The 57,671-nt window shown below is 41.3% G+C and carries 52 protein-coding genes, 1 tRNA gene, 1 other RNA gene and 3 pseudogenes; 31 read left to right on the top strand and 26 right to left on the bottom strand.

Translation table 11 applies throughout. The annotated features are described in order from the left end of the window. Positions 1 to 55: 55 nt before the first annotated feature. Positions 56 to 208 (top strand): DUF4258 domain-containing protein, encoded by a 153-nt coding sequence (locus tag V7K60_RS35240; protein ID WP_442944395.1) that lies wholly within the window; start codon positions 56 to 58, stop codon positions 206 to 208. Positions 209 to 378: 170 nt separating this feature from the next. On the opposite strand, the gene V7K60_RS13650 is transcribed toward V7K60_RS35240, so the two are convergent. Further along, positions 379 to 1,683, bottom strand: a complete 1,305-nt coding sequence (locus tag V7K60_RS13650) for a hybrid sensor histidine kinase/response regulator (protein WP_334926265.1) — start codon at positions 1,681 to 1,683, stop codon at positions 379 to 381. Between the two features lie 110 nt (positions 1,684 to 1,793). Further along, positions 1,794 to 4,214, bottom strand: a complete 2,421-nt coding sequence (locus tag V7K60_RS13645) for a hybrid sensor histidine kinase/response regulator (RefSeq protein WP_334926263.1) — start codon at positions 4,212 to 4,214, stop codon at positions 1,794 to 1,796. Between the two features lie 626 nt (positions 4,215 to 4,840). Between V7K60_RS13645 and V7K60_RS13640 the strand changes: the two genes are divergently transcribed. Beyond that, positions 4,841 to 6,154: a lipid-A-disaccharide synthase gene (locus tag V7K60_RS13640; protein ID WP_334926261.1), complete on the top strand. Its 1,314-nt coding sequence runs from the start codon at positions 4,841 to 4,843 to the stop codon at positions 6,152 to 6,154. Positions 6,155 to 6,187: 33 nt separating this feature from the next. Here V7K60_RS13640 and V7K60_RS13635 read toward each other — a convergent pair whose 3' ends face one another. The 5 genes from V7K60_RS13635 to V7K60_RS13615 form a co-directional block, all read right to left on the bottom strand. After that, on the bottom strand, positions 6,188 to 6,574 hold the full coding sequence (locus V7K60_RS13635) for a hypothetical protein (protein ID WP_292781112.1): 387 nt from the start codon (positions 6,572 to 6,574) through the stop codon (positions 6,188 to 6,190). Positions 6,575 to 6,841: 267 nt separating this feature from the next. Next, positions 6,842 to 6,914: transfer RNA gene (locus V7K60_RS13630), tRNA-Phe, on the bottom strand. Positions 6,915 to 6,988: 74 nt separating this feature from the next. Then, entirely contained in the window at positions 6,989 to 7,858 is an 870-nt protein-coding gene (locus tag V7K60_RS13625) for a metal ABC transporter permease (protein ID WP_334926259.1), read from the bottom strand. Between the two features lie 11 nt (positions 7,859 to 7,869). Further along, on the bottom strand, positions 7,870 to 8,646 hold the full coding sequence (locus tag V7K60_RS13620) for a metal ABC transporter ATP-binding protein (protein ID WP_334926257.1): 777 nt from the start codon (positions 8,644 to 8,646) through the stop codon (positions 7,870 to 7,872). Positions 8,647 to 8,710: 64 nt separating this feature from the next. Next, a complete protein-coding gene (locus V7K60_RS13615; RefSeq protein ID WP_442944394.1) occupies positions 8,711 to 9,652 on the bottom strand; it encodes a metal ABC transporter substrate-binding protein in 942 nt (313 codons plus the stop codon). Between the two features lie 405 nt (positions 9,653 to 10,057). On the opposite strand from V7K60_RS13615, the gene V7K60_RS13610 reads away from it, so the two are divergent. Beyond that, positions 10,058 to 11,680 carry an iron uptake porin gene (locus V7K60_RS13610; RefSeq protein WP_334926301.1) on the top strand — a complete coding sequence of 541 codons (1,623 nt, stop codon included), beginning with the start codon at positions 10,058 to 10,060 and terminating at the stop codon, positions 11,678 to 11,680. Between the two features lie 162 nt (positions 11,681 to 11,842). On the opposite strand, the gene V7K60_RS13605 is transcribed toward V7K60_RS13610, so the two are convergent. Then, entirely contained in the window at positions 11,843 to 12,466 is a 624-nt protein-coding gene (locus tag V7K60_RS13605; protein WP_334926255.1) for a TenA family protein, read from the bottom strand. A 97-nt stretch (positions 12,467 to 12,563) separates the two neighbouring features. Further along, positions 12,564 to 13,334, bottom strand: coding sequence for a pentapeptide repeat-containing protein (locus tag V7K60_RS13600; protein WP_334926253.1), 771 nt, complete (start codon positions 13,332 to 13,334; stop codon positions 12,564 to 12,566). A gap of 524 nt (positions 13,335 to 13,858) precedes the next feature. Here V7K60_RS13600 and V7K60_RS13595 point away from each other — a divergent pair. Next, the gene (locus V7K60_RS13595) at positions 13,859 to 14,125 is read left to right on the top strand and encodes a type II toxin-antitoxin system HicA family toxin (RefSeq protein ID WP_322731752.1); all 267 of its coding nucleotides are present in this window, start codon (positions 13,859 to 13,861) and stop codon (positions 14,123 to 14,125) included. Continuing rightward, a complete protein-coding gene (locus V7K60_RS13590; RefSeq protein ID WP_334926248.1) occupies positions 14,109 to 14,321 on the top strand; it encodes a type II toxin-antitoxin system HicB family antitoxin in 213 nt (70 codons plus the stop codon). Before V7K60_RS13595 ends, V7K60_RS13590 begins: the two co-directional genes overlap by 17 nt. A 206-nt stretch (positions 14,322 to 14,527) precedes the next feature. On the opposite strand, the gene V7K60_RS13585 is transcribed toward V7K60_RS13590, so the two are convergent. Continuing rightward, positions 14,528 to 15,589 (bottom strand): L-histidine N(alpha)-methyltransferase, encoded by a 1,062-nt coding sequence (locus tag V7K60_RS13585; protein WP_334926246.1) that lies wholly within the window; start codon positions 15,587 to 15,589, stop codon positions 14,528 to 14,530. A gap of 215 nt (positions 15,590 to 15,804) precedes the next feature. On the opposite strand from V7K60_RS13585, the gene V7K60_RS13580 reads away from it, so the two are divergent. The 4 genes from V7K60_RS13580 to V7K60_RS13565 all read left to right on the top strand — a co-directional run bounded on the left by V7K60_RS13580 (position 15,805) and on the right by V7K60_RS13565 (position 20,772). Continuing rightward, a complete protein-coding gene (locus V7K60_RS13580; RefSeq protein ID WP_334926244.1) occupies positions 15,805 to 17,595 on the top strand; it encodes an ABC transporter ATP-binding protein in 1,791 nt (596 codons plus the stop codon). 313 nt (positions 17,596 to 17,908) lie between these two features. Beyond that, positions 17,909 to 19,711, top strand: coding sequence for an ABC transporter ATP-binding protein (locus V7K60_RS13575; protein ID WP_334926242.1), 1,803 nt, complete (start codon positions 17,909 to 17,911; stop codon positions 19,709 to 19,711). 39 nt (positions 19,712 to 19,750) lie between these two features. After that, positions 19,751 to 20,005, top strand: coding sequence for a TIGR03643 family protein (locus V7K60_RS13570; protein WP_094351153.1), 255 nt, complete (start codon positions 19,751 to 19,753; stop codon positions 20,003 to 20,005). Between the two features lie 233 nt (positions 20,006 to 20,238). Further along, complete coding sequence (locus V7K60_RS13565) at positions 20,239 to 20,772, top strand: dihydrofolate reductase family protein (protein ID WP_334926241.1); 534 nt, start codon at positions 20,239 to 20,241, stop codon at positions 20,770 to 20,772. Between the two features lie 101 nt (positions 20,773 to 20,873). Here V7K60_RS13565 and trxA read toward each other — a convergent pair whose 3' ends face one another. Together trxA and V7K60_RS13555 are read right to left on the bottom strand one after the other, a co-directional pair. Next, positions 20,874 to 21,212, bottom strand: a complete 339-nt coding sequence (gene trxA, locus V7K60_RS13560) for a thioredoxin (protein WP_334926239.1) — start codon at positions 21,210 to 21,212, stop codon at positions 20,874 to 20,876. Positions 21,213 to 21,441: 229 nt separating this feature from the next. Continuing rightward, positions 21,442 to 21,753: a hypothetical protein gene (locus tag V7K60_RS13555; RefSeq protein WP_334926237.1), complete on the bottom strand. Its 312-nt coding sequence runs from the start codon at positions 21,751 to 21,753 to the stop codon at positions 21,442 to 21,444. 272 nt (positions 21,754 to 22,025) lie between these two features. Between V7K60_RS13555 and V7K60_RS13550 the strand changes: the two genes are divergently transcribed. Next, entirely contained in the window at positions 22,026 to 22,241 is a 216-nt protein-coding gene (locus tag V7K60_RS13550; protein WP_292781160.1) for a hypothetical protein, read from the top strand. Between the two features lie 153 nt (positions 22,242 to 22,394). On the opposite strand, the gene V7K60_RS13545 is transcribed toward V7K60_RS13550, so the two are convergent. The 3 genes and pseudogenes from V7K60_RS13545 to aroB all read right to left on the bottom strand — a co-directional run bounded on the left by V7K60_RS13545 (position 22,395) and on the right by aroB (position 24,812). Next, complete coding sequence (locus tag V7K60_RS13545) at positions 22,395 to 22,739, bottom strand: hypothetical protein (protein ID WP_334926235.1); 345 nt, start codon at positions 22,737 to 22,739, stop codon at positions 22,395 to 22,397. Between the two features lie 232 nt (positions 22,740 to 22,971). Next, positions 22,972 to 23,603 (bottom strand): annotated as a pseudogene (locus V7K60_RS13540) (Uma2 family endonuclease). A 117-nt stretch (positions 23,604 to 23,720) separates the two neighbouring features. Further along, entirely contained in the window at positions 23,721 to 24,812 is a 1,092-nt protein-coding gene (gene aroB, locus V7K60_RS13535; protein WP_334926233.1) for a 3-dehydroquinate synthase, read from the bottom strand. Positions 24,813 to 25,023: 211 nt separating this feature from the next. On the opposite strand from aroB, the gene petL reads away from it, so the two are divergent. The 9 genes from petL (at position 25,024) to V7K60_RS13490 (ending at position 31,739) form a co-directional block, all read left to right on the top strand. Further along, positions 25,024 to 25,119, top strand: coding sequence for a cytochrome b6-f complex subunit PetL (gene petL / locus V7K60_RS13530; RefSeq protein WP_334907096.1), 96 nt, complete (start codon positions 25,024 to 25,026; stop codon positions 25,117 to 25,119). A gap of 270 nt (positions 25,120 to 25,389) precedes the next feature. Then, positions 25,390 to 25,830, top strand: a complete 441-nt coding sequence (locus tag V7K60_RS13525; protein WP_334926231.1) for an ATP synthase subunit I — start codon at positions 25,390 to 25,392, stop codon at positions 25,828 to 25,830. 60 nt (positions 25,831 to 25,890) lie between these two features. Beyond that, on the top strand, positions 25,891 to 26,652 hold the full coding sequence (gene atpB / locus V7K60_RS13520) for a F0F1 ATP synthase subunit A (RefSeq protein WP_175586935.1): 762 nt from the start codon (positions 25,891 to 25,893) through the stop codon (positions 26,650 to 26,652). A 149-nt stretch (positions 26,653 to 26,801) separates the two neighbouring features. Further along, entirely contained in the window at positions 26,802 to 27,047 is a 246-nt protein-coding gene (gene atpE / locus V7K60_RS13515; protein WP_012411162.1) for an ATP synthase F0 subunit C, read from the top strand. Between the two features lie 182 nt (positions 27,048 to 27,229). Beyond that, positions 27,230 to 27,661 carry a F0F1 ATP synthase subunit B' gene (locus V7K60_RS13510; RefSeq protein WP_292781174.1) on the top strand — a complete coding sequence of 144 codons (432 nt, stop codon included), beginning with the start codon at positions 27,230 to 27,232 and terminating at the stop codon, positions 27,659 to 27,661. Between the two features lie 213 nt (positions 27,662 to 27,874). After that, a complete protein-coding gene (locus tag V7K60_RS13505; protein WP_334926229.1) occupies positions 27,875 to 28,447 on the top strand; it encodes a F0F1 ATP synthase subunit B in 573 nt (190 codons plus the stop codon). Further along, on the top strand, positions 28,444 to 28,998 hold the full coding sequence (gene atpH / locus V7K60_RS13500; protein ID WP_334926227.1) for an ATP synthase F1 subunit delta: 555 nt from the start codon (positions 28,444 to 28,446) through the stop codon (positions 28,996 to 28,998). The genes V7K60_RS13505 and atpH overlap by 4 nt, the downstream gene beginning before the upstream one ends. 176 nt (positions 28,999 to 29,174) lie before the next feature. Next, entirely contained in the window at positions 29,175 to 30,695 is a 1,521-nt protein-coding gene (gene atpA, locus V7K60_RS13495; protein ID WP_292729036.1) for a F0F1 ATP synthase subunit alpha, read from the top strand. A 96-nt stretch (positions 30,696 to 30,791) separates the two neighbouring features. Further along, a complete protein-coding gene (locus tag V7K60_RS13490) occupies positions 30,792 to 31,739 on the top strand; it encodes a F0F1 ATP synthase subunit gamma (protein WP_334926226.1) in 948 nt (315 codons plus the stop codon). Between the two features lie 331 nt (positions 31,740 to 32,070). Here the strand turns inward: V7K60_RS13490 and V7K60_RS13485 are convergent, their stop codons facing one another. Then, positions 32,071 to 32,664, bottom strand: a complete 594-nt coding sequence (locus V7K60_RS13485) for a hypothetical protein (protein WP_334926224.1) — start codon at positions 32,662 to 32,664, stop codon at positions 32,071 to 32,073. 401 nt (positions 32,665 to 33,065) lie between these two features. Continuing rightward, positions 33,066 to 33,323 carry a hypothetical protein gene (locus V7K60_RS13480; protein ID WP_334926223.1) on the bottom strand — a complete coding sequence of 86 codons (258 nt, stop codon included), beginning with the start codon at positions 33,321 to 33,323 and terminating at the stop codon, positions 33,066 to 33,068. A gap of 351 nt (positions 33,324 to 33,674) precedes the next feature. On the opposite strand from V7K60_RS13480, the gene ssrA reads away from it, so the two are divergent. Then, positions 33,675 to 34,065: a transfer-messenger RNA gene (ssrA, locus tag V7K60_RS13475) on the top strand. 307 nt (positions 34,066 to 34,372) lie between these two features. Here the strand turns inward: ssrA and V7K60_RS13470 are convergent. Continuing rightward, positions 34,373 to 34,885: a hypothetical protein gene (locus tag V7K60_RS13470; protein WP_334926221.1), complete on the bottom strand. Its 513-nt coding sequence runs from the start codon at positions 34,883 to 34,885 to the stop codon at positions 34,373 to 34,375. Between the two features lie 167 nt (positions 34,886 to 35,052). Between V7K60_RS13470 and V7K60_RS13465 the strand changes: the two are divergent. Then, a pseudogene (locus V7K60_RS13465) lies at positions 35,053 to 35,354 on the top strand (IS630 family transposase); the annotation flags it as partial. Positions 35,355 to 35,412: 58 nt separating this feature from the next. Here the strand turns inward: V7K60_RS13465 and V7K60_RS13460 are convergent. Further along, positions 35,413 to 35,868 (bottom strand): helix-turn-helix domain-containing protein, encoded by a 456-nt coding sequence (locus tag V7K60_RS13460; protein WP_334839353.1) that lies wholly within the window; start codon positions 35,866 to 35,868, stop codon positions 35,413 to 35,415. Positions 35,869 to 36,963: 1,095 nt separating this feature from the next. Between V7K60_RS13460 and V7K60_RS13455 the strand changes: the two genes are divergently transcribed. The 4 genes from V7K60_RS13455 (at position 36,964) to V7K60_RS13440 (ending at position 42,733) form a co-directional block, all read left to right on the top strand. Further along, on the top strand, positions 36,964 to 38,682 hold the full coding sequence (locus V7K60_RS13455) for a diflavin flavoprotein (RefSeq protein WP_334926219.1): 1,719 nt from the start codon (positions 36,964 to 36,966) through the stop codon (positions 38,680 to 38,682). Positions 38,683 to 38,801: 119 nt separating this feature from the next. Next, positions 38,802 to 40,514, top strand: coding sequence for a diflavin flavoprotein (locus V7K60_RS13450; RefSeq protein WP_334926217.1), 1,713 nt, complete (start codon positions 38,802 to 38,804; stop codon positions 40,512 to 40,514). 510 nt (positions 40,515 to 41,024) lie between these two features. Then, complete coding sequence (locus tag V7K60_RS13445; RefSeq protein ID WP_334926215.1) at positions 41,025 to 42,086, top strand: TIGR03032 family protein; 1,062 nt, start codon at positions 41,025 to 41,027, stop codon at positions 42,084 to 42,086. 467 nt (positions 42,087 to 42,553) lie between these two features. Next, on the top strand, positions 42,554 to 42,733 hold the full coding sequence (locus tag V7K60_RS13440; protein WP_334926213.1) for a hypothetical protein: 180 nt from the start codon (positions 42,554 to 42,556) through the stop codon (positions 42,731 to 42,733). Positions 42,734 to 42,773: 40 nt separating this feature from the next. On the opposite strand, the gene V7K60_RS13435 is transcribed toward V7K60_RS13440, so the two are convergent. Continuing rightward, a complete protein-coding gene (locus V7K60_RS13435) occupies positions 42,774 to 44,066 on the bottom strand; it encodes a dicarboxylate/amino acid:cation symporter (RefSeq protein WP_334926211.1) in 1,293 nt (430 codons plus the stop codon). A 193-nt stretch (positions 44,067 to 44,259) separates the two neighbouring features. Here V7K60_RS13435 and V7K60_RS13430 point away from each other — a divergent pair, with 193 nt between their 5' ends. The 3 genes from V7K60_RS13430 to V7K60_RS13420 all read left to right on the top strand — a co-directional run bounded on the left by V7K60_RS13430 (position 44,260) and on the right by V7K60_RS13420 (position 47,672). Continuing rightward, complete coding sequence (locus tag V7K60_RS13430; RefSeq protein WP_334926209.1) at positions 44,260 to 46,890, top strand: DNA polymerase III subunit alpha; 2,631 nt, start codon at positions 44,260 to 44,262, stop codon at positions 46,888 to 46,890. A 135-nt stretch (positions 46,891 to 47,025) separates the two neighbouring features. After that, a complete protein-coding gene (locus V7K60_RS13425; protein ID WP_334926207.1) occupies positions 47,026 to 47,349 on the top strand; it encodes a type II toxin-antitoxin system RelE/ParE family toxin in 324 nt (107 codons plus the stop codon). Beyond that, positions 47,346 to 47,672: a helix-turn-helix domain-containing protein gene (locus tag V7K60_RS13420; protein ID WP_334926205.1), complete on the top strand. Its 327-nt coding sequence runs from the start codon at positions 47,346 to 47,348 to the stop codon at positions 47,670 to 47,672. Before V7K60_RS13425 ends, V7K60_RS13420 begins: the two co-directional genes overlap by 4 nt. Positions 47,673 to 47,793: 121 nt before the next feature. Here V7K60_RS13420 and V7K60_RS13415 read toward each other — a convergent pair whose 3' ends face one another. After that, positions 47,794 to 49,521 carry an Rqc2 family fibronectin-binding protein gene (locus V7K60_RS13415; RefSeq protein WP_334926203.1) on the bottom strand — a complete coding sequence of 576 codons (1,728 nt, stop codon included), beginning with the start codon at positions 49,519 to 49,521 and terminating at the stop codon, positions 47,794 to 47,796. Positions 49,522 to 49,621: 100 nt separating this feature from the next. Between V7K60_RS13415 and V7K60_RS13410 the strand changes: the two genes are divergently transcribed. Beyond that, on the top strand, positions 49,622 to 49,807 hold the full coding sequence (locus V7K60_RS13410) for a hypothetical protein (protein ID WP_334926201.1): 186 nt from the start codon (positions 49,622 to 49,624) through the stop codon (positions 49,805 to 49,807). Between the two features lie 367 nt (positions 49,808 to 50,174). On the opposite strand, the pseudogene V7K60_RS13405 reads toward V7K60_RS13410, so the two are convergent. Further along, positions 50,175 to 51,410 (bottom strand): annotated as a pseudogene (locus tag V7K60_RS13405) (glycosyltransferase family 4 protein); the annotation flags it as partial. A 459-nt stretch (positions 51,411 to 51,869) separates the two neighbouring features. Next, positions 51,870 to 52,058, bottom strand: coding sequence for a hypothetical protein (locus V7K60_RS13400; protein WP_334926199.1), 189 nt, complete (start codon positions 52,056 to 52,058; stop codon positions 51,870 to 51,872). Positions 52,059 to 52,261: 203 nt separating this feature from the next. Here V7K60_RS13400 and V7K60_RS13395 point away from each other — a divergent pair, with 203 nt between their 5' ends. Then, positions 52,262 to 52,429 carry a hypothetical protein gene (locus V7K60_RS13395; protein ID WP_334926198.1) on the top strand — a complete coding sequence of 56 codons (168 nt, stop codon included), beginning with the start codon at positions 52,262 to 52,264 and terminating at the stop codon, positions 52,427 to 52,429. A gap of 167 nt (positions 52,430 to 52,596) precedes the next feature. Here the strand turns inward: V7K60_RS13395 and V7K60_RS13390 are convergent, their stop codons facing one another. Together V7K60_RS13390 and V7K60_RS13385 are read right to left on the bottom strand one after the other, a co-directional pair. Beyond that, complete coding sequence (locus tag V7K60_RS13390; protein ID WP_334926196.1) at positions 52,597 to 53,787, bottom strand: MFS transporter; 1,191 nt, start codon at positions 53,785 to 53,787, stop codon at positions 52,597 to 52,599. A 12-nt stretch (positions 53,788 to 53,799) separates the two neighbouring features. Further along, positions 53,800 to 54,372 (bottom strand): Uma2 family endonuclease, encoded by a 573-nt coding sequence (locus tag V7K60_RS13385; protein WP_334926194.1) that lies wholly within the window; start codon positions 54,370 to 54,372, stop codon positions 53,800 to 53,802. A 162-nt stretch (positions 54,373 to 54,534) separates the two neighbouring features. Between V7K60_RS13385 and V7K60_RS13380 the strand changes: the two genes are divergently transcribed. After that, positions 54,535 to 55,059 carry a pentapeptide repeat-containing protein gene (locus tag V7K60_RS13380; RefSeq protein WP_334926193.1) on the top strand — a complete coding sequence of 175 codons (525 nt, stop codon included), beginning with the start codon at positions 54,535 to 54,537 and terminating at the stop codon, positions 55,057 to 55,059. A 233-nt stretch (positions 55,060 to 55,292) separates the two neighbouring features. Here the strand turns inward: V7K60_RS13380 and recQ are convergent, their stop codons facing one another. Continuing rightward, a complete protein-coding gene (gene recQ, locus V7K60_RS13375; RefSeq protein WP_334926191.1) occupies positions 55,293 to 57,452 on the bottom strand; it encodes a DNA helicase RecQ in 2,160 nt (719 codons plus the stop codon). Positions 57,453 to 57,671 lie beyond the last annotated feature (219 nt).

Below are 57,671 nucleotides of genomic sequence, written 5' to 3'. Positions count from 1 at the left end.
AGCAATTAGTATTTATCTTCTGCCTCAGTCAGACCATACTTGATCGGAAAATACGATAAAAATAAAAATAAAGTATAAAATTTCTCGTCATGTACGGACAGAGATGGAGCGAAGAAATATATCTCAATCGTTAATTGAATCTGTTCTTAATGCTCCGGGGCAAGTAGTCTCAGAAAAGGAAGACATTATAAATATGATTAAATATTAATATACTAGTATCAATTTTATTGCGTTTATAAATGTTTTTTTGAGAGTGAGAGCCACAAGAGCAATCGCTTTGTCCAAATCAGAGGCAGCGATCGCCCTTTCTTACCGAGAAGTCGATAGAGTTCAGAGAAATGCGATCGCAATTCCTTAGTAAATACAAAACCACTATAATTAATGCCGTGTAGGTAATTCAATCACAAACTCTGTACCCTCACCTTGTGTTGAATGGCAACTTAGCTTACCGCGATGATTGTTAACTATAATTTGGTAAGCAATAGATAAACCTAGTCCTGTTCCTTTACCGATGGCTTTTGTAGTGTAGAAAGCATCGAATATCTTTGTCTGGTTTGCTTCGCTGATTCCTGATCCATTGTCTGCAATTTTGAGAATAACTCGTTCTTCAATTGCCTCAGTTTTAATCCAAATCATCCCAATATGTCTAAAGTTTTTATCAAAATGTTGATTTTTTTTGATTTCTTCAATCGCATCGATTCCATTACCAATCAAATTCATAAAAACCTGATTTAGTTCCCCTGCATAACACTCAATAAGTGGTAATTCTCCATATTCTTTAATTAATTTAATTGCTGGACGATGAGCATTTGCTTTAAGTCGATGTCCAAGAATGAGTAGCGTAGTTTCTAAACCTTCATGCAGGTTAGCCAGTTTTTTACCTGCTTCTCCGTGTCGAGAGAACTTATTCAATGATGACACAATTTCTGTAACGCGATCTGTACCTATTTGCATAGATTGAATAATTTTAGATAAATCATTTAACAAATAACTGATATCTTTCGTTTTAATAGCATTTTGAATTTCATCTGGTGGATCAGGCAGATACTTTTGATATAGTTCGAGTAAATTAACAATCTCTTGGAAATACTGTTCAATAAAATTCAAATTGCCAGCGATAAAATTGATCGGATTATTTACTTCATGGGCAATTCCTGCTGTCATTTGACCCAAGGTTGCTACCTTTTCTGCTTGAATCAGTTGGGTTTGAGTCTGTTGTAATTCAGCATTTTTGGCAGTCAAGGTTTTCGTTAAATTTCTTAGCTTTAGTTGATGCTCTATTCGCACTAATACCTCTTCATGCTGAAAAGGTTTAGTAATATAATCTACGGCTCCTAATCGCAATCCTTTAACCTTATCAGCAGTATCTGAAAGAGCAGTCATAAAAATGATTGGAATATCCTGGACACGAGGATTGCTATCACTTTTTAGGTATTTACAAGTTTCAAACCCATCGATACCCGGCATCATGATATCAAGCAAGATTAAATCAGGTAAATTATCATTGTCTAATCTCTGAATGGCTTTTTCACCACTGCGAGCTGCCCAAACTTCAAAGCTAGACTGATCCAAAAAGCTCGATAAAACTTGTAAGTTGGCAGGGTTATCGTCAACAACTAAAATAATTCCTTTGCTAGGCTCGCTATTTAGGGAATTTTCTTGATCGCCTATCATTGCTGTCATAATATTTCTACCCTATATTGATTCACATTACTTATTTGCGAGATCCCAAAGGCGATCGCTGAAAATTCACAATTCACGTATTCCAATCCCCATAAATAGATTTAGGGAAATTAATCCTTTTCTTTTTCGCTCAAAAACTTGAGGATTAAATCTTCATCGAACTGCCTCGCTAGCTGTCGCAATTGGTTAGCAAAGGGAGCGAATTTTGTGTCTGTTTCCTCTAGTTTATCTGCCCATTTGAGAATGTCATTGAAGTTACCTTTACTGGCTAAATTCATCAGTTCCTGCAATACATCGGGGGAAGGAAGAGTCAAGTTATCTGATGAACTATCAAATGTTGTAGCCGAAGAATTGATTTTTTGTTCCTCAGACTGCTGGTAAATCCATGTCAAACCTAAATGGCACTCTAATTGATGCAGTAATTCATCTGCCTGTATCGGTTTGCTCAAAAAGGTGTCACCTCCTGCTTGCAGACTGCGATGTTGGTTGGCTTCAAAGACACTAGCGGAAGAGACAATAATCTTGACATCCTGGATAACTGGAGTATGACGCAGGTGTTTAATCAATTCAAACCCATCCATTTCTGGCATTAGCAAATCTGTAATCACTAGGTCTGGTTTAAGGGCGATCGCTTTTTCTAAACCATCTTTACCGTTGATGGCTTCAGTCACATTGAAACCCAATGGTTGCAATAAGTTTGTAATTACTGTGCGATTCTCCCAGCGATCGTCCACCATCAGGATGGTGCGGGAACTACCTGCAAAGCCAATAATTTGTCCCTTGGATGCAGCCATAGCAGACTGTACCCATTCGCTGGCTTGGGCGATCGCAATTTCAAACCAGAAAGTACTACCCTGACCAATTTCACTTTTAACTTGGATATCACTACGCATCATCTGCACCAACTGCCGAGTAATAGCTAAACCCAGCCCTGTCCCTTCTATCTGATGCTTTTTCTCACCTACTTGTTCAAATGGCAAAAAAATGTTACTCAATTGGGTTGGAGTTATGCCAATTCCTGTATCTTTTACACTAAAGTGAATGCGATATTTCTCTGTCTGCTCATCAGCAGGAAGTCGATCGATTACCTCAACTTTGAAGCTAACCTTACCCTCATCGGTAAATTTAATGGCATTTCCCAGCAGATTCAAGAGAACCTGACGTAACCTTTTGACATCGATATGAACCCCTGTGGGTAAGTTGCTTGCGGGTTCATAGATAAACAAAATGCTTTTTTGTTCTGCCCGAATCTGGCAAATTTCTGCAATACCCTGTAAAAAAGACGGAAAATGAACATCTTGAGGATACAGTTCTAGTTTTCGCGCTTCAATTTTGGAAAGATCCAAAATGTCATTAATTAAAGTCAGTAGATGAGAGCCACACTGTTCAATGATGTTTACATGATATTGCTCTGGCTCTGGCAAACCTTGAGAACGCAGCAAAATTTGAGCGCAACCCAAAATACCATTCAAGGGCGTTCGCAGTTCATGGCTCATATTGGCTAAAAATTCGCTCTTAGCCCGGTTTGCAGTATCAGCCGCTGCTTTAGATTTTTTCAGTTGAGCTTGTTCAAAGGCTTGTACCTGCCACAATACAGCGATCATCGTCACTGTCAACCCGCCTACAATTAGAGCGATCAGATCGAGGAATTGTAGCCGAGATTCAATATTTTGGCGCGGAATTACCAAAGCCACAGACCAATTAGCTTCTCGCAACGGCACATAAGCAACATACTTTTTAGTGCCGTCAATTTCCATCAACTGAATTCCCTGTTGTTTGTTTACCATCTGCTGCGCGATCGCATTTAAATTCCGATCTGGAATTTTCAGCAGGCTGGGTGCAGGTTTTTCTACCGTTGACATTAACGTTGAGTTGGGATAGACGATCGCTTCTCCTTGAGAATTGAGGGCGAATGCATAGCTGTTCTTGCCGTAGCGCAGCGAGTTGACCACCTTAGCAATGCGATCGACTTTAACATTGCCGTGGAAAACCCCAATCGGTGAACGATTGGTAGGCGAACTTGACCAGATTGGCGTGGCGATCGCAATTAAAGGAATGCCTGTGGAACGGCTGATAAAGGGATCGGAAATGTTGCTTTTTCCAGCTAGTGCTTTTTGAAAATAGTCTCGATCTTTAATATTCTTATTTGACCGACCAACCTTAGTATTAAAATACGAACCATCCGGGGTAGCCATTAGGAAAAAGAAAAATTCATCGATCCGCTCAACTTCTGACTTTAAATAAGGTTCTGCCACAGACCAGTCTAAGGAGCGTACAGCGGAAGTATGAGCAATGGTTTGCACCTCCACTTTCCGAACATGCAACCACTCCTCAATTTCATCAACCCCTCTCTGTACCTCTAAAAAAGCTTTTTCTCTCAAGTCTTGTAGCGTTATTTTCCGAGCAGCCTGATAGCTAAAATAAGCAGAAATACTCACAATAAGAGTAGTGCCGCCGAGAATAAATCGGATCAGCAAATTGCGTGAGGAATACATTTTGGTGTCAGATGGGCTGTAGTTACCTTTTATCACAGGGTTCACCCTCTAAACAATGGGTTTGGTAAGCAAAAAAAAGGGCTATATTTTAGATTGCCCAAAAAATTATTAATAATCGCAGCTATGATTGTTATCCATAACTGCGATTGTCAATACCCTAAACTTTGCTAACCATCCTTTAAAGACCTGTATTGAGAAGGACGTATAGGCTTACCATTGGGTAAGTTCAAAAATATACATTTTCTAGAAAATAGAATAATCAACTTTATCGCTATATTTTCCTTGATAAAGTAGACAATATTACTGATATTTAAGTATCTGAAAATAGTAAATTTTTATCCGATAAAACAGATATTGAAAATCAAAAATTCTGGATTATTTAGTAACATCAACTAAAGGCACGTGAAACCCAATAGTCGTTATACAGCAGTTCTGATTTACCTGAGGTACACCCGTAGGCGCACGGCATGTTCCCTATACATTGGGATATAACGTTGTACTGTATCTGAATGGGAAACGCTATATAGGTGACAGTGGTGGCGATTAAATGACTGCCGACTCTATGCAAATTCAATGTTAAAGAGGTTATCAAATCTCACTAACAAGCTACAGTATATACCTATAACATAAGAACGAATTAGGTAATATTTGCCTTTTGACTAATGACTCAAGTAGATATTCTTATCCTTTCAAATGGCCCCGGTGAAGTAACAACTTGGGTGCGTCCAGTAGTAAAGGCGTTACGGCAAGAATTAGGGGATGATCGTTCTTTAACGAGGATTTCTGTGGTATTATCGCCTTGCTCAAATGCCAGTGGGAAAGAAGCAGCGATCGCTCTTTCTTACCCAGAAGTAGATAGAGTTCAGGGAGCAGAACATTTTTGGCAATTTTTGCTTTGGGGCAAAACATTTGAAAATTGGGATTGGAGAAGTTACGGTGTTATCGTTTTTTTGGGCGGCGATCAAATTTTTCCAGTGATTATAGGCAAAAAGCTCGGATATCGCACAGTTGTTTACGCTGAATGGGAAGCCAGATGGCATAACTGGATTGATCGCTTTGGCGTGATGAAGCCTGAAGTGGCAGCCAAAGTCCCAGCAAAATATGTTCGCAAATTTACTGTTGTCGGTGATTTAATGGTTGAAGCACAAGAACAAGTAAGCACTCCCTACTCCCGTTCAGCTACGCTCACGGCAAGCCTACTCCCTACTCCCCACTCCCCAATCATTGGTTTACTCCCTGGTTCAAAAGCAGCAAAATTAGCCCAAGGAGTACCATTATGTTTAGCTATTGCCGAATACGTTCATGCAAAAAGACCCCAAACTAAATTTGTGATTCCTGTAGGCCCAACTTTGGATTTACAAACTTTAGCTAGTTTTGCCGATCCCCAAAAGAACTATATTGCTGAAACTTTTGGCTTTGGGGGTGCTTCCTTAATTGTCCCAGAGGATGCCAAAGGCAAGGCATTGCTCAAAACAGCAACGGGCTTAATTGTGGAACTGTGGCAAGAAAACCCTGCATATCACTTATTATCGCAGTGCTGCATCTGCTTAACTACAGTGGGGGCAAACACTGCTGAACTCGGTGCTTTAGGAGTGCCAATGATTGTTTTACTACCAACGCAGCAACTTGATGCTATGCGTTCTTGGGATGGTTTACCTGGATTGTTGGCAAATCTGCCAGTAGTCGGTACGCCCTTTGCTAAGGTGATTAATTGGTCATTTCTGAGATTTGTGAGACACAAAGGTTTATTAGCATGGCCAAATATCTGGGCACAGGAAGAGATAGTCCCAGAATTAATGGGTAAACTTCAACCGCAAGAAGTTGGAGAAATGGTTTTAAACTTTTTAGCGAATCCAGAAAAATTGGATGATATGCGCGCTAAACTCCGTAATATTCGTGGTGAAAGCGGTGCAGCCCAGAAGATAGCACAGATTGTTGGTGAGGAAATTGGGAAGTCGAGAGAGATGAGGGAGTAATGGGAGTAACATCTCCCTCATTTTTACTCTGGCTTAATCCGAAGATTCTCCATCCCTGCGCCCAAGCTCATAAATGCCAGCACCCATACAGGCTAATATACCTGTACTAATTCCCCAACTCTCACCTAAACTAATTTCCAGAACCCAATTACATAAAGTGCCGACTACCAAAAAAGGCACAATGCTAAACAGTGAGGCGTAGAAAGCATTTTGGGATTCTCTGGCTTTACGAGTCTTTTCAAATTCTGACTGGCTGGTATAAAGCGATCGCTCGGCAAAGTTAAACCAGCGATTGAGTTGCTCGATTACCCATTCATTGACTTTGGAAAAACCTAGATATAGCGCCAATGACCACAAACTCGCTCCAGCGATCGCGATCGTGTCTAACTCAAAACGGAAAGGTAAAATTTCAGTCAGCATTGCTTGGGGTAGTCCTGCAAAGGGTCAACTTTAGCTGTGAGTAGATGCTAAATAAACCTCTTGTGCAATTTTAAGCATAAAGGCTAACAAGATTTCAACTACTTGCTAAATCTCCCCCTTCTTAGCTTGTTTACACCCATTCTCTATCGAAAGGTATCAAAAAATACCTCAGTTTTTAGTCCAAGCTACAACAGTTTTTCTATATAAGCTAGTACCTACAAACCACAAACCCCTTGAAATAATTAAATTTCAAGGGGTTTAAGATAGTGCCAGGAACCGGACTTGAACCGGTGACACGAGGATTTTCAGTCCTCTGCTCTACCAACTGAGCTATCCCGGCTGGGGCTTTTGTGAGCCACGATTAACAAATATAGCAAAGATAAAAGAATATAGCAAGTCTTTGGAGAAAAATAGTTATGCAGCTTTCAAACTGAACTTAAACCAGATGAAAACGGCTACAAATAGTAGAAATTGGACAAGAACAATACTTGGGCCAGAAGCCAGGTTGAAAATACCTGAGACAATGATGCCAGCAATGCTGCTGATGGAACCAACTATCACCGACATGATTAGAAAGCGGCTAAAGTGGTGACTCATCAGTTTGGCGGTAGAGGCGGGAATGACCAAAAAGGCGTTCACTAGTAAAACACCGACAGCTTTAATTGCGACAGCAACGGCGAGTGAAAGCAAGATTACAAAGGCGTAACGGTACAATTGAACGGGAACGCCTTGAACTTGAGCAACATCGGGGTTAAGGGTCAATAAAATTTGCTGTTGCAGAGTTGATAGTAAAAATATGCTACCTCCCACAAGGACTAGCAGCGTCAAAATCAAATCTGTAGTGTCGATCGCTAGAATATCCCCGAACAGTACAGCCATCAAGTTGCCACGATATCCTTTAATTAGGCTCGTGAGAATTAAACCGATCGCTAATGCCCCAGATAGCACTATGCTAAGTATGCTATCGCTAGCTAAGTCGGTTTTGTCGATAAAGTAGAGGACAATAACCCCAAAAACTAAGGTAAAAGGTAATAGCATCCAAGTAGGATTTATTTGTAGCAGCACACCTAATGCCACACCTACCAATGCTGCGTGACCAACCGCATGGCTGAAAAATGACAACTGGCGCAAGGTAACAAAACTACCCAACATCCCGCCAAGTATTCCCATTAAGGCAGCACCGACGATCGCACGCTGTATCGAAGGAAGTTGTAACAACTCTAGCAAGTCATTACTACTAGCGATCGCAAGCCAAGTTATCTGACAATCATTGAAGAAATTCATACTTATGAGTATTAATGTTGGTGCTGGTAGCGACTGAAACCTGGGCCATAGGTTGCTAACAGGTTTTGTGGTGAAAGGGCAATTTCTGGCTTACCAGTACAAACAATGCTTTGGTTCAGGCAAAGCACGCGATCGCAATGCCGATTTACCATATCAATATCGTGAGAAACTTGTAATACTGTCCAACCTTCCTCTCGCTTTAATTCATTTAACAAAGCGTAAAAATCTGCTGCACCCTGCACATCAACACCAGCAAAGGCTTCATCTAGTACTAAGAGTTTCCGAGGCATTACCAAACAATAAGCCAATAAAACCCGTTTGAGTTGACCGCCACTAAGAGTACCAATAGCTTGATGCTGTAAATGATAAGCATCAGTTCGCCGTAAAGCTTCTATTACTGCTGCCGATTTTCCTCGATCTTGTCTCCACAACTTGGAAAAAAATGAATTCTTCCTTTTCCCTTCCTTAGTCCATCCCAGTCCGACTAATTCGCTGACAGAAATCGGAAAGCTCCGGTCAAAAATGAAGTTTTGCGGCATATAGCCTAACGTGTGGCGTAAATGCCCCAATCTGGAAATTGGACGACCCAAGATTTCAATCGTCCCAGCACTTCGAGGTATCAAATCTAAAACCGCTTTTACCAGGGTACTTTTACCAGCACCATTGGGGCCGACAATGGCTGTATCTGTTCCTGGTAATAATTCAAAGGAAACATCTCGAACAGCTAGATAGCTGCCTTGATAAACAGTTAATCCTTCTACTTTCAAAATAGGAATGTCATTAGTCATTAGTCATTATTCATTGGTCATTGGTCATTGGTCATTTGCAAAGGAGAAATGATAAAGTACAAATCTATTTACATGATGTTTCCAGAGTTTGCAAATTAGCTTTCATTGCCTTGAAATAATGCTGTGGATCTGTTTCACCAGTTTCTAGAGAATCGAGAGTACGCAAAGTTATTTTTAAGTCTTTAGAGAGGCTGGTCAGCAGTTTATTATCTACTCCTGGTTCGCTAAATAAAGCTTTAACTTTGTATTTTTTCACAGCGTTGACAGCATTTTGCACATCTGTTGGTGAAAGTTGATCTTCGGGAATTTGCACTACTGCAACTTGCTTGAGGTTATAGCGTTTAGCTAAATATGGAAACGCATCATGAAAGGTAATAAAGGTGCAACTGGGATTTTTCTGCAAAGTCTGCTGAAATTCACTGTTTAAACTTTCTAATTCTTTAATATAAGCTGTAGCATTTGCTTCGTAAGTAGCTTTGTTCGCGGGGTCGGCAGCAATTAATCCATCTCGAATATTTGTTACCTGCTGTTTTGCCAAAACTGGATCTAACCAAACGTGAGGATTACCCTGACTATGTTCGTGGTCTTTTTCATCTGGCGTCGTTTTTACAACAGGTGAAATTTCATTTAAGGGTTTAATACCAATACTTGCATCAATTTCAGTTAATTTGGGATTTTGAGCATTTTTGACAGTACCTTCCAGAAATTCCTCCAAGCCTAAACCATTTTTTACTAACACCTTAGCAGTAGCGATCGCTTTAACATTTACTGGTGTCGCTTGGTATTCATGTACCTCCGTACCAGGTGGCACTAGAATTTCTACATCTGCTACATCCCCAGCTACTGCCTTAGTAAACAAATATATCGGCAAAAATGTCGCTACTATTTTAGTTTTTCCCGACTGTACTTGTGGGGTAGAAGCAGCTTCCTGTGCCTGCGACGACTGTTCGGAAGTTGTTCCCTGATTTGGATTCGATTGGCTACACCCAGTAGCCATCGACAACATTAACAGAGCAATTATGGGCAAGATGCCGTTTCTTTGCCTGCTTGTTCTAATTTCTCTGCAATTCACAATCACGATATTTCTCCTCAAAACGGATGCTTGCTCTACCTCTGTCATCATCGCTATTGACAATGGGAAGTATTCTAAATGTTATACTATAATAATTCTCATTCTCATTTTAAGTACATAATATCATTCTGGGTTTGCTGTGTAATGAGTAACAACAAAACTTTTTCAGACGGTACAGCCCTCTGCAATTTAGTTTTCCCTAAATAATTAGGATTTCTTGACTTTTTCTGTTAAAAAGGTGGCTTACTTCTGATAAGATTGCTGACAAATATTCTCATAAAATACCCGTTAAAAAAAACGTGGTTTGGGTATGAATTGGAGATCAGTGTGAGGAAAGAAATGCAAAAATTCTGTAAATATCTGCTATTTAGTCCAGCAGTCTGCGGTGTCATGCTATTTGTGAATACTGCTACATTTGCAGGTGAAACATTGGGTAAGTTTGAAATCAATCAACCGCAAGTTTTAGCTAATCCAGATGCAAGAGCTACGAACATCGCGCCAGATCAGAGAATGGGACAAGTTACCTCCGTGTCTCAATTTTCTGATGTACAACCCACTGACTGGGCATTCCAAGCATTGCAGTCCTTAGTTGAGCGTTATGGCTGTATTGCAGGATACCCAAATAGCACTTATCGCGGTAATCGGGCATTAACGCGATATGAGTTTGCTGCTGGTTTGAATGCTTGTCTTGACCGCGTTAACGAACTTATTGCTACAGCCACTGGCGATTTAGTTAGCAAACAAGATTTAGCCACATTACAAAAATTGCAAAAAGATTTTTCCGCAGAACTGGCGACACTCCGAGGTCGTGTGGATGCAGTAGAAGCACGCAGTGCTGAATTGGAGGCGAATCGGTTTTCAACCACAACCAAACTGCAAGGAGAAGTTGTCGCAGTCGTCAGCGATGTTTTGTCAGGAAATACAGTTAACGGTGCGGAAATTACAGATAAGAATACAACTTTAGGGTTACGGGCGCGGATAGAATTGGTGACCAGCTTTACAGGAAAAGATACGCTGTTTACCAGAATCCAGGCTGATAATATTCTCAGCCCTAATATTGGTACACCAGAGGGTAACTTATTCTTTGCTGGCGAGGATGGTACCACTAATGCTTTTATAGATGCCTTGTATTACAAATTCCCTCTGGGTGAAAAAACAGAGGTTACTGCTCTTGTCAACGCCGCAGCAGCAGATGATATTACCAGTACTGTCAATCTCTTTGATGGTGATGGTTCCTTTGGTGCTTTGTCCACCTTTGGTACACGCAACCCAATTTATGGCCAGATAAATGGCGCGGGGTTGGCAGTAACGCACGAGTTCAGTGATAAATTGGCACTGAGTCTAGGGTATTTGAGTGGTACAGCTAATGACCCTACGCCCGGTAATGGTTTGTTTAATGGTTCTTACGGGGCGCTGGCGCAGCTAACGGTTAAACCAAGCGATCGCATTTCTATCGGTTTAACTTACATCAATTCTTACAACCAACCACTACTCACAGGTAGTAATGCCGCCACTTTCCAGGATATAGCAGCTATCCAGGGTTTACCAGAAGAGCAAGTAGGATTTTCCAGTAATTCTTATGGTGTAGAAGCATCCATTGGGATCACTGATAATATCGTCTTGGGTGGTTGGGTTGGATATACCAATAGCCAAAGCTTGAGAGGAACCCGTGGAGACGTTGATATTTGGAACTATGCTGTCACCCTCGGCTTCCCTGACCTCGGTAAAAAAGGTAACTTAGCAGGGATCATTGCTGGTGTGGAGCCTAAATTAACAAGTTCTAACATCGCAGGGTTGGATAACGATCCTGATACATCCTACCATCTTGAGGCTTTCTACCAGTATAAGCTGAGTGACAATATCACCATTACTCCTGGAGTCATCTGGTTAACATCTCCAGATCACAACGACACTAATGATGATGTTGTTATTGGTGCATTGAGAACCACATTCAGTTTCTAATTTTTTAAAATATTAAAAGAAGACGCAAATTTATCCTTTGCGTCTTTTTTTTGTGTATAGGTTTAAAAATAGAACTCAGCATTTTTACTGGGCTTGATATCTTAAAACAATGTGAGTTCGACGAATAGGAAAGGTCAAAAAGGTTGCTAGATATGAATTTGCTCAACTGAATATCCACGCAGCCTGAAAAAAGTCGCGCTCACAAAACATTGCATAACGATAAGTTGAATGCACAACAGAATTGGTAGCGGCATAATTGTCAACCAAATTTTCTAATTGTTGTGTTAGTGGTTGAAAATCTGCACTGCTATAAGTACGAATCCAGTCTGCATATTGATGATTAGGAATACCGTTACAAGCTAATTTTTCTCCTAAAAAGGCATACAAACGCATACAGGGAGACATCGCCGCAGCAGTTAAACCCACATCTTTGCTCCAAGCAGTTGCTAACAAAAAATCAGTATAGCGGCGGGTGGCAGATGCAGGTTCTACAGAATACAAATTGACTCCCCACTCAGAAGCATAGCTACTATGCAGCCGTAATTCCTCTAAAACTCCATTAGCTAAATTATGAAATGTGGTGAAACCTAACCAGTCTGGTGCTTTAGCTGCGGCGATACTGTAGGCACGCGCAAAAGCTTCTAAGAAAAAAGCATCTTGCCCTACGTAGTAAGCAAATTTAGCTCGCTCAAGAGTACCATCGCCAATGCCTCGAACGAAAGGATGCTCTAAGCAAGCTTGGGCTAAGTCTTGATTTGCTGCCCATAATTCGTTAGATAAAGTCATTTGTCATTTGTCACTTGTACTGAGCGTTCGCGTAGCGTCTCGTTGGCGCAGCCTCTCGTAGAGAAGCCGAAGTATTTGTTAACTGTTATTATCCCCTTTAAAAAGGGAAGAACTGGAGCAAAACTGAGCCAATACTTCCCAAAAAGTCAGTGAAGTTGGGCTTACCAGTACTTACCTTCTCATTGACGGGTGTTTGCAGTTCTTTTATAAAAGCTTGGGCTGTTAGGGTTCCAGTACTGTTGTTTTGGGATGTAAACAATTTTTCTGCAACTTGAGCATCTTGGAATGCACCTTGTCTATCTAGTATTTGGTAACGGGCGACACCACGAGCGAGATAAGCATCTGCATATTCTGGTTTAATTGCGATCGCTTGATTAAAATAACTGATTGCTTGCTGTTGGTTGCCTTTTTGCCCTTCTGCTACACCCAAAGCATAAAATTCTGCTGGTGAAGCAATTTGTGATGGTATAGCAACTGCACCTTGAAAGTTAGTCCCATTCAAGTAAGCGCCAGTCATTTCTGCATTTGCTAAATAAGTATTTCTCAAATCAGCACCCGTCAAATTTGCCCCATTCAATTTAGCTTCACTCAGGTTAACGCCAAATAAACTCGCACCACTTAAGTTTGCACCCCGCAAATCTGCACCGCTCAAGTTTGCGCGGCTGAGGTTAGCACCTGTGAGATTAGCACCGCTTAAATTGGCTCCAGATAAATCAGCCATCACTAAACCTGCACTGGTCAAATCACAGTTTTGACATTGTTTGGTTGCTAATAACTGTTTAACATGTTCAGAATTTGCTGCTTGTACGGTTGTTGTCAAACTAATCGTGGTTAAAAATACAACTGCACTTAGAAACTGGTTTTGCATATTTGTGTAATACTTTTTACTCAACAACCATATTAACTGAGATGGATTTATACCTCAGCATTATGATATGAGCAATCTCAACAATTTGCCCTCTGTAGTTGCCTACATCACCTATAAATTGGTGATACCTTTTCTATGGAATGTTACGCTGAAGGATTCTAGAAAAGTCGTGAAAGTATAAATCGAGCTGATATTAAGACTGACAATCCCAGTAAAAAGGGTAAATGAGCATCATTCGTCAAGATAAATGATACACTCCACTAGAGGCGAAACTGGTGTGACAAAATTAAACTCGCTGCCAAATATCGCTTCAAAGAAAGCATCTGTAACATCTAAATATTAGTCTTTTTTAAAATCAAGTAAATTAGTAGAGCAGTATCCAAGCCTAAAGTTTGCCCTATAACTGGACTAGTCATTGTCATCAGGGATGCTCTTACTCAGGAGCAAAATGATAGATTTACTTTTGGATACCCTGATTTGAAATAAATATGAGACTATAGAAACATTAAGACAGTCAGAAAAACGTGAGTCAGCAAGACAAACTCTTAGAAAAAATTCTCTCTGGGACTTCTGATACAGATATCCCCTTCGCCCAACTGTGGCAACTTTTATATACACTAGGCTTTGAAGAACGGATTCGTGGCGATCATCGTATTTTTGTCAAAGCCGATGTTGAGGAGATATTGAACCTGCAACATAAAAGAGGAAAAGCCAAAAGCTATCAAATTAAACAAGTTCGGGCAGTGATTCTCAAATATAAGCTAGGAAGTAAAAATGATGTTTCGGTATGAAATTATTCTCTATTGGAGTGAATTAGATCAAGCCTTTATTGCTGAAGTGCCAGAGTTATCAGGCTGTGCTGCTGACGGTGATACTTATCAAGAAGCCCTGCATAATGTAGAATTAGTTGTGCAGGAATGGATAGAAACTTCTAAGGATTTGGGGCGTCCAGTTCCTGAACCTAGACCACGTTTGATGTACATTTAATTGATACACAAACTAAGTTTAACTGATTTTTTAGTATTATCAGAAATATTTAAAACAAGTCGAATTACCCCCCTTAATCCCTCCTTGTAAAGGGGTGAAACAAGAAAATCCGGTTCCCTCCCCTTTATAAGGGGAGGCTTAGGGTGGGGTAAAAGAATATTTGATACATTAATCATAACTTTTAAAACATCCTCTAAGTGAAAAGCTTAGTTACTAGCAACCTTACAAATCACCATAATATGTGATTTGTGTTTGTTAGTAGTATAGTGAATAAGTTGTAGTCCAGAACGTTCTAGCTCTTGCAACAGTTTAGGAATTTCATACTTGTGATGTCGCCAAATAGTAATCTCTTCACCTTTAGAAATTTCAAGATTTTTATCTATCCCCATCTGACTAAAGTTTATAGTGTAATTATGACGTAGTTTAAGATTAGCAACAATACTATCTGTTTTTAAATCATACTTTCTCACCAGTTCACAATCTTCAGATTTAATCCCAATCTTCTTTTTAACCCATCCATAGACTTCTTCTACATGATACTTGCAGCCACCTCTAACTATTCCATCCCATTTAGAGTTAGAACCTGTTTCGTTAGTGAATACTAGAAAATCATTTTTTCCCATGCTATCTCTAAAGTTTTTGAACACCTCATCTCTATTTTGATGATTTCCAATGGTAACTCCTAAGTGTAAAAATATTTTTGCTGTGTCATCAATTTCAAGGCTGGCTTGATTTTGGAACAAAATTTTGGGTATGCAACTACTTTCGATGTCAATTGTGTAACTGATAAACTCGATTAGTGGAAACCATTTTCTAAAATTACTTTTGGATAAATGAAGCAATTCTTCACTAATATCTAAAGCAATATATTTATTAACCTTTCCTAATTTGTTCAGTCTGGAAATAAAGTTTTTAACTGGATATGAATTACCTGCACCAACGTCTATAAGATTTACTCTTTTACCAGTTTTGATATTGCTATTCAAATATTTAAAATTATCTTTTAAAAGGTCAATTTCTACATTTGATCTTCCATACCATCTAGGAATAACATATTTCAGGTAAAAATCGTCCCAAATTTTTGCACCTCTCCCTTTATACGAATACTTGAGAGGGATTTCTCGTCTGACTTCTAATGCATGAATTATCCCTAAAACTTCTTCTTCAGAAAAAAGAGAGTAGAACTCAGAACTTGGCTTTGCTGTACGACTGATAGCAGGTGAAATATCTAAGGGGAGTTGGGAATTGCTATGAAAATTTTGAGCCATTATTCTTATTCTTTGGTTTTCTTCGGTCTTGAAATTGATTAGCCGCAATGCTTGCTAAAAATGTATTCTCCCATGCCACTGTCTCAAAACCTGGAATTTTCATCACATTAGAACAGGGCTGTTCTCTATCTCACATTCCCCACTCTCAAAGAAGAAATTGGTTTTTTACAATCAAAGTACGAGATAATTTTCCAATGATACAGGGGTGAATTGCAGTGGTTCAGCAACCAGAATTCCAGGAAACTTCGTCGATAAAGTCAACCCAGCGTGTGCTAAGAAGTTTAAGCACTTACCGTTGGACTTCACTGGGAGCATTAGTCAGCCTGTTGCTGTTGACGATCGCCAACGCTGTCACTCCACAACTATTTCGGTGGGGAATTGATCAGGGTATCACGCAAAAAAACCTCCAAATTGTGCTATATAGCGCCGCCTGGATGGTAGTTGCAGCGATCGCTCGTGGTGTATTTAATTTTGGACAAAGCTATTTAGCAGAAGCAGTGTCTCAGGGTGTTGCTTATGACCTGCGAAACAAAATTTTTAGCAAGATTCAAAATCTCAGTTTCAGCTTTCATGACCAGGCGCAGACTTCCCAACTGCTAACCCGTGTCACCAGTGACATTGAGCAGATTCGTACCTTTATTGGCACTAGCTTAATTCAGGTCATCGGTTCAATTGTGACATTGGTGAGTATTTCGGTGCTTTTGCTGGTGATGAACTGGCGATTAGCACTAATTACTCTCACAGCAGTGCCCATAGCTGCATGGTTAATGGCGCGATTCATCAACCAAAATAATAAGCTTTTTCGGCAAGTACAAGAGCAACTGAGCAACCTGAATGCTGTATTGCAAGAGAACTTGTTAGGAATCCGGGTAGTGAAAGCTTTTGTGCGGGAGTCAACCGAAAGGTCGCGTTATACAACTCTGAATGATGGCCTACTCAAGGCAAACATGAAGACCATTAGCGCCATCCGTGCTACCTTCCCGTTGATCTTTTTGCTGAGTAATTTGGTAACACTGGCAGTTTTCGCCTATGGGGGAGCACAGGTGATTGGAAATCGGTTCTCCATTGGCGAACTGGTAGCCTTTAACTCCTACCTAGCATTGATTCTCCAACCAATTTTGTTAATTGGATTTGCTGCACCCGCGATCGCTCAAGCAGCTGCTTCTGCAGAACGTGTTTATGAAGTTGTGGATGCAGAGGTAGAAATTCACGATCGCCCTGGTGCTGTCCCCTTTGACACCTGCGGTGGTAGAATTACCTTTGAAAATGTTTCTTTTCGCTATCCAGGAGCGACAACCGAAGCTCTTAAAGAAGTATCCTTTGAAACCAAGCCTAACGAGCTAATCGCCGTTCTCGGCATGACTGGTTCAGGAAAAAGCACAATTATGAACTTGATTCCCCGCTTTTACGATGTCACAAATGGGGCAGTTCGCATTGACGGACGAGATGTAACAAGTTTCACACTCAAAAGCCTTAGATCGCGTATTGGTATTGTTTTTCAGGAAACCACCCTCTTCTCTGGCACAATCCGCGAAAATATTGCCTACGCCAAACCCGATGCCACCTTAGAACAGGTGATTCAGGTTGCCAAAACTGCCCAAATACACGATTTTATTAGCGGTCTACCCAATGGCTACAAGACGATTGTGGGTGAACGGGGCGTGGGCTTATCTGGTGGACAAAAGCAGCGAATTGCGATCGCTCGTACCTTACTAACCGATTACAGCATTCTGATTTTGGACGATAGTACCTCGGCTGTAGATGCCAAAACCGCTGCCCAAATTCAAGCCAAACTAGATGGCTTAATGCGCCAAAAAGCTTGTACAACCTTTGTAGTAGCTCAACGCATTAGCACCATCCAAAATGCCGATCGCATTTTTCTCATAGACAAAGGACGATTGGTAGCACAAGGCACTCACGAGGAATTGATGCAAAGCAGCCCACTCTACGGTGTAATTTTGGAATCTCAAGTAAAGCCGAAGGAGAAAAATGATCTCCAATTATAGCGGTTCTAGTTTGGACGCAATCCACTTTGACTTCTCTCTTAAAAGGCTACGGTATACACACAAGTCTTTTAGAGTTGCAATGCCATTGTTTCGACTGACAATGCCATTGTTTCGACTAACAATGCTGGCTTTTCACGGGATCTAGGAAAACCTCACTCCCATTCCCTTGCAGGGAAGGGGCTGTTCTTGTTAGGTCTGTATTGCACTCAACCCAGAAGCGCCATAGCATAATTACTCTAGCTGGAAAATTTGATCGCAGCTTTCTAATAAAGACTTTTAATCTCAAATCCAAAATCTCAAATCCAAAATTTTTATGAGAGGCACTATTCCCGTTGTTGCATCTGAGGAAAACGCGAGTCAGCAACCCTCCACCCTGCGGCGCTTTTTGCAATACGTGCTACTTTATCGCAAAGAAATTCCCATCGCCCTGACATTAGTATTTATTGGTGCCCTAACTCAGGCAGTTGGGCCATTCTTTATCGGCTGGTCGATCGACCATCTGATTGCACAAGGGAATTTGCAAGGACTGCTGCTGTTATTAGGGCTACTAGGGCTGAACTATGGACTTGGCGTCTTAGCAATTCGGGGTCAAATTCTTCGAGTCGGCTGGATTATGCAGCGATTGTTGGCTCAACTGAGGCAAGATATTTTCATTAAAATCCAAAGTCTACCACTCAGCTTTTTTGATCGCAGCGAAGCAGGCGATTTAATGAGCCGATTGCTGAATGATGTCAACACCGTGAATCAAGCATTTGGACTGACGATCGCCCAAATGCTAGGTAACACTTTCAGTTTAGTTGGCATTGTGATTGCAATGCTCTCAATCAACCTGCAACTTGGTTTGTTGAGCAATCTAGTTGTGCCACTGATGATTTTTACCACAAGCTTATTTGCAAGTTGGGCAAGAACCAGATTTCGCGTCACCCGCCAAACCATTGGGGAACTTTCCGCCAAGTTAGAAGAAGATATTGGCAGCGTGCGAGAAGCGCAAGCATTTAATCGTGTACAGATGAATATCGAAAAATTCGACATTCTTAACGCCGCCAATAGAGATGCCAACGTTGACGCTGTGGCAATTACTTCAGCCTTTTTGCCCTCTATCGATTTTCTCAACACACTAGCAACCGCAAGCGTGCTAGCCTATGGCGGTTATCTAGCGGTAACAGGACGTGCAACCGTGGGTGTAGTGACATCCTTTTTACTTTACGTCCAGCAGTTCTTCCGCCCGATCCAAATTCTCAGCCAGTTTTATACTCAAGCTCAATCTGCCTTCGCCGGATTAGAGCGAATCTTTCTATTACTAGATGAACCGTCAGAACTCAAAGATGCACCCGATGCCACAGAAATGCCACCTATTCAAGGTGAAGTAACATTCTCGAATGTCAAGTTTGGCTATAACCCAGATCAACTGGTTCTCAAAGGGGTAAATTTGCACGCCTATCCAGGACAGATGGTTGCGTTAGTCGGCCCAACCGGTTCGGGAAAAAGTACAATTATTAATTTGATTTTGCGCTTCTATGATGTATCTGGCGGTGCAGTGAAAATTGATGATATTGATGTGCGTAGCGTGACTCAAGCAAGTCTGCGCCGTCAAATAGGCATCGTCCTGCAAGATAATATTTTGTTCACCGGCACCGTCGCCGAAAACATTGCTTTTGGCGCTCCTTACACCACCCAAGCTGATATCGAAGCGGCTGCACAACTAGCAAATGTACATGAGTTCATTACCTCACTACCACAGGGTTATACAACTCAATTAGGTGAACGGGGAGCGCCTCTGAGCCAAGGACAGCGACAACTAATTAGTATTGCTCGCGCGGTATTAATTAATCCCCAAATTCTGATTCTGGATGAAGCCACCAGCAGTATTGACACCCGCACAGAAGCGTTAGTGCAAAGTGCGATCGCCCGTTTGCTCCAAAATCGTACCAGTTTCGTAATTGCCCACCGCCTCAGTACAGTTACTCAGGCAGATCAGGTTTTAGTAATTCAGCAGGGACAAATTGTCGAACAGGGTACTCACGCCGAACTAGTCAATCAGCAGGGTGTTTATGCCAACCTTTATGCTCTCCAACTGGGTGCAGCAGAGACAACAGTTCTTCAAAACGAAAAGTAAAATATATATAGCTCGAATTTATCAATTGCCAGCAAAAAAATGAAACTACCTAACCTTGATTCACAAACCATTGATCGCATTATTGAAATGGCATGGGAAGATAGAACATCTTTTGATGCGATTGAGGCTCAGTTTGGGCTGCTGGAGAAACAGGTAATTGCCCTAATGAGGCGCGAAATGAAAGAATCTAGTTTCAAGATGTGGCGAGAGCGAGTCACCAAACGCAATACAAAGCATTTATCTCAGCGAGAATTTATTGCAGGTCGTTTTAAATCACACAATCAAAAAACGTAAGTAATTGGGTAAGCGTAGGCGTAGCCCGCACTTCTCTACGAGACGCTGCGCGTAGCTTGCTTCCCCGCAGGGGTACGACAAAGCTACTTCGGCTGCGCTCAGTACAAGTCAGTGACCATCGTAGACATCGCTCTTTTGTGATATAAACCAACAAAGGCTAAAATGTTGTAGAAAAAATAAGCCTGCGTTCGCTTGCATTAATTGAGTGCAAACTACTAAATTCACCAAGCACAATGACGAAAGTTACACTTTACATTGCAGCTAGTTTGGATGGCTACATTGCTCGCAGCGATGGTGGAATTGATTGGCTATCAATCCTTGATACAGAAGGTGAAGACTACGGGTACACTGATTTTTACGAATCGATTGATGCGATCGTCTTAGGTAGCAAGACGTATGAAGTAGGGCTGGGTTTTGATCGATGGCCTTATCCAGAAAAAAAATCCTTCGTATTCACCCAGCGTAATTTCCAATCCGATCGTGAGGACATTGTGTTTGTTTCTGACCCAGTAAAACAGGCGTTAGCTAATATAGAGGCTCAAGGTTTTAAAAATATCTGGCTAGTTGGTGGCGCAAAATTAATCAACTCATTTCTTCAGCACAGCTTGATTGACGAATATATCATTTCAACGATTCCAACTATCTTAGGTGGCGGTATATATCTTTTCCCACCACCTACCCCGGAAGTAAAATTAGAGCTGATTAACTCACAACAATATTCTACTGGTTTACTTCAAGCACATTATAGGCGAAAAGTAAATGGTTAAAATAATTCGTAATCCTTAATCATCTTCTCTACGAATTACGAACTTGTACTGAGCTTGTCCTGAGCGTAGCCGAAGGGCGTAGCCGAAGTATTACGAATTAGCTAAACAAGCTTCTGAACAGCATTGCTAAAGTCTTCGTAAGGAGAAACCCCCACTATAGTTTCTGCTAAAATACCATCTTTAAAAATTAAAACCGCTGGAATACTGCGAAGACCGAATTTTTTGAAAATTGGCTTATTGTTGTCAACGTCTACCTTAACGACTTTAGCGCGACCTTTGTATTCTTGGGCAAGTTGCTCCATTAACGGACTAACTAAACGACAGGGACCACACCAAGTAGCAGTAAAATCAACAACAACAACTTTCTCTTCACTTCCATTTAAAACAACATCAAACTCACTTTCTTCAACGTAAGTAACTATGTCAGTATCAGTAGACATTTTTTAATTCCTTAGTGTCAAACTAAAATTTTAGCAAAAAGCTAACTATACAAACTATACTCCCTTCTGAGTGTCAGATTCATTAGTTACCTACATTTATTCGGAAACCCCGCACTGATTTTTGCTTGCTAGGGTATATTTAATAACTTATAATCTTTGTACGTAGGTTGCGATCGCACCCTACCAACCAACCTAATCCAAAAACCCATACTTTCAAGGCGTAGAACCGTCAATAGTCATCCTGCTGATCAAACAGTTCTAACAACCCAATTGTGCCTACAAAAAAAGTATAAGTAGCATATTTTATTGGCATCTTTTGTCTTGAATGTGCATAAAAAGCTGCTATAATACTCTCAATAAAATGGCTCATCATAGCAAAACGCTCAATCCAAAAAATTGGATTAAGGCTGCTTGGTACATTAATATTATTTATTAGTGCATAAATATTCCACGATTCCAATGCAATTGCGCTGGTTATAAGCACTGTAGATATAATTTTTACAAAGCTGTAAATGTTTTTCTTTATCAACTTTAAGTTCATACTGTTCACAAAAAATTTTTAACATATCTACAAGACTCAGTGAACAACAGACAAGTTAATGCGTCTACTAAAAATCTGCCCGAAATCAATCTTATATAACGTTTCCTAATCATATCAGGTACATCATAGTCCCTTCCTTGCTTGCAGGGGTTAGGGGTAGGGTTTTTGTAGCTCACTAAAAATAGCTATATTTAAAAAATGAGAAAAGTGTGGAATAATACATAAGTGGTAAACTTAATTGCTCTCCATAGATTGATAATAAATGTAAAGCTATGATTGCTCAACATTACAATTCAATTCATGTTGAAAATAACTTGCTCAAACAAATCAAAATTAAAGAAAATCAGCTAAAAATTGCCCAAGAGTCTGATATGCCTCATGTAGCAAAAGAATTACAGAGTCAATTACTAAAGCTACAGTCTCAATTATCAGAGCCGCAAGAGCAAGACGTTGAAATTCAAGCGTTGATGAGTTTGCTAGACGAATAAGATTGTAAAATTTTGTTGCAAAATTTGTTGAAAATGCAAAACCTCTGTTATCAAAAAGGAAAACATAGTGATTGTTATGCCTGGAAGTGTGGCTTATGTGCTACATCTGAAGAATTAACAACACAAGAAGGAGCCATAGAAGAGTGATGATTTTTACTTAGATAAGAAGTTGGGATTTTTTGCTTTGCGGTACTGAACAATCTTAAGAATAGGTTTAATTGGGCGCTGTTGCCTTTGATTAAGAATTTGAATTTCTCTCTCAATTGAATCTTTTCCTTTTCTAAAAAATTCTTGAGAATTATATGGAACCAAGTCACGGGATAAATGTTGAGCTTGTCTTGGAGTCAAACTAGGAACTGCTTGTTGAGCATTAGCAGAAGTCTGTACAACCAGTAAAAAAGCTGTTGAAACCACCAATGGTTTTATTTTTATACATTTGGTGAATATTAGGTTTAACATAGTTGATACATCGGTTGCGTAAATACTGTTTCCAACCATATTAGTGTTGGTCTGATTATAACAAAGTATACTTATTCCCTTGCTAATTACCTCCTACAAATGGATGAATTAATCAGCTAAACTATTAGTAAAGTGCGGTGTCAAACCAGTTCCCATCTCAATTAACGAGACAAGTTGCTCAAGCAAATTTCTAAAGGTAGGCAAACTTCCATCACTTTAAATTTCTATGGATCTTGAAAGCAAGAGAATTACGCTAGATGCAGAAAGTGTGCTATTTGGCATCTAATGGTATTTTCGCCTTTTGAAACACCTGCTCAACAGTAAATTGCAGTCCTTCAAACAAAGAATCTGTGAGTAATTCTTCTCCCATATAAGTTTGTGGTGCTGCATCTGGATAAAAAACAGTAATGCTTCTGGCTTTACTATCTACCACCCATACCCGCATCACTTTAGCATCCAAATAGTCTTTGGCTTTAACCGCCATTTGTCCAAAGGTTTGCCCTGGTGAGAGAGTCGCAGTCTTGGCGGTTTCCGCCGATTGCGTTAGCGCAGCGCTAGCGACGTTAGGAGCGTCACGAACCCGAAGGGCAAAATAATCTCAATCACCAAATCAGGAGGAACAGGACAAGCTTCGTTTTCATCTTAGTTCGCGGGTAAACGCTCATAAGAAATGTATAAAATATCTGGAATTGGCATCCAATCTCGTCCCCGACGAGTTAATGCAACAGCTCATTCCGGGCAAACTTCTCCTTTCCCCTCACACGATTGCTCAATCAAATTGAGAAGAACGCGGATAAGTTTCGCGTGAAAAAATTTGGGTGACATTTTAGGAATTGCTTGACCATCAACAAGTTCGTAGGTGATATCTCCCTCGCCTGGTAGAAGATTCAAGAACTCTTGCAAAGTTAATTGATTTTAGGCTTGGAGTATCATGGCTCATTAATTCGTAATTGAAGAACAGAGCAACTAACTTTTATTCTGACTTCTAAATTCTGACTCCTGAATTCTTTTTCAAATTATTCATATTCCTCGCAACACTTGCCGAATAATATCCGATGGCACTTCATCGGTAATTGTTACTACACCAATCTCTGTTGGTAAAACAAACCGCACTTTCCCGGCTTGGACTTTCTTATCTAACTGCAATGCCTCAATAATTGCTTCAATATCTACCCCATCTGGTAACTGAGTCGGTAAACCCGCTTTTTGAATTAAAGCATTTTGACGTTCTGTGTCTTCCTTTTGCCACAGTCCTAAATCCACAGCAATTTGACCGGCTGCTACCATACCAATGGCCACCGCTTCACCATGATTTACTAGACGATAACCAGTCAAACTTTCCACTGTATGACCGATAGTGTGTCCATAATTGAGAATTGCGCGTAATCCGCCTTCTTTTTCATCTTTGCCAACAACATCAGCTTTAGCTTGACAAGAGCGCGTTAATATGGTGGTTATTAGGTCAGGTTTGACATAGCGGAGTTGGTCAAGGCGTTTGCTTGCTTCCAACTGGGCAAACAATTCGGCATCCCAAATCACACCGTACTTAATAACTTCTGCCATTCCTGCCCGAAACTCACGCATAGGTAGAGTTTTTAACACATCTGGGTCAATCAAAACCAAGCGCGGTTGATGGAATGCCCCAATTAAGTTTTTACCGTGGGGATGATTCACGCCAGTTTTGCCGCCAATTGCCGAATCTACCATCGCCAACAAAGAGGTAGGCACTTGGACAACATTAATACCGCGTAGCCAAGTTGCAGCTGCAAAGCCAGTCATATCCCCAACGACACCTCCGCCCAAAGCTACCATAGTAGAAGAACGTTCTAGGCGGTTTTCCAAGGCTACATCATAGAGTTTTTGGATGGAATTGAGGGTTTTGTAGCGTTCACCAGGTGGTAGATTGCAGCTAGCAATTTCAAATCCAGCAGATGTTAGGGATGTAATTGCTCTTTCGCCAAAATGCTTAAAAATCGCCGGATTAGAAACCAGCAATACTTTCTTGCCCAGCTTGAGACTGGCCATCTGTTGACCTAGTTGATCTAAACTTGAAGGTGCGATCGCAATCTCATAAGACTGCTCAGGTAGATTTACATTAATTACAGAAGTCATTGCCCAACCCCAAACAAGCGCCCGTGGGCTGTATTGTATCGCAATCTAGGAAATGGGCATAGGGCATAGGGCATAGGGCATTGGTAAAAAGCAGGGAAGCAGCAAAGAAGTGCAGTACTATTTCTTATCTATCCTCATGCTCCATGCCCCATGCCCAATACCCAACAACTAATGATTCAATAGATTTAGGAAGTATTCTGGAGAGCAATAAATGTTTGCAATTGTATCTTATATCGTCTTCTTGGGTTTATTCTTTGGTTTAGCTGTAGGTTTGCTGTTCGGTCTGCGGACTGCCAAAATAATTTAATCGAGAGGGATATTCAACCCAAGACTCTTGTGGGGCGGGCATCTTGCCTGCCCTATATTTATGAATATCCGATAAAATTCTTACTTTTTTACTAAGTACACCTCGGCGAACTTGGTAAAAGCGCTGTAGGCTTTAGTCTGTCGGTACTTACTCTCTGAATGTTGACAAGAAGTTAATTGTTTTTTCCTAAAGTATTGTTACCGCATCGTGATATGATTCAGCTGACTGAATGTGCAGTCATCATCTTTAACTGTACTGGTTTCAAGTCCCGTGAGCTTGTCTGACGAATCAATTGCGCCCACTCCGACAACGCAACAAGATGCTAAAACTGGTTCTGAAGACACAGAATCAGGTAACTCCATGCAAGAGTTCTATCAACTCTTCCAGCGATTGTTGGTAATCACGCTTGTCTTGACGGGGGTTATTTTTATCTCTGTGTGGATTTTTTATTCCTTAAACATTGCCCTAAATTATTTAATTGGGGCGTGTGCAGGTGTGGTTTACTTAAAAATGTTGGCTAGAGATGTTGAGCAGCTTGGTAGTGAAAAAACCAGTCTGAGTAAAACTCGTTTTGCTCTATTTATTGGAGTCATGATCGTGGCAACTCGATGGCGTGAGCTACAGATTTTGCCCATTTTTTTGGGATTTCTAACTTACAAAGCCACGCTCCTCGTCTATATGGTGCAAATTGCGTTCATTCCTGATTCTTAAAAAGTCAGGCTCACAAAGATAGTAATCCCATCCTCGCTCGTTGGGGAAAATGCTTGAAGAATGCAAATGCTTAGTGTCTTAAACGCCTTTAATTCTTTTCCCCTCGCCGAATTAGAAGTAGGTCATCATTTCTACTGGCAGTTGGGCAATCTTAAAATTCATGGGCAAGTTTTTCTCACCTCATGGTTTGTGATTAGTATTCTAGTAGTGGCTTCAATAGCTGCTACTCGCAACGCACAAAGAATTCCCAAGGGCATCCAAAATTTGATGGAATACGCCCTAGAATTTATTCGTGATTTAGCCAAAAACCAACTTGGTGAGAAAGAGTACCGCCCCTGGGTGCCGTTTATTGGCACATTGTTCTTGTTTATTTTCGTATCGAACTGGTCAGGTGCGCTAATTCCCTGGAAGCTCATCAAGCTACCTTCGGGCGAATTGGCAGCTCCCACTAATGACATCAATACGACTGTTGCATTGGCACTGCTGACCTCTTTAGCGTACTTTTACGCAGGTTTTAGCAAACGGGGTTTGGGCTACTTTAAGAAATATATAGAGCCAACACCTGTTTTATTGCCGATCGCAATTCTAGAAGATTTCACCAAGCCCCTCTCCCTAAGCTTCCGTCTATTTGGTAATATTTTGGCGGATGAGTTGGTAGTAGCGGTGTTGGTGCTGCTAGTTCCTCTATTTGTACCTTTGCCTGTAATGGCCTTGGGCTTGTTTACCAGTGCCATTCAAGCCCTGGTTTTTGCCACCCTAGCCGGAGCATACATTCATGAGGCAATGGAGGGGCATGGCGGAGATGAACATGAGGAGCATTAAACTTCTCAGTTGATAGCACAGTTCCCAGAGCATGTTCGCTCAAAACATCGCAAAGCGCGATTTAAAGAACCCGGTGCAGCGTGAAAACCACGTTTCTAATTGTTAACGTAATGTCTGTTAGTTTTGTAATCAAAGCAAGGAAAATCAACATGGATCCATTAGTGCAGGCTGCTTCAGTTCTCGCTGCTGCTTTAGCGATTGGTTTAGCTGCAATTGGCCCTGGTATCGGTCAAGGAAATGCTGCTGGACAAGCAGTAGAAGGTATTGCTCGTCAACCTGAAGCAGAAGGAAAAATTCGCGGTACTCTGCTATTAACCTTGGCTTTCATGGAATCCTTGACTATCTATGGTCTAGTGATTGCCTTGGTATTGCTGTTTGCTAACCCCTTCGGCTAATACCTTAAAGTTTTTGTAAGTGTGGAGACGTGAACCATCACGCCTCTACAATCGGAACTTTTTGGATATCTTAATAGTTTTAATGTTCAGTTGACCCTTATTGGCTATGGGTCTCTAAAATATGAAAGGTTGGATGATGTTGCTAGCCAGGAAAACTGCTACTCCAGCCAAAGAGGAGACAAATGTTTGATTTCGATGCTACCTTGCCCTTCATGGCATTGCAATTCCTGCTCTTAGCAGCTTTGTTGAATGCAATTTTCTATAAGCCACTGACCAAGGTACTAGATGATCGCGATAATTATATCCGAACGAATACCTTGGAAGCGCGGGAGAGCTTGGCTAAAGCCGAGCGCTTGGCTACCGAATATGAGCAGCAACTCGCAGACGCTCGTAGACAATCGCAAGCGACTGTAGAAGCAGCTCAACTAGAAGCTAAGAAAATTACTGCTGAGAAAATCGCTGAGGCCCAAAAGGAAGCTCAGACTCAACGAGAACAAGCTTCTGTTGAAATAGAACAACAAAAGCAGGAAGCTTTTCGCACCTTAGAGCAACAAGTTGATGCTTTAAGCAGGCAGATTCTAGAAAAACTATTGGGGCCAACTCCAGTTAGATAAGCTAACTAGACTGGTTCTGTGAAAGCATACGCGCAACTGGCCACTAGTCCAGAGCGCTTAATTAAGTGTCAAAAAAGGCACTTTTTCCCCTTCTGGGGAAAGATACTTAATTTCCTTACAGGGAAAAGATACTTAAATTTCCCTTTGGGGAAAGATACTTAATTTCCATTTGGGAAAATACAACGTATTAGCAAGCGAGCAGCGCACTTGTAAATGGGTATCATGGGGACATTCTTATTACTTGCCGCAGAAGCGAACGCTGTTCACTCTGAATTGGCAGAAGGCGCAGCAGAAGGTGGTTTCGGTCTAAACCTAGACATTTTTGAAACCAATCTGATCAATCTAGCGATTCTGGTTGGCATACTATTCTACTTCGGACGTAAGGTTTTAAGCAATATCCTGAACGAGCGACAATCCAATATTGCCACTGCAATTCAGGAAGCAGAAGGGCGCTTAAAAGAGGCAAAGACTGCCCTTTCCCAAGCGCAAGAGCAATTGAAGCAATCTCAGGCAGAGGCAGAACGCATCCGCCAATCTGCCACAGAAAACGCTCAAAAAGCGAAAGAAGCCTTGTTAGCGAAGGCAGTGCAAGACGTAGAACGCTTGAAACAAACAGCAGCAGCAGATTTAAACAGTGAAACTGATCGAGCGATCGCTCAACTGCGGCAACGAGTTGCTACACTAGCATTGCAAAAAGTCGAATCGCAACTCAAAAGCGGGATTGCCGACGATGCTCAACAAGGTTTAATTGACCGCAGCATCGCACAATTGGGAGGCAATGTATGACAAGTCAGGTAGCTTCAGCCGAAGTAGCCCAACCTTACGCACAGGCACTTTTGTCAATAGCACAATCCAAAAACTTGACTGAAGAGTTTGGGGAAGATGCGCGGACTTTTCTGGGACTGCTCAGGACAGACAAACAGCTACATAACTTCTTCAGCAACCCGTTTATTCAGTCTGAGAACAAAAAAGCTCTGATCAAACAAATACTCGGTGAAGGGGCTAATCCCTACTTACGCAACTTTTTGCTGATACTGGTAGATAAGCGGCGCATTGCATTCTTAGAAGAGATTTTTCAACAGTATCTGGCGCTGTTGCGGCAGCTGAATCAAACCGTATTAGCGGAAGTAATTTCAGCCGTTCCCCTCACAGAAGCTCAACAGCAGGCAATCATCCAAAAGGTCATCGCCATCTCGAATGCTCGCCAGGTAGAACTAGAAACCAGGGTAGACAGCGAGTTAATTGGTGGTGTGATCATTAAAGTAGGTTCGCAGGTAATTGACGCTAGTATCCGGGGTCAGTTGCGCCGCCTTTCATTGCGCTTAACTAATAGCTAGAAAGTTAGGAGTTAGAAGTTAGGAGTTAGAAGTTAGAAGTTGGGAGTTAGGAGTTAAGTAAATAGTAATTTATTTTGACTTTTAACTTTTAACCTTTGCTTTTTTAACTCATCACTCTTAACTCCTCACTCTTAACTATTGAATTTTTCCGTCTCGAAAGCAAAAAAGATAGACACATGAGCATATCAATTAGACCTGACGAAATTAGCAGCATTATCCAACAACAAATCGAGCAATACGATCAAGAGGTCAAAGTTGCTAACGTTGGTACTGTTCTACAAGTTGGTGACGGTATTGCCCGGATTTATGGTCTGGAAAAGGCTATGTCTGGGGAACTTTTGGAATTTGAAGATGGCACAATTGGCATCGCCCAGAACTTAGAAGAAGACAACGTGGGCGCGGTGCTGATGGGTGAAGGATTGGAAATTCAAGAAGGTAGTTCTGTAACTGCCACTGGTAGAATTGCCCAGATCCCAGTAGGAGAAGCCCTAATTGGACGAGTTGTAGATGCTTTGGGTCGTCCTATCGATGGTAAGGGAGACATCAAGTCCCCAGAAAGTCGTTTGATTGAATCTCCAGCACCTGGTATCATTGCCCGTCGGTCTGTACACGAACCCATGCAAACGGGTATCACAGCTATTGACTCAATGATTCCCATCGGTCGTGGTCAGCGGGAATTGATTATTGGCGATCGCCAAACTGGTAAAACTGCGATCGCGATCGACACCATCATCAACCAAAAAGAAGAAGATGTAATTTGTGTCTACGTTGCGATCGGTCAAAAGGCTTCCACAGTTGCTAACGTGGTGCAAACATTGCAAGAAAAAGGCGCGATGGATTACACCATCGTCGTCGCCGCTAGCGCCAGTGAACCAGCAACCCTACAATACTTAGCTCCCTACACAGGCGCAACTATTGCTGAGTACTTCATGTACAAAGGCAAAGCTACCCTGGTAATTTATGATGACCTCTCCAAGCAAGCCCAAGCTTATCGCCAAATGTCCCTACTGCTGCGTCGTCCACCCGGACGCGAAGCTTACCCCGGAGATGTATTCTACATTCACTCCCGCTTGTTAGAAAGAGCCGCAAAGCTGAGTGACGAATTAGGTAAAGGCAGTATGACCGCCCTACCAATTATCGAAACCCAAGCTGGTGACGTTTCAGCATACATCCCCACCAACGTAATTTCTATTACCGATGGTCAGATATTCCTGTCTTCTGACTTGTTTAACGCTGGTATCCGTCCGGCTGTAAACCCCGGTATTTCAGTATCTCGCGTGGGTTCTGCCGCTCAAACTAAGGCAATGAAAAAAGTTGCCGGTAAGATTAAATTGGAACTAGCCCAATTTGACGACCTGCAAGCCTTCGCTCAATTTGCTTCTGACTTAGATAAAGCCACTCAAGACCAGTTGGCACGCGGTCAACGGTTGCGCGAACTCCTCAAGCAGCCACAAAATTCCCCACTCTCGGTATACGAACAAGTAGCAATTTTATACGCTGGTATCAATGGTTACTTAGATGATGTACCTGTAAATCAAGTAACTACCTTCACCGCCGGTCTACGTGAGTACTTAAAGACTGGAAAAACCCAGTATGCCCAAGGAGTACAAGCATCTAAAGCACTAGGTGATGCAGAAGAAGCTGCTTTGAAGGAAGCACTTACCGAATACAAGAAGACCTTCAAAGCTACAGCGTAATTAAAGTGAGGAGTGAAGAGTTAAGAGTTAAAAGTTAATGAAATACTCCTAGCTCTTAACTCCTAACTCCTAACTCCTAACTCCTAACTCAAGAATATGGCCAATTTAAAAGCAATACGCGATCGCATTCAGTCGGTCAAAAACACCAAAAAAATCACAGAAGCCATGCGTCTCGTCGCTGCGGCGAGAGTGCGCCGGGCACAAGAACAAGTGCTAGCAACTCGCCCCTTTGCTGATCGCTTGGCACAAGTATTGTATGGTTTGCAAAGCCGTCTGCGCTTTGAAGAAGCAAACCTACCACTACTGAAAAAACGCCAAGTTAAGTCAGTCGGGTTGTTGGTTATTTCAGGCGATCGCGGTCTATGCGGCGGCTACAATAATAACGTTATCCGTCGTGCAGAAAACCGTGCCAAAGAAATCCAGGCAGAAGGTTTAAACTATCAATTTGTACTCGTTGGGCGCAAAGCTACACAGTACTTTCAACGCCGCAATCAGCCAATTGATGCCACCTACAGCGGCTTAGAGCAAATTCCCACCGCAGCAGAAGCCAATCAGATCGCCGATCAACTACTTTCCTTGTTCCTTTCAGAAGAAGTTGACCGCATCGAATTAATCTATACCAGATTCATTTCCTTAGTTAGCTCCCGTCCTGTGGTGCAAACCTTACTGCCCCTCGATCCACAAGGTCTAGAAGCAGGCGATGATGAAATCTTCCGCTTGACAACCCGTGGTGGTAAATTTGAAGTCGAGCGGGAGAAAGTGACTAACCAAGTCCGCACGTTGGCTCCTGACATGATTTTTGAGCAAGATCCAGTGCAGATTCTCGATTCTCTATTGCCCCTGTATCTCAGTAACCAGCTATTGCGGGCGCTACAAGAATCGGCAGCTAGTGAACTAGCAGCCCGGATGACAGCCATGAGTAATGCCAGTGAAAATGCCGGTGAACTGATTAACACTCTCACCCTGTCTTACAACAAAGCCCGACAAGCTGCAATTACCCAAGAACTCCTTGAGGTTGTGGGCGGTGCTGAAGCACTAACTTAAGGTTATAGCTAATTATTTATTTGTAGTGCGTTGTAATATATAGCCAATTGCTAATTATTTTAAGATTAGCGATTGGCTATTTAGTATTTGGAACTTTTAACTAGATGACCTTGACGGCATACAGACTCTCTCAATACAGTTATTGAAGCAACAGTTTATCGACTAATTCTTCCCTTAAACGTTTAGATCCAAGATCAGTTAGTGTATACTGAGCGTTCGATAATAGTATAATTTGCCGAAATCGTGGAGACGATAATTTTTTAAGTGCTTTCGTTACAGACGCAGCAGAACACTGAGCATAGCAACCAAGTTTATAACGACTGAAACCAATTTATCCAGCATAGTGTAGAAGAACAAGAATTTCTTCTTCGGAAGTTAAATCTGTTCTCTGTACAAGTAAAATGTCCTCGAATTGACCGATACTAGGAACGTCAAACTGAAGCAATTCACGTATTGTCTTTGCTACTTTTTGTTTATCGCCTTGCCAGAAGATACGAAGAACTTCATTCATACACCAACGTATTGATTCAGTCACAAATTTTGAGTCCATATGATTTGGTGTGTAATCAGGACTTATATGTACAGCACCTCGTTGACTTCTGAATTTATAAACTGTGTGTAGAACATGTGCCAGATGTAACGCATCGTGTCTAGGTTTCATTGTGTGAGTAATATGCTCGTTTTCAATGTATTTCAGGCAATCATCTAAGGACTTAGCCTGGTTGAGGTTTCCTAAATCAAAGTGATACAAAATCCTGGCAAGGATTTCGCAGAATTGACCTCCATCTAACTCAGCAGGTTCCCAATCACGTTGAATGTAGCGACGTTCCATCGAAACGAACTCATCTACTAGCTGGTTGGCTAATAAATTATCAATTGGAGGAGAGATGTGATGAATTATAAAATTGCTTTCTGCCAACGCCATAAACTAAGTTGTATGTTCTCGATCCTTTAGCAATATTCAAGCATTTGGTGTTTGACCAATTGCTTGAACAATTAATTCTTGAACAAGTTTTTCTCCTTCAGATGTTAAAGACCAAGCTGGAGGGTTTTTAGTAGTATTTTCAGCAACTAGAGCGGGTTTTTTGCCTTTTGCTCTGCCAAGATCACGATTAATTTGATTTGTCTGAATTTCTTTTGATTGTCGAAAATGCTTATTGAAGGTTGTAGAAATTTCATTTCCTGTTAATTCAGAAACTGAAATTTCTTTTGAAACTACATAAAGAAGCCAGATTGACTTATTAGCTGTAGTCCAATCCTTCTGAGGATTGCCCCATTTTAATGGGTCATGCTTCCAATCAAATGCTGCTGCTTTACCTTTTCCATTTAAAGTTGGATTCGTAGATGTTTGAGAATACTGGCCATTAGAGCGTTTTTCCGGGTTTTGGGTTTAGCTTCAGATGCCAGTTGAGGTAAATCCTTATTTTCAATAATTTCACCTTCAACAATATTAGATGCTGGGATTAATAAACCAGACATTTGCTGTCCCACGGCTTGAGCCATAAACGGTACATCCTCACGACTACCTTCAACTTCCAATTCAAAACCTGTTACTTTCAGCTTAATTTTGAACTTGTTAGCCATCTCAACCTCCTTAAAACTAGTTTTTTACCAACTCTTAAATAATGCTTTGCTAATTTTAGCTATCAAGCAGAGATATGTATATTACTCAGTATACTACTTTACAATACATAAAATACTACAATATATACGGATTCTCACACCTTACTCATAGAGATACTTCTGTAACACTCATATAGATAACGGTTACAAAACACCACTCTATATGTAAAGTAAAATACACTGACGCTCGCTATACAGCCAAATTCCTATTAAGATACCATGTGTTTCTCAGCAGCACTTATATGAACCAAAAATTTTTGTCTATTAACACATTTCAAGAATTGCGTATTATAATTGAAGTATGAAGCGCATGGGTCCGTCACGGTTTCGACAGGTTGGCGAACGCTGCTCTGTGATTCAGGTCGAGAGTGAGTCTCCTCTCGAAAATCAAAGGCTCAAACAAAAAGTAAATGCGAATAACATCGTTAACTTTGCTCGTAAGGATGCTCTAGTAGCAGCCTAAAATACCTCTTATAGGTTCGAGCGTCTTCGGTTTGACTCCGTTAAGGACTGAAGACCAAACCCCAACGGATGCTCTAGTAAGCGTTCTCTGGTTGGCTTGCTAGCTAAGATTAAATCAGAGCATCCTACGTTCGGGATAATGAACGATTCCCGCCTTGAGGATCAGAAAGGCTAAACCTGTGAATGAGCGGGGGGTCAATACCCAATTTGGACAGCAGTTCGACTCTGCTCGGATCCACTAAAAATAATTAACAAGTCCACTTGACACTGTGATGTGTAAGTGGGCTTGTGTTTTATGGGAAACTCCCATCATAATTTTCTATAATGCACTGTTAACTTGAGTTAAACGGCTAATATATCAATACCGTTCAGTTAAGCCCAAAATTTTTGGTAAAAATGCGAAACTGGACTGTTACCCTGCTGCACTAAGGTGTCTCTACAAGTTTCTCGGCTAACCTTAAACCAAAAACGTGTAGACCTCAACAGCGCCCAAACCCAAGTAGTAGTCGGGCGAGCAACGGCCCGAAGCATCGCAGGGAATACTTTCCCTATAAATTGAAAAGAACTTTCAATCCCTCTTTAAGCGATGCAGGCTTTCGCCCAAGCAAGTTTTCCATGTCGGGGCTTACCTCTTCTTCCTGCCCGTTCTTGATGTCCGTTAGAAAACCCACCACCCTCTGAATCATAGTTTCCGATACGCCACATTCCTTCATTTGTGCTTCAAATACTGATTTCTCAGCAGGTGTATAATCTACCTCTTTACCTGATAAGTCGGAAAGGTTAGCCGCAACATCGTCAAAGGAATATGACTCACTTACTGTGAGTTTGTAGATTCGGTTGCCGCAACCGCTTTCTAACAGTGCATGGGCAATGGCTTCTCCCATTTCGCTTTTCAGGGCAAAGGGTACTCGTCCGTGACCAGTCGGTAAGTAAATACCCGTATGAAAAACTCTTTCTCCCACAAACAGCGGAATGGTGTCCATATACAAGACATTGCGAAATAGAATATAGTTCAACCCACTCGCTTTGATGTAATCTTCTGTCTGAAAATGTCCCACCATTAACTTGTTTACGATATGTTACCAAAATCATGGTCGCTCTCTTTTCCTTAATTTTGCTTGTAGTTCGTTAGAATCGTCGGCGTCGTTTCAACGTACAATTTCTGTATTACTAATTGCTAGTCTCTGATGTCATTGTGCATGGTCATTATTAAGACTTTTTCGCTTAACTAAATCCTAAAGCTGAGTCAGATGCTGTTGCAGCAAAAAGAAAGAGATTGAAACACTCTTGGCAAGCAATCACTCCGAAATCGAAGCCGGAAAGTTAAGAGTATTGTTAATTGATGAGTGTCATTTGATGTGAGGAAACTTAAGCGCTTATGTGTGGAGAAAAACAGACCAAGAGATAACCGTTCCAGTCGTTAACGAGCGAGACAAACAGACCTACTATGGTGCAATTGATTATCTGGAACGAAAATTACTGCTTAAATCTTATGATGCTGGTAACTCAGGAAATACGATTGATTATTTAATCTAGCGATCGCAGTCCAAATGAAACAAGTGATTCGAGTCCAAGATGGTTTAATTAGCTAATTATGCTGTTTCTGGGTTTGTGTGCGTGCGCTTCCAAACCTCCTTCCCCTTTTTTTCAGTACGCGTCGTAGTCGATCTGCACTCAAGTTTACTTGACGCTCAGATGCCAGTTTTTTTGCTAATTGTTTAGAGTTATAAGTCTCTGACTCTTGAGCTAAACAATTTTCGAGATAAACCAAATCCGATTCCGAATATCGGGGTTTTCCTCCTCGACCAGGAGCATCCCATAAACCTGCTAAACCCATTTTTTCCCAGCGATGAAGGGTTTGACGCACTGTTGAAATCGCCCAGTTCAAGCCTTTTGCAATTTGCTCATTTTTTAAGCCACGAGTATTCAGCAGTAAAACTTGAGCGCGATCCTTGGTACGTTGAGGAACATCTTTGGCTTTTCTCAATTCTTCTAAAGTCAGCTTTTCTTCTTCTGTGAGAAACACTTTTAATCGGCATCCCATAAAAAATAACCTTTTACACAATCAATTTTTGTCATTTTTGTATCTATTTACGCCTGTATACTTAATTACTTAGGTATTTCATAATACATTCTAAAAAACTGAACTACAAGTATTAGGGATGTCGGCGTCTATAAGGCTGCTACGCGATAAGTATTGGCTTGAGAACACTATCGAAGTTTGCAATTTTTCATCAACAATGGATTTTTATAAAAAGTTAGGCACATCAATCTAACACCATTAACCTATATAGGCAAATTTATCTACTAGCCTGAAGCTGTAGCTTATAGCTATGACAAGAAGAATTTGTTGGCGTTGTCTTGATTAATGTTTAAAGTCGATAATAAAGGACTGTATCATTAAATTCATGAGATTATTCCTATGCTTACGGAGGTTTATCGAAACTTTAAAAATTATTTTTATGCTAGTTTCCATTTGGATGAGCGGAAAAATATATACAAGCCTACTTCCTATTTATTCAACCAGTCTCTGGAAATTTGCCTTGATTATCTCCAAAAAACATCTGTTTTATCGACTTTACATAAAGTTTATATTCTATGCCACCATATTTTTGATTAAGACAACAATATATTCAATATCCATTGAATATATTAATGTTAACAGCTTATTTGATAGTTGTTGGAAGCTGAATAAAGTTTGTCCTACCTTTCCCACCTTTCCTACTTTTCCTACCTTTCCTACCTTTTCTAATTAAGAGGGTACCCGAAAAACATAAGTTTTTCTACTTGATAAATATATTCTCTGACAAGATTAAGTATTAAAAGTAATTTAGATTTGGTAGCTCTACCAGCAATCTAATATTGTTTAAATTATGCTTGTCTAGTTAAAAAATATAATTGCTATGATATTTTTGAATTAAGATAAAACCAGATAAATAGCAAAAATAAGTGTTCAGTAAAATTTAGTAATAAATTAATATTTAGTATATTTTTTGAGTCATATTTTTTGCGAAAAAACAGCAATAATTGATACAAGTTAAATTTTTCAAAAACTGATATTAATTACAACTTCAAATAAAAATAATAGAGACAATGGGGGCAGAAGAAAAACCTGTTAATTTGCGCTCGGAGACGAATAATGGTAGCGATCGCAGAGAACGTTCAACATCGGCTAACTATACAAACTGTAGAAATTGCCCCTAACACAACGGCGATTCGCTCTCTTGATTGGGATCGCGATCGCTTTGATATCGAATTCGGACTGCAAAACGGTACAACCTACAATTCATATCTAATTAGGGGTGAACAAACAGTTTTGATTGATACTTCTCACCAGAAGTTTCGCGATCTGTATTTAGAGACCCTTAAAGGTCTTGTCAACCCCAAAACAATTGATTACATAATTGTCAGCCACACAGAGCCAGACCATAGCGGCTTAGTAGAAGATGTCCTCCAGTTAGCTCCTAGAGCTACGGTCTTAGCCTCAAAAGTTGCGCTTCAGTTTTTGGAAGGCTTAGTACACGATCCTTTTTCCAAGCGGGTTGTGAAAACTGGCGATCGCATCGATATCGGCAAAGGACACGAAATGGAATTCGTGAGTGCGCCTAACCTGCACTGGCCGGATACAATCTTTAGCTTTGACCGCAAAACCCAAATTCTCTACACCTGTGATGCTTTTGGGATGCACTTTTGTGACGATCGCACCTTCGACGAAGATTTAGAAGCGATCGAAGCTGACTTTAGATTTTACTACGACTGCTTGATGGGTCCTAACGCTCGTTCATTGCTGAATGCCATGAAGCGGATGGGCGATCTCGGAAAGATTAATATTATCGCCAACGGTCACGGCCCGCTATTACACCACCATTTAGATGTTCTAACTGGGTGCTACGAAAATTGGAGCCAAATACAAGCGAAAGCAGAAACAACAGTTGGCTTGTTTTTTGTCTCAGAATATGGGTATGGCGAGCGCCTTGGTCACGCAATTGGCGAAGGTATACTAAAAACTGGGGTTGGGGTAGAAGTACTGGATCTGAGTACTGCTGAAAGCCAAGAAATCCAAGAACTAGCCGGGAGAGCAGCTGGCATCATTATTGGTATGCCCCCAACTACCTCCGCCGCCGCCCAAGCTAGTATCAGTTCGGTGCTAGCTGTCGCCAAGAACAAGCAATTTATTGGGCTGTTTGAATGTTATGGTGGGGATGATGAACCCATTGATACACTCCGCAGAAAATTTCTTGACTCTGGCATCAAAGAAGCCTTCCCAGCGATTCGGATTAGAGAGGCTCCCAGCGCATCAACATTCCAGTTGTGTGAAGAAGCGGGTAAAGACATCGGACAATTGCTGGTGCGCGATCGCAACATCAAGCAAATCAAGTCCCTCGATGTCAACATGGAAAAAGCTCTGGGTCGCATTAGCAGCGGACTATATATAGTCACTACAAAAAAAGATAATGTCTCAAGTGCAATGCTGGCATCCTGGGTAACGCAAGCGAGTTTGCAACCATTAGGATTCACAATAGCCGTTGCTAAAGACCGCGCCATTGATTCTTTAATGCAAGTAGGCGATCGCTTCGTCCTCAACGTTTTGGAAGAAGGCAATTATCAAGAGCTCAAGAAACACTTCCTCAAGCGCTTGCATCCTGGTGCTGACCGCTTTGCAGGCGTGAAAACTCAAACCGCGAAAAACGGTTCGCCGATTCTAACTGATGCTCTGGCATACATGGAATGTGAAATACAGACCAGCATGGAATGCAGCGACCACTGGATTTTATACTGCACCGTCCAAGAAGGTCGTGTCTCCAAAAACGATGGATTGACAGCCATTCGCCATCGCAAAGTAGGTAATTACTACTAAGAAAGAGGCAAGAGGTAACAGGTGACAGGGGACAGCAAAGAAAACTATCCCCTGTTTCCTATGATCTATACCCTATAACCTATTCCTTATTCCCTGTTCCCTAACTTTATCCAACAGCTATGACCAATTCCAAGCCACGCGACGTACAAGTTTTACCAATTGCTACAAATACTAAAGCTATCAGAGCACGTAGTTGGTCACGTCTGCGGTTTGAAATTGAATATGCACTTGAAAGAGGTACTACCTCCAATTGCTATTTAATTGAAGCTGATAAAACCGCACTTATCGATCCACCGCCAGAAAGCTTTACCGAAATTTATTTAGAGGCATTGCGGCAGACTTTAGATTTACAAAGTTTGGATTATATAATCCTGGGTCATTTTAGTCCCAATAGAGTTGCAACCCTCAAAGCAATTTTAGAACTGGCACCACAGGTAACTTTTGTCTGTTCTCTTCCCGGTGCGAACAATTTGCGTGCTGCTTTCTTAGAGCAAGATTTAAATGTCTTGGTAATGCGGGGGAAAGAAACTCTGGATTTAGGCAAAGGTCATGTTTTGAAATTCTTACCCACTCCTAGTCCGCGTTGGCCGGAAGGACTTTGTACCTACGATCAGCAAACCCAAATTCTCTACACAGATAAGTTATTTGCAACTCATCTCTGTGGTGATGAAGTGTTTGATGATAACTGGGAAGCGCTCAAAGAAGACCAGCGTTACTACTTTAACTGCCTGATGGCTCCCCAAATTCCTCATGTGCAAGCAGCTTTGGAGAAAATATCAGATTTGCAGGTGAGAATGTATGCTGTGGGTCACGGGCCCTTGGTACGCACCAGCTTAATTGAACTCACCAAAGCTTATGCAGAGTGGAGCCGTTCTCACAACGATCGCGAGATTTCCGTTGCCTTACTTTATGCTTCAGCTTACGGAAATACAGCAACTTTAGCACAAGCGATCGCTCTGGGACTAACTAAAGGTGGAGTTGCAGTCAAATCGATTAACTGCGAATTTGCTACCCCTGATGAAATTCGCATCAACCTCGCACAGTCAGAGGGTTTTATCATTGGTTCTCCTACCATCGGTGGTCATGCGCCAACTCCCATTCATACTGCTTTAGGGATTGTGATATCGAGTGGTGACAACAGCAAACTCGCTGGGGTCTTTGGTTCTTATGGCTGGAGTGGCGAAGCATTTGACTTAATCGAAGGTAAACTCCGGGATTCTGGATATCGCTTTGGCTTTGACACCTTGAAGGTGAAGTTTAAACCTGATGATGTCACTCTCAAGTTCTGTGAAGAACTAGGTACAGACTTTGCCCAAGCACTGAAAAAAGCTAAAAAGGTACGTGTACCACAACAAGCCGCTACTCCAGTGGAACAGGCTGTTGGCCGGATTGTTGGTTCCGTCTGCGTGGTGACAGCGAAACTTGGAGAAGTGTCTACCGCAATGTTAGGCGCTTGGGTTTCTCAAGCCACCTTCAACCCACCCGGAATAACAGTGGGGATCGCTAAAGACCGAGCGATCGAATCTTTGATGTATCCAGGCGGTAAGTTTGCCTTAAACATTCTACCTGAAGGCAATCATCAAGAGTACATGAAGCATTTCCGTAAATCTTTCGCGCCTGGGGAAGATCGATTTGCCAACTTTAGTACAGCAGTTGCAGATAACGGCTGTACCATCCTCACCGACGCCCTAGCATATTTGGAATGCTCAGTCAACCAACGTTTGGAATGTGGCGACCATTGGGTTGTCTATGCAACTGTGGACGAAGGGAAATTACTCAAGCCTGATGCTGTTACTGCCATCAACCATCGAAGAACTGGCACTCATTATTAGATAGTCAGAAGTTTAACTTAACGGAACCGCTTTAGCTTAAATATAGCCAAGGCGTTTGATGAGAAAATTCTCTTTTTTTCTGGGATGGGCATCTTGCCCATCCCAGTTTTTTATGCTTAATCGATAAAACTTAAGCAATTTAAAGGGCCATTCCAATATGTCTCAAATTTAAAGGATGAAATTAGTTGCGGCGATCATTGACAATCTATTTAGTTGAAATTTACATATAAACGTAAATAGTCGTCCTTAAAAAAGAAAAATAGTAGTGTAAGCTACAAACAGACTTAAAGACTTGTGGAGTGAAAGATAATCTCGCGCAATCTTGAGAATTGCAGATTTCTAAAATACTATTGCTGATTTCGATATGGTTTCTGATATAGATACCAAATGCTTTGTTTGTCGTGTATTACCCAGATTATGGACAATAGAGACATTGACTGAAAGTTGTTTCTGTCCTGCGGCGAGATTCTCACCGATTCAACATCAGAGTTATTAAAAAGTCAAAGCTAAGTGAATCCCATTGACAAACCATCCTTAGAAATCAACGCTTCTCGTCAGTTTACTGCTTGGCTGTATGAGCAAAACCTCAGTTTGTCCTTCACTACCTATCAAGCAGGGAAGTTATTTTTTATCGGCTTGCAACCAAATGGCAAATTGTCTGTATTTGAACGTAGCTTTGAGCGTTGTATGGGATTGTATGCCAATGGCAACAGCCTCTACATGAGTTCCCTGTACCAACTGTGGCGATTTGAAAACGTTATCCAACCTGGAGAAAACCACCAAGGCTACGATGCTCTTTATTTGCCCCAGATGAGTTATGTGACCGGAGATTTAGATATTCACGATATCGCTTTGAGTAAAGCAGAAGAGAAAGATTTAAATTCACAAAAGCTACTATTTGTCAATACTTTATTTAGTTGTTTGGGAACAGTCAGCGAAACCCACAGTTTCGTTCCTCTATGGCAACCAAATTTTATCAGCAAACTAGCGGCAGAGGATAGATGTCACCTGAATGGGTTAGCAATGCACCAAGAAAAACCCAAATACGTTACTGCTGTCTGCCAATCGGACGTAGCCGAAGGCTGGCGGGAGCATCGGTTCAGTGGGGGCTGTGTTATTGACATAGAAAGCAATGAAATCGTCTTGCAGGGGCTGTCTATGCCCCATTCCCCACGCTGGCATCAGGGAAAACTCTGGCTGCTCAACTCAGGCACAGGAGAGTTTGGCTTTGCCGACTTAAAGCGGGGAGTGTTTGAACCAGTCGCCTTCTGTCCGGGATATCTGCGCGGTTGTGCATTTTATGGCAACTTTGCAATAGTGGGAATTTCCCAACCCAGGCATAACAAGACTTTTAGCGGCTTGGCTTTGGACGAGAAATTGCATCAGAAAAATGTTGAGCCTCGCTGTGGGTTACTAGTGATTGACCTGAAAAGCGGTGATATTGTCCATTCCCTGCGAATAGAAGGGGTGGTACTAGAATTGTACGACGTAGTAGCACTTTTGGGGGTACGTCGTCCAATGGCGATCGGGTTTCGCAGTGACGAAATTCGGCGGGTAGTAACGGTGGGATGAGAAGCAATTCAAAATTTATGTCTAATTCAGCAATTTTTCACCTATTTAATCTCAACAGCAGCAACGGCTTTATATATAGCCGTAGTCACATAGGTTAGGACAGTGTTGATTGCTCAAAGGCTTGAAAAGACTGGGTTTTTACTCAACACGGGCTAAATCTTAGCTATCCGCTAACAGCACTCAGCACTCTGCTATAACAGTTTGCCTGAAGCGAACCTTATTATGTACGCCTCTAGCAATGTCTTTGAAGCAAGAATTTCATGAAAAGTCATAAGATTTCACAGGATATGGAATCAGAAAAATGGTGCATGCAATTCTCAGTATTAAAGCGGAAACAACATAAATTCACTTACTGAAATTCCGCAATTGCCACAAAGACAATAGCAAAAACGCAGGGTAGCCTTTAACTAGAAAAACATTATCAGGCAATTGCTAGACAAAACTTTTATATTATCTTTGTTGTTCTTATGACTCCAAAATACACCAAAATTAAATTTCCTATTTGGCAGTATCTGAACCAGCCCTTATTTAGTCGGGATACTAAATTAGTATTGAATCCCAAACGCTTTGTATTGATCTGGCATCTGCAACTTTTAGAACGTTGCTGGACTAAAGAATGTGACGCCAAAGGGCCTCAACAGCATTAGATATTTGAAAAGCTACTGAACTCAACTAAAAGCTGACAAACTAAGCCTCGTCTACAGAACGTGGCTTTTTGCCGTCAAGTAAAGCACTGACAGTCATATCTCCCATAACATTAATCGCGGTACGGCAGCGATCCAAAAACCAGTCTACAGTAACTAGCAAAGCGATGTACTGGGTAGGTAAACCGACAGAAGTGAACACTAGTGTCATCGTTACCAGTCCAGCATTGGGAATATTTGCTGCACCTACAGATGCAAAAATTGAGGTAAGGATGACAATTAACTGCTGTGTCAGACTCAGATGTTGCCCAATTAGTTGGGAAATATACAACGCAGACATTGCTTCATAAAGGGCAGTGCCATCATTATTGAAATTTGCCCCGACTAATGCCCCCAAGGCAGCAGAAGATTCCCTTAAACCGACTTTTGTTTGCAAAACCTCAAAGGTTATGGGCATTGCTGCCGCAGAGGAAGAAGTTGAGAAAGCTGTCAAAAAGGCATCAGAACCACCAGCTAGGAATTTTAGCGGGTGTACCCAAGAACCAAATTTTACTCTGATCAGGTAGTAGCACGCTTGCAATAGCAGTGCTAATAATACGGCGACGATAAATGCACCCAAGGATTTAAACGGGGCAAAACCCTGCATTGCAATAGTTTTAGCTACAATCCCAAAGACTGCGAACGGCACTAAGGCAATTACCCAGTTGAGGATGCGGACTACCGCTTCAAATAAAATTCCGATGACATCCTCTATCGGTTGGAATCCATTCTTGCCTTGAGCGATTTGTTCAGATTTTAATCCCCGCAGGACGATACCAAAACTCAGGGCAATCACAATCAGCTGGATAACATTATTATCAACTAATGGCTTCAGGACAGCTTCTGGTACAGCATCTTTGAGTATTCCCCAAGGATCGAGACTTTGAGGAGTTATTGCCGTACTTGTTGAGGTACTTACATTACCCCAAGTCCCTGGACGCAGTACATTGGCTACGAAAAGTCCCACCAAAATAGCTACGGTAGTGTTGGTTAAAAGTAACACTGCCAACCGCCGTCCGGCTGTACCAGGGATATTGGTAGTCATCAAAGTATGCAGCACTGCTACCAGAATCAGGGGTGTAGCCAAGGCGCGGAGAGCCTTTAGCACTAGTTCAGCTGGAATTGCTAAATTGTTGATTAAAGCGGCGTTGCTGGGATTGGGATTCCCCGCACCAAGGGCAATTCCGACACTGACTGCCACTACTAAGGCGATGAGAATTTGCAACGTGAGAGGGATACGCTGCCACCAAGGGCTAGCTTTGGTTTCAGGCGAAGTTGTTCTCTCTGTTTGACTCATTGGCTAGATACTGGTTAACTGCTGTAACTATTAAAACAACATTAATGATAGTGATAATTCCAGAAAAAGAACAGCTTTAATTTTGGTTAAAAACTGTTAATCTAAGATTCCGTTGCTTTGCAAAATCTAGCTCGAAAAGGTATACCACAAGGTAGGCCCCTAGAGATATCTTGGCTTGTGGTTGGAGATGCTTATGTCTTTTGTTCCTTTACATATTCACAGTGACTATAGTCTACTTGATGGGGCCAGTCAGCTTCCAGAGTTGGTGGATCGAGCGATCGCACTGGGAATGAAAGCGATCGCTCTTACGGATCATGGTGTCATGTATGGAGCCATTGAACTGATCAAAATCTGCCGTAGTCAAAATATTAAGCCGATTATCGGCAATGAAATGTATATCATTAACGGCGATATTGAGAAACAAGAACGCCGCCCCAAATATCATCAAGTAGTTTTAGCTAAAAATACCAAAGGTTACAAAAATTTAGTCAAATTAACCACAATTTCTCACCTTCAAGGTGTTCAAGGTAAAGGAATTTTTTCTCGTCCTTGTATTAATAAAGATTTACTAAAACAATATCATGAAGGCTTGATTGTCACCAGCGCTTGTTTGGGTGGAGAAGTTCCCCAAGCGATTCTCAGCGGTAGACCAGATGCCGCTCGGAAAGTTGCTCAGTGGTATAAAGATGTATTTGGTGATGATTATTATCTAGAAATTCAAGATCACGGCTCTCAAGAAGACCGAATTGTTAATGTTGAAATAGTTAAGATTGCGCAGGAGCTAGGGATTAAAATTGTTGCTACCAATGATTCACATTTTATTTCTTGTTTTGACGTTGAAGCTCACGATGCTTTGCTATGTATTCAGACTGGCAAGCTAATTATTGAAGATAAGCGGATGCGTTATAGCGGCACAGAGTATCTCAAATCTGGTGAAGAGATGCAGCAGCTATTTCGTGACCATTTACCGGATGATGTAATTGCAGAAGCTGTAGCCACTACTGAAGAAGTCGCCGATAAAGTCGAGCCTTACCATATTATGGGTGAGCCTCAGATTCCTACACCTCCCATTCCTTCCGGTCATACTGCTGATACTTACGCCGAAGATGTTGCATGGAGTGGACTTTTAGAACGATTAAATCGCAAATCTCGCCAAGAGGTTGATTCCGTTTATAAAGAAAGATTGGAATACGAGCTGAAAATGATTCAGCAGATGGGTTTTTCAAAATACTTTTTAGTTGTATGGGACTACATCAAATTTGCTAGAGATAACAATATTCCTGTGGGCCCAGGTCGCGGTTCGGCGGCTGGTTCATTAGTTGCTTATGCAATGCAAATTACTAATATTGACCCCGTACATCATGGGCTACTATTTGAACGTTTTTTGAACCCAGAACGGAAATCAATGCCTGATATTGATACAGATTTCTGTATTGAACAACGGGATAAAGTGATTGATTATGTAACTGAGAAATATGGTGCAGATAGAGTTGCTCAAATTATTACTTTTAACCGTCTAACTTCTAAAGCAGTTTTGAAAGATGTTGCCAGAGTATTAAATATTCCTTACGGGGAAGCTGACAAAATGGCGAAATTAATTCCTGTGGTGCGCGGGAAACCAACGAAACTCAAGGTGATGATTTCCGCTCAAACTCCAGAACCAGAGTTTAAAGAGAAATATGATAAAGAACCCCATGTTCGCCATTGGCTTGATATGGCGATGCGAATTGAAGGAACTAACAAAACTTTTGGTGTTCATGCAGCAGGTGTAGTAATTTCCGCCGATCCACTTGATGAAATTGTGCCGCTACAGAAGAATAATGACGGTTCTGTGATTACCCAATATTTCATGGAAGACCTGGAATCAATGGGTTTGTTGAAAATGGATTTCCTGGGTTTACGGAATCTGACGCTGATTCAAAAGACTGTGGACTTGATTCAAGAAACGAGAGGATATCGGGTCGATCCTGATGAAATTCCCCGCCAGGAAAGAAAAGCCCAGAGGATATTAGCTAAAGGTGAACATAGCAGTCTACCAAAAGATGTACAAAAAACTTATGAATTATTAGAAGCAGGTGAGTTAGAAGGGATATTTCAATTAGAATCTTCTGGGATGCGTCAGATTGTGCGAGATTTGAAACCTTCTAATATAGAAGATATTTCTTCAATTTTGGCACTTTATCGACCTGGACCATTAGATGCGGGACTAATTCCTAAATTTATTAACCGCAAACATGGTCGAGAAAAAATTGATTATCAACACACTATCTTAGAACCAATATTAGACGAAACCTATGGAATTATGGTCTATCAAGAGCAAATCATGAAAATTGCTCAAGATATGGCGGGATATTCTTTAGGACAAGCTGACTTGCTGCGTCGGGCGATGGGTAAAAAGAAAGTTTCTGAGATGCAAAAGCAGCGAGAAAAATTCGTGGATGGTGCAGCGAAAAACGGTGTTCAGAAAAAAGTTGCGGATGAATTATTTGAGCAAATGTTGAAGTTTGCTGAATATTGTTTAAGCTATGATACGGAAATATTGACTGTAGAATATGGATTAATGCCGATTGGAGAAATTGTAGAAAAAGGCATTGAATGTACTGTATATAGCGTTGATAATCATGGAAATATTTACACGCAACCTGTAGCACAGTGGCACGATCGCGGACAACAAGAGGTGTTTGAGTATTGCTTGGAAGATGGTTCAACAATTCGGGCAACAAAAGACCATAAATTTATGACTGTTGATGGTCAAATGTTGCCAATTGATGAAATATTTGAACACGAATTAGATTTGATGCGGGTAGAGGGTTTGCCGGAATGAGAGGACGGGCAGTGGAAATTAGGCATTCTCAGCTTGCTATATGAATGAGATATCTGACTTTTTTTATAGGAATTTTCATATAAAATGGACGATGGTGAGGATATTACAGAAATTCCTTTACGACCTCTGGTTTAGATGGGAGACTCTCTCAAAAATATTCGCTCATTTCCTGAAGAGGTGCGTGCATCAGTAAGCTATGCGCTGCAATTGGTGCAAGCAGGGGAAACACCAATGGATGCCAAGCCTTTTAAAGGGATTGGAAGCGGCGTGTATGAAATTATCAAACGCCACGATAGCAATACTTACAGGGCAGTTTATGCGGTAAAGATTGTAGAGAAAATCTACGTCCTGCACGCTTTTCAGAAGAAATCAAAGCAGGGGATTAAAACCCCACAAGCTAATGTTGACCTGATTAAACAATGCTATAAGGACGCAGTGGCAAGGGAGAAACAACAATGACACAGGAACCAGTTTTTGAAGAAAGCAGTGGCAACGTGTTTGTTGACCTCGGTTTGTCGAATGCTTCGGAGCTTTTCATGCGAGGCAAGATAGGGATTCAGGTATTGCGCCTCCTCTCTCAACGCAACCTGAAACAGTGCGAAATCAGCAAACTTCTTGACATTCCCCAGCCAGAAGTATCTCATTTGATGAAAGGAAAGTTTCAAAGGTTCAGCGAAGGCAAACTGCTCATTTTCCTCAAGCGCCTCGATATGGAAATCAGCTTGCATCTTCGCCCTCGTCATGTGCCGGGACAATCTGCTGAAACTGTGATATCGCTATAAAGCAGGATGGAAGCGATGTTGGGTCTTGGCAAAGTAGTAGTGGGGAGTAGGCAAATGAGGGGCATCAGGGAGCAGAGGAGCAGAGAGAAATGCCCAATGCCCAATGCCCAATGCCCAATGACTAATGACTAATGACTATTTGTGGTTTTCCCCAGAGGATGGTTTCTTGCTTATAAATGGCAATTCCCGGTTTTGCGCCTTTGGGTTTATAGACGTGTTTTAGTTGAGTGTAAACTACTGGCACTTGCTCACTCTGACGGGCGCGACTGTAATATGCAGCAAGATTAGCTACAAATTGCAAATCAGCTTCTTCTGTAACAGCACCCGGTTCTAGACGTAGTAGCACATGACTCCCTGGAATTTCTTGAGCGTGGAACCATAAGTCATAATCCCCAGCTACACGAAAGGTTAATTGGTCATTTTGGCGATTGTTACGACCGATTAATACTTCAAAGCCATTGGGAGTAAGGTAACGATGAAAATTGGTGCTGGGGGGTTCATTGGCACTGCGGCTGCGGTATTCGGGATCTTCCAGATATTTTTGTCCAATCAACTCTTCGCGGATTTCTTCTAAAGCTCGCAAATCCTCTGCTGTTTGATAGTTATCTATCTGAGCGATCGCAGCTTCTACTTGCTCTAAATACTCAATTTCTGTCTGTACTTCCAATAGCAGCGGTTCTACAGCAGCACGAGCGCGTTTCAGCTTTTGGTGCTGTTTGTAAAGACTTTGAGCATTTTGGACAGCATTTTTATCTGGCAACAGAGCGATCGCTACTGGCAAATTTGTATCAAAATCAGCAAGGATAATTTCTTTCATCCCCGGTTGCCAATTTTGCAAGTGAGCCATCAATAAATCAGCTTTTTGCCGATATTCATCAGCTCGATCTGATTGCTGCAAGCGCGTCTTAAAGGTTTGAGCTTTATTGCGTAATTTCGCCAGAATATTATTCAATTTCTGACTCAACTGATGACGCAATTGGGAAAATAACTGTTGATCAATCTGATTACTGTAATAGCGGTTGAGCAACTCCTGGATATTTTTGACCTTTTCAACTGCACCCCAACCCATTACGGTGTAACCATCTTTTGTCCAAGCGGGTTGAAATTTACTATAATCCAAGGCTTGCAGCCATTCTTGCCAACGCTCAAACAGCCGTCGCCAGTCGTCGGGGTTAAGAGTATCGGTGGATGTTTCTGGTGCGATATTTGCTTCTAGCAGCATTAACTCCAGTAGTGCAGCACTCAAGCCACTATAACTTTTAAGCAATTGTCGCTTGATTGCTCCAGGTACTAAACTTACCCGTTCTTGCCAACGTTCTTGAGATTCATTCAAGTAGGGGACAGTTCCAGTTAGTTTCGGTGGTGTTTCATAAGGTTGTCCGGTTTGGATGGGACGAACACTAGATTGTTGCTGACTGACTTGATGGGCGGCGGTGATAATTATATTGTTAGCGTCGGTGAGAATGACGTTGCTATACTTGCCCATGATTTCTGCATAGACATGATATAGGGCGCTTTCTCCAGGACGACGGGCAAATTGCAAATCAATAACACGCTCCCACGGAGCGATCGCTTCAATCGCCACCAGTGCTAAACCACCCAATTGGTGTATTAATTGTTGGCTAAAGGTAAAGGTATCTGGTGATCGCGGTGGCGGATCGCCAATACAAATATGTGCAGCTTGGGGATGCCAAGAAATCTGTAGCCAATCTCGCTGTTCTAAGGTGCGTAATGCCATCGCAATCGTGTAGCGATCGCGCTGGTAAACTTGTTCTAAGCGTGATGGTAGCCAGTTAGCGCGGATTTCGCTACAAGCAGCTGTGAGAGTGGTAAAGTCAACTGGTTGCAAAGCGATTACTTGTTAACATTCAAATGGTAGCGATCGCTATGCTTTTATTTTTGTTTAGTTAAAGCATAACTGACCTCAACTATCATAGCGGTTACTTGGTTTGGTGATAGCTGCGAATAAAAAAACACAGAAATTATCATCAGATAAGCTTCTGCGTTTAAGTGATAAGTTCGTTTTTTATACAGTTTGTTTTTGGTGTCGAGTTTCCCAAGCTCAAGCGATCGCTGCCAAAGTTGAAGAGAAATTCCGAATTCAGGAGTCAGAATTACTCTCGTGGGAGACTTAAACCTGTTGATTCAGACGCTAGCGGACTCGTTCTAAGCGTACTCTTACAGAGAAGCAAGCTACGCGTAGCGTCTCCAAGAGTTGCCATGCCGAAGGCTTTACGCTGCACTATCCACCAGTTTCACAGAATTCAATTCTAAATTCTAGCTTCTGACTCCTGAGTTCTAATTTTGTTAAACCCAAAATATTATCCGAGTTACTTACTCACCATTATCCGTTAAGCAAAAGCGTTACTCAGCAACCAAAACTGGTTTTTTTGCTGCTGAGTGCACTAGTTCTGTGGTTGAGTGTACTAGTTCTTTTGCTGCTGAGTGCACTAGTTCTGTCGTTGAGTGTACTAGTTCTTTTGCTGTTGACGCTACTGTTTGTGGCTGCAACAGTTGGGTGTAAAGTTCACTCAGTTGATGTGCGACACCATCCCAACTAAACTTAGTTTCGACGCGCTTTCTACCAGCTTTACCCAATTCATCTCGCCATTCTGGACTTAAGAGAATTCGGTCAATAGCAGAAGCAAAAGCATCTACATCTTGCGGTGCAGCTAATAAACCGGTTTCTTCACTAACTACAGTAAACTGAAGTCCGCCGACATCACTTGCTACCACTGGTGTACCGCTTGCCATCGCTTCGATCGCCACGAGTCCAAAGGGTTCGTAGTGACTGGGAACAACGCAAACATCGGCAGCAGCGTAATAAGTTGGTAGGATATCTTGACTTAGACGACCGGCAAAGGTGGTAAAGTCGCTCATTCCCAATTCGTTGACGATTTGCTCAATGCGATCACGCTCAATTCCGTCACTGTTACCTGGAGTACTACCACCACCAATAATTAGCTGGAGATTGTTGGAATCCCGTAACCCAGACTGGTTTACTGCCCGCACCAAGGTTTCTATACCTTTGCGTTGGTCAAAACGCCCTACATACACTACAACTTTAGCTTCTTTGTCAATTCCCAATTCCGCCCTAGCTGCTTCTCGTGCAATCGAACCGAAGCGCTGAATATCTGTACCACAGGGAATAACGTCGATATTGCCTTTTGTGGAAACTAGCGATCGCATGTGTTCCTGTTCTTGCGGACTCGTCGCTACAATTCGATCTGCATTTTCCAACACCTGTTTTTCCACTGTTAATCGCTGACTAGCAATTAAAGGAATATTTTCTATAGTGTTATACTTGACTGCTCCTAAGGAGTGGTAGGTGTGAACCTGTTTACTCTTTTGGATTTTATTTAACTGCATCCCCACCCAACTAGAGAGCCAATAATTAGTGTGAACCAATTCGTATGTAATTTCGTTTTTTACTTGAAATTTGAGGAAATTATCTACAAATTCTGGCAAATATTCAAAAATATCATCTCGCGGCACAAACTCAAGGGGGCCAGCTTTTAAACGAATAGTTCGACAATTGTTACTATGTTCAACTATCGAGTCTTGCTCCAGACTCACTTTGCGCGTAAACATATCAACTTGCCATCCTAGTTGCGCTAGTGCTTCACCTACGTGGCGCACATAAACATTTTGTCCCCCAGCTTCTTCTTTCCCTATTTCAATCGCTGGATCTCCGTGGACGGAAATCAAGGCGATACGTTTTTCGGTGGTAGAGTTCATAGTTTGTGTGTTGCTGATTTTAACAAAGTCTTAGGTTGTTCCATGCACGTGTATAACACACTTGCCTGAATTGTTTAGGAACTTTGATTATTATTCATTTTAATTTACTGTGTCTAATTTTTTTTACATCCTCTGTCAGAAGTAGACTATTTACGTTAAATATAAATATTTAGTTTCTTTAGATATAGGAAATAGTTATATGTATATCTCATACTTTTGATAGATAAAATTATATTTCTCATTACTTTCTAGCTCTAATTTCATAGATATGGCAATTTTAATTTGCTCTATATCTAAAGACTTAGCTCCCGAATTCTGTGAGGATACAGCTAGCGAATAGGGGGTAAGACCCCCTAAAACATCTCAGAGCAAGAAGTCAGGAAATATAAAAAGTAGAGGCATGACACTGCATCCAAAGAATCAAGGGGAAATAGCAAGAACCATTGGTGTCAATTTAACCTAAAACCCTTTTAGGATGGCTTTCACGTTAAGTTGACACCAATGGCAAGATGCCCATCCCACAAAATTAGCAAAATCACCCCGCATATATGCAACGCCAGATTTTGCTGTCCTATTCCCAGCTGGGTGCGGACAATCAGCAATATCTCTAGGTAAGCTGGGATTATAAATAGGTTTGGCTTGTGACAAACGCCGTTACGCTACGCGATAACATCTCTTATATATACTTGATTTTTGAAAAAATCAAATCTGATTGCTCTAAGATAAAAATATATTTATTTAGCTTATATTCACTAAAAGAAATCTAAATTCTGTTTTTAAGCAATTCTACTGATTTTGCTTCAAACTAAAAATATAGTCATCACCAATTTTCAAACGGAGAAGATTAATACATGAGTTTGATAGATGGTATATTTCTGACGCTGTTAAATACTGTTGCCTGCCTAGCACTGCCTAAGCTGCTATCTGTAATTCTGCCTGTAAAAAACCAAAACACTGAGCCTTCAAAGTCTGCTATTACATCACAAGATTTCAACTCAGAAATTCCCAGTTTTTCTTAATGTAAACTGATTATCTGTAGATATCGCCTTGATGAGGAGAAAACTTAGTTATTGGTGCAAGGCGATATCTGAACTATAAGTTATACACATCTTGTTTTGGGAAAAGAATGAGTGTGCTAACTTCGACCTTCTACTTTTTGTTATTTTAATCAAAAACGAGAGTTTAATTATTTATTGGTTCTTGCTGTAATTATTTTAGGTTTGACGATAATAAAAAATGCCAGCAAAGTAAAAACTAACATTTGCCAGGTAACTAAATTCCAGCCACCAAGATCCCAGCATAATAGACCAATACTAGTACCTACAGCACCGCCAATAAAATAAATAGTCATGTAAACTGTGTTGATGCGACTATTCGATTGAGCATCAAGAGTGTATATCCTTGCGACATTGGTGACTTGGACTGCCTGTACACCTACATCTACTAACAATACAGCAACAGCGATCGCTAGTGCAGAATGAGAAGCAATTTTAGCAATTACTAAACTTGCAATCACCATCGATACAGCAATAGTTAAAGAACGTTGGGAGTTACCTCGATCAGCTAGTTTACCAAAACCTGGTGCCATCAATGCACCTGCGATCGCTACGAAGCCATACATCCCAATTGTGTCAGATTGAAAATGAAAAGGTGGCCCGCTTAAATGGAAAGTCAGCGTTGTCCAAAATGAGCAAAAGACACCAAACAATAACCCGCTAATTAAAGACGCTTCTCTTAATAATGAAAAACGTTTTAATTGCTGAAGTGTTGAGCTTAATAATTTTAAATAATAACCATCAAATTCATTTTTTACATTAGGCAAATATATATTTAGTAAAACAATAACAATTAAAATCATTACTGCCGAAAATCCATATACATAACGCCAACTCAACCATTCAGCAATATATCCACTAAAAACCCTTGCTCCTAAAATCCCAATCAATATACCAGTAAAAATGTTGCCTACGGTTTGACCTGTAGTTACTCTATCTATAGTTGCTGCTAAAGGAAGAATAATTTGAGCGGAAACTGTCGCAATCCCAATTGCTACGCTCAATATCCAAACTTGGATGATGTTTTGTGAAAACGTCATGGCTATCAACAAACAGAACAAACATCCCAGTAAGCAAAGAATTAATTTTTTCTTGTTGATTTTATCGCCCAAGGGGATTAAAAAGAAAATCCCCAAACCATAACCAACTTGCGTAAGCACAGAGATGCTACCTGCTTCGCCTTCACTGACTCGAAAAGATGATGCAATATCTTTGAGGATTGGCTGATTATAATAAACGTTAGCAACACAGACACCAGCTGCGATCGCCATAATCACTACCTGGACTTTAGTTAATGGGTTACTTGAGATTTGTTTTTCCATTCAACCTAAAATTTATACAGGAAAAAACTGGTCTACAGTACAGCTAAAACCAGGCAATAGCGGAGAAATTATATTATCACTACTAAATAAGGTTGCTAGCAAGTTAAGTTGACTTTGTTCGCGCTGATAAACCTCTAGTTTACGCGATCGCCAATCAGCAATCCAATATTCTTTTACTCCTCTAGTAGAATAAAGTTTAAGTTTTGCTTCTTTATCTCGTCTTAGGTCTTCGTTGCTAGCAGACAAAACTTCGACTACTAAATCTGGTGCGCCAGTTAAATGTCCGGCTTCATCCAATGTTAGCGCCAAGGTTTCTTTAGTAGCCCAAACTACATCAGGAATCACATTATCTGATTCTGAAAATAAAACGCCGGGATTGATTACAGCTTCTCCTAAACCAGTAGACTCTGACCAAACATCAAGTTGTCGAAAAATCTTGCCACAAGTTTGCTGATGTTTAAAGTGAGGTGCCCTGGTCATAAATAATTCTCCATCAACTATCTCGTAGCGCGTCCCTTCATTTTCTGCGAAGAGTTCCACATCCTGAGTTGTCCAGCGTACTCCTGTATTCAGCATCTGACTCATCGGCTAACTCCTTTAATCTTGCTCTTGTATTTTAATCATAAGAGGATGTTTGAAAATTCACAGAGTATACTCAACAGTGCTATTTTTTTCTAGACATAAACTGCTCAGAAAGGCTTACACATCCATATATTTGAGATTAGAAAAAAATTTGGAGGTTAAATCATGCCTTGGAAAATAACTGCTGAGGAGTTGCTGGCTCAGTATGCTGATGGAGAGCGAAACTTTGCTGGGATTGAGTTGATTCAATCCGAGGGTATTCCCCTTGACAGTTCGATTGACCTCGAAGGGGCTATTTTGAGAGATATAAACTTGCGCGGAGCTTATTTGAGACAAGCCGATCTGTGTAGAGCCGATTTGACTGGAGCCGATTTGTTTGGTGTTTCCTTGGAAGGCGCTTGGTTGAAACGTGCTATTGTCAGGGATGCTAATTTATATTCCGCCAACTTGTCTTGGTGCGACTTGACTGAAGCCGATTTGAGAGGAACCAACTTGGCTCATATGAATGCTACTCATGCTATCTTCTGTGGAGCTAACATTAGTGGTTTCAAGTTCGCTATTTTGATTAAAACTAACTTTCGAGATGCTTACATCAGCCCAAACATTATTTGGAGTTATGGTAATTTTGTTTACAATACCACTATGCCCGATGGTACTATCAAAAGCAGGCCTTTTTTCGGAGAGTTTTAGTTCATCTTCAATTACAGCGATGAGGGGTGCATTCGCAACAAAATAAGAGGATATTTGTAAAGTCTCAATTAATACTAGCCCTGGCGATTAGAAATCGCGGCTATACAGACAAAACCCACCTCCGTGGGTTTGAAGCCCTAGATTTTCTCTTAGTCCACGCAGGTGGACTTTGCTTGTGTAGCGGCGAATTCTATTCGCCCAATACTTTGAAAACATCCTTTAAAATTTAATGATCACTTCCGATTTTCGCGCCGCCACTTACCCCGTACTAAGCGAATTTCATCAAAACTGTAGCTTTCACCGAGTTGTTCTCGAATTGGCGTTAAAGAGATATCACCAAGCACTTCTAAAACTTGCCAAATTTTTTGTTGATGTTCCAGAGGTACTAACTGATTTATGTCTACAGGCTGATTTTTTTCAATCAAATCTGTCAAATGGCGAATAATTGTCGTGGGGCGAATGTTCCGTTTTTTGGCAATTTCATTAACACTCAAACCTTGTTTATGCAATTGGAATGTAAATATTTCTGTATCGGAAGGTAAGCTAAGAGAGGGTGTAAAATTAACCTGTGGTGGATCTACCAAACCTTTTTCTTGGCGGTAGGCGCGAATTTCTGTGAGGAATTTATCGCCATATTGGGAAAGTTTGTGACTACCTACGCCGGAAAGTTTACCAAATTCCGTTATTGTTGTAGGTTGTACCTGTGCCATCAATTTTAATGTAGAATCCTGAAAGACAACGTAAGGTGGTACAGATTGTTCATCAGCAAGTTGTTTACGGAGCGATCGCAACCTCTGCATTAACATCTCTGCTTGGGCAGCTTTTTCACTCCCTTCTTCCCAAGTAACCTTCTGTGCTACGGGAACAACAAGGGAAACTGTACGCTGTCGCCGCATTACTTCCCAACTGAGGGGGTTAAGTTTCAAAACTGAGTAACCATCGCTAGTCTGTTCTAGCAACCCTTGATGTAAAAGCGATCGCCCCAGCATCCGCCATTCATCTACACTTTTATCTTTGCCAATACCATAGGTAGAAAGCTTCTCATGTTCGTTTTGGGTGATTTTCTGGCTTTTTGACCCCCGCAACACATCAATAATGTACAGCATCCCAAATCTTTCTTTACAACGCGCCACACAAGATAAAAACTTCATGGCTTCAATTGTCCAGTCTTGCATTGGTTTGGGATAACGGCAATTATCGCAGTTACTGCAATTCCCTGGAAAACGTTCCCCAAAATAACCTAGCTGAATTGTGCGTCGGCAAACAGTACCTTGAGCATAGTCAATTACCTGACGTAGTTGTTGTTTAGCAATCAACTGTTCTTGGGGGTCAGTTTTTTGATCAATACTCCATTCAATGGTTTTAATATCACTGAAACTGAAAAAAAGTGTACAACGTGAGGATTCACTGTCCCTTCCTGCCCTACCTGATTCTTGATAATAACTTTCCAAATTACGTGGTAAATCAAAGTGAATTACTAACCGCACATCTGGTTTATTAATTCCCATACCAAAGGCAATTGTTGCTACCATAATGCGCACATCATCTCGAATAAATCGAGTTTGATTACTGCTGCGTTCTTCATCAGTTAATCCGGCATGATAAGACAAGGCCGCAATCTTATCATTTTGCAGCTTAAAGGTGAGTTCATCAACTTTTTTTCGCGTCAAGCAATAAATAATTGCTGAACCCTCATTTTCTCGGACGAGTTCTAATAATTCAGCATAAGCAGACTTGGTTTTAGAACGAACTTCGTAGTAAAGATTTTGACGGTTAAAGCTAGCAATGTGAATACTGGGTTGCTTTAGCCCTAGTTGTTGAATAATATCAGCACGGACGCGATCGGTTGCTGTCGCGGTGAGGGCGAGGGTAGGAACATCAGGATAGCGCTTCCGTAGAGATTTCATCTGGCGGTATTCTGGGCGGAAGTCGTGTCCCCACTCAGAGACGCAGTGTGCTTCGTCAATGGCAAAGGCCGCAATCCCAATTTTTTCCTTGACTAAATCGAGAAAGGGGAGAAATCTTTCACTCAGCAGACGTTCTGGGGCGACGTAAAGTAGTCTAACTTTACCGCTGAGGATGGCATCTTCGCGCGATCGCACCTGGTAAGGATTCAAACTACTATTGAGAAATGTCGCATTAATATTATTATTTCGCAATCCTTCCACTTGGTCTTGCATCAAAGCGATTAATGGCGACACCACCACCGTTAGTCCATTTTTTAACAATGCTGGTAACTGAAAACATAGAGATTTCCCCCCGCCAGTCGGCATCACAACCAATAAATCTCGATTTTGCAGCGCATCTTCGATAATTTGCCGTTGTCCGGGGCGGAATTGGTCATAACCGAAGTGATATTTTAACGCTTGTTCGAGATGGGGATACTGAAGCATAGCGATCGCTTTTTCGGGGGCGTTCTGCGTGGTTAGTTATTGAAGATATCAGGATTTTAACTCACATCTTCGGCAGCTTTGGTCAGAGATGCGTTTCTGTTGGCGATCACACTAAATCAATCATCATCAGGACTTACGCAACTGGCACAGCGATCGCCATTTAACAGTACATATATATTACTGAGAGTGAACGTCCAAAAAGGCTCTTGCTTAAATTAA

The sequence above is a fragment of the Nostoc sp. genome (assembly GCF_036917555.1).
Lineage (GTDB): Bacteria > Cyanobacteriota > Cyanobacteriia > Cyanobacteriales > Nostocaceae > Nostoc.
This window is presented reverse-complemented; position numbering and strand designations above follow the sequence as displayed.

Bases quoted from the DNA above. Each gene is read 5' to 3' on its own strand.
- V7K60_RS13650 (WP_334926265.1), bottom strand. From the start codon at position 1,683: ATGACAGCAATGATAGGCGATCAAGAAAATTCCCTAAATAGCGAGCCT.
- V7K60_RS13640 (WP_334926261.1), top strand. From the start codon at position 4,841: ATGACTCAAGTAGATATTCTTATCCTTTCAAATGGCCCCGGTGAAGTA.
- V7K60_RS13635 (WP_292781112.1), bottom strand. From the start codon at position 6,574: ATGCTGACTGAAATTTTACCTTTCCGTTTTGAGTTAGACACGATCGCG.
- V7K60_RS13625 (WP_334926259.1), bottom strand. From the start codon at position 7,858: ATGAATTTCTTCAATGATTGTCAGATAACTTGGCTTGCGATCGCTAGT.
- V7K60_RS13620 (WP_334926257.1), bottom strand. From the start codon at position 8,646: ATGACTAATGACATTCCTATTTTGAAAGTAGAAGGATTAACTGTTTAT.
- V7K60_RS13615 (WP_442944394.1), bottom strand. From the start codon at position 9,652: ATGTTGTCGATGGCTACTGGGTGTAGCCAATCGAATCCAAATCAGGGA.
- V7K60_RS13610 (WP_334926301.1), top strand. From the start codon at position 10,058: ATGCAAAAATTCTGTAAATATCTGCTATTTAGTCCAGCAGTCTGCGGT.
- V7K60_RS13605 (WP_334926255.1), bottom strand. From the start codon at position 12,466: ATGACTTTATCTAACGAATTATGGGCAGCAAATCAAGACTTAGCCCAA.
- V7K60_RS13600 (WP_334926253.1), bottom strand. From the start codon at position 13,334: ATGCAAAACCAGTTTCTAAGTGCAGTTGTATTTTTAACCACGATTAGT.
- V7K60_RS13590 (WP_334926248.1), top strand. From the start codon at position 14,109: ATGATGTTTCGGTATGAAATTATTCTCTATTGGAGTGAATTAGATCAA.
- V7K60_RS13585 (WP_334926246.1), bottom strand. From the start codon at position 15,589: ATGGCTCAAAATTTTCATAGCAATTCCCAACTCCCCTTAGATATTTCA.
- V7K60_RS13575 (WP_334926242.1), top strand. From the start codon at position 17,909: ATGAGAGGCACTATTCCCGTTGTTGCATCTGAGGAAAACGCGAGTCAG.
- V7K60_RS13570 (WP_094351153.1), top strand. From the start codon at position 19,751: ATGAAACTACCTAACCTTGATTCACAAACCATTGATCGCATTATTGAA.
- V7K60_RS13565 (WP_334926241.1), top strand. From the start codon at position 20,239: ATGACGAAAGTTACACTTTACATTGCAGCTAGTTTGGATGGCTACATT.
- trxA (WP_334926239.1), bottom strand. From the start codon at position 21,212: ATGTCTACTGATACTGACATAGTTACTTACGTTGAAGAAAGTGAGTTT.
- V7K60_RS13555 (WP_334926237.1), bottom strand. From the start codon at position 21,753: ATGAACTTAAAGTTGATAAAGAAAAACATTTACAGCTTTGTAAAAATT.
- V7K60_RS13550 (WP_292781160.1), top strand. From the start codon at position 22,026: ATGATTGCTCAACATTACAATTCAATTCATGTTGAAAATAACTTGCTC.
- V7K60_RS13545 (WP_334926235.1), bottom strand. From the start codon at position 22,739: ATGGTTGGAAACAGTATTTACGCAACCGATGTATCAACTATGTTAAAC.
- aroB (WP_334926233.1), bottom strand. From the start codon at position 24,812: ATGACTTCTGTAATTAATGTAAATCTACCTGAGCAGTCTTATGAGATT.
- petL (WP_334907096.1), top strand. From the start codon at position 25,024: ATGTTTGCAATTGTATCTTATATCGTCTTCTTGGGTTTATTCTTTGGT.
- atpB (WP_175586935.1), top strand. From the start codon at position 25,891: ATGCAAATGCTTAGTGTCTTAAACGCCTTTAATTCTTTTCCCCTCGCC.
- atpE (WP_012411162.1), top strand. From the start codon at position 26,802: ATGGATCCATTAGTGCAGGCTGCTTCAGTTCTCGCTGCTGCTTTAGCG.
- V7K60_RS13510 (WP_292781174.1), top strand. From the start codon at position 27,230: ATGTTTGATTTCGATGCTACCTTGCCCTTCATGGCATTGCAATTCCTG.
- V7K60_RS13505 (WP_334926229.1), top strand. From the start codon at position 27,875: ATGGGTATCATGGGGACATTCTTATTACTTGCCGCAGAAGCGAACGCT.
- atpH (WP_334926227.1), top strand. From the start codon at position 28,444: ATGACAAGTCAGGTAGCTTCAGCCGAAGTAGCCCAACCTTACGCACAG.
- atpA (WP_292729036.1), top strand. From the start codon at position 29,175: ATGAGCATATCAATTAGACCTGACGAAATTAGCAGCATTATCCAACAA.
- V7K60_RS13490 (WP_334926226.1), top strand. From the start codon at position 30,792: ATGGCCAATTTAAAAGCAATACGCGATCGCATTCAGTCGGTCAAAAAC.
- V7K60_RS13485 (WP_334926224.1), bottom strand. From the start codon at position 32,664: ATGGCGTTGGCAGAAAGCAATTTTATAATTCATCACATCTCTCCTCCA.
- V7K60_RS13480 (WP_334926223.1), bottom strand. From the start codon at position 33,323: ATGGCTAACAAGTTCAAAATTAAGCTGAAAGTAACAGGTTTTGAATTG.
- V7K60_RS13470 (WP_334926221.1), bottom strand. From the start codon at position 34,885: ATGGTGGGACATTTTCAGACAGAAGATTACATCAAAGCGAGTGGGTTG.
- V7K60_RS13460 (WP_334839353.1), bottom strand. From the start codon at position 35,868: ATGGGATGCCGATTAAAAGTGTTTCTCACAGAAGAAGAAAAGCTGACT.
- V7K60_RS13455 (WP_334926219.1), top strand. From the start codon at position 36,964: ATGGTAGCGATCGCAGAGAACGTTCAACATCGGCTAACTATACAAACT.
- V7K60_RS13450 (WP_334926217.1), top strand. From the start codon at position 38,802: ATGACCAATTCCAAGCCACGCGACGTACAAGTTTTACCAATTGCTACA.
- V7K60_RS13440 (WP_334926213.1), top strand. From the start codon at position 42,554: ATGACTCCAAAATACACCAAAATTAAATTTCCTATTTGGCAGTATCTG.
- V7K60_RS13435 (WP_334926211.1), bottom strand. From the start codon at position 44,066: ATGAGTCAAACAGAGAGAACAACTTCGCCTGAAACCAAAGCTAGCCCT.
- V7K60_RS13430 (WP_334926209.1), top strand. From the start codon at position 44,260: ATGTCTTTTGTTCCTTTACATATTCACAGTGACTATAGTCTACTTGAT.
- V7K60_RS13425 (WP_334926207.1), top strand. From the start codon at position 47,026: ATGGGAGACTCTCTCAAAAATATTCGCTCATTTCCTGAAGAGGTGCGT.
- V7K60_RS13420 (WP_334926205.1), top strand. From the start codon at position 47,346: ATGACACAGGAACCAGTTTTTGAAGAAAGCAGTGGCAACGTGTTTGTT.
- V7K60_RS13395 (WP_334926198.1), top strand. From the start codon at position 52,262: ATGAGTTTGATAGATGGTATATTTCTGACGCTGTTAAATACTGTTGCC.
- V7K60_RS13390 (WP_334926196.1), bottom strand. From the start codon at position 53,787: ATGGAAAAACAAATCTCAAGTAACCCATTAACTAAAGTCCAGGTAGTG.
- V7K60_RS13385 (WP_334926194.1), bottom strand. From the start codon at position 54,372: ATGAGTCAGATGCTGAATACAGGAGTACGCTGGACAACTCAGGATGTG.
- V7K60_RS13380 (WP_334926193.1), top strand. From the start codon at position 54,535: ATGCCTTGGAAAATAACTGCTGAGGAGTTGCTGGCTCAGTATGCTGAT.
- recQ (WP_334926191.1), bottom strand. From the start codon at position 57,452: ATGCTTCAGTATCCCCATCTCGAACAAGCGTTAAAATATCACTTCGGT.